Origin of the sequence: Psychroserpens burtonensis DSM 12212, from assembly GCF_000425305.1 — a bacterium.
Lineage (GTDB): Bacteria > Bacteroidota > Bacteroidia > Flavobacteriales > Flavobacteriaceae > Psychroserpens > Psychroserpens burtonensis.
Genome location: NZ_AUDE01000027.1, coordinates 1 through 57,671, shown reverse-complemented (window position 1 = coordinate 57,671; position 57,671 = coordinate 1). Strand labels below are relative to the sequence as shown.

The 57,671-nt window shown below is 34.1% G+C and carries 47 protein-coding genes and 1 pseudogene (1 of these 48 running past the window's edge); 22 read left to right on the top strand and 26 right to left on the bottom strand.

What is annotated here, in order from left to right; translation table 11 throughout:
• Both H593_RS0112710 and H593_RS0112705 read left to right on the top strand, forming a co-directional pair.
• A protein-coding gene (locus H593_RS0112710; RefSeq protein ID WP_028872799.1) for a hypothetical protein crosses the window boundary here: on the top strand, window positions 1–306 show its 3' portion. It extends 138 nt beyond the left edge of the window; 306 of the gene's 444 nt are visible here — the last part of the coding sequence; its start codon lies off the left edge, out of view; its stop codon occupies window positions 304–306.
• A 274-nt stretch (window positions 307–580) separates the two neighbouring features.
• Entirely contained in the window at window positions 581–1,396 is an 816-nt protein-coding gene (locus H593_RS0112705; RefSeq protein WP_028872798.1) for a hypothetical protein, read from the top strand.
• Between the two features lie 19 nt (window positions 1,397–1,415).
• On the opposite strand, the gene rimO is transcribed toward H593_RS0112705, so the two are convergent.
• Window positions 1,416–2,723: a 30S ribosomal protein S12 methylthiotransferase RimO gene (rimO, locus tag H593_RS0112700; RefSeq protein WP_028872797.1), complete on the bottom strand. Its 1,308-nt coding sequence runs from the start codon at window positions 2,721–2,723 to the stop codon at window positions 1,416–1,418.
• A 92-nt stretch (window positions 2,724–2,815) separates the two neighbouring features.
• Here rimO and H593_RS0112695 point away from each other — a divergent pair, with 92 nt between their 5' ends.
• Window positions 2,816–3,898, top strand: a complete 1,083-nt coding sequence (locus H593_RS0112695; protein WP_147231962.1) for a serine hydrolase domain-containing protein — start codon at window positions 2,816–2,818, stop codon at window positions 3,896–3,898.
• Here H593_RS0112695 and H593_RS0112690 read toward each other — a convergent pair.
• The 10 genes from H593_RS0112690 to H593_RS0112645 form a co-directional block, all read right to left on the bottom strand.
• Window positions 3,895–5,550 carry an amidase family protein gene (locus H593_RS0112690; RefSeq protein WP_028872795.1) on the bottom strand — a complete coding sequence of 552 codons (1,656 nt, stop codon included), beginning with the start codon at window positions 5,548–5,550 and terminating at the stop codon, window positions 3,895–3,897. The two genes, H593_RS0112695 and H593_RS0112690, sit on opposite strands and share 4 nt — an antisense overlap.
• Window positions 5,551–5,666: 116 nt before the next feature.
• Entirely contained in the window at window positions 5,667–6,212 is a 546-nt protein-coding gene (locus tag H593_RS0112685) for a hypothetical protein (RefSeq protein WP_028872794.1), read from the bottom strand.
• 349 nt (window positions 6,213–6,561) lie between these two features.
• Window positions 6,562–7,536, bottom strand: coding sequence for a signal recognition particle-docking protein FtsY (ftsY, locus tag H593_RS0112680; RefSeq protein ID WP_028872793.1), 975 nt, complete (start codon window positions 7,534–7,536; stop codon window positions 6,562–6,564).
• Between the two features lie 142 nt (window positions 7,537–7,678).
• The gene (locus tag H593_RS20535; RefSeq protein WP_084142326.1) at window positions 7,679–7,831 is read right to left on the bottom strand and encodes a DUF4295 domain-containing protein; all 153 of its coding nucleotides are present in this window, start codon (window positions 7,829–7,831) and stop codon (window positions 7,679–7,681) included.
• A gap of 48 nt (window positions 7,832–7,879) precedes the next feature.
• Window positions 7,880–8,062, bottom strand: a complete 183-nt coding sequence (gene rpmG, locus H593_RS0112670; protein WP_028872792.1) for a 50S ribosomal protein L33 — start codon at window positions 8,060–8,062, stop codon at window positions 7,880–7,882.
• A 27-nt stretch (window positions 8,063–8,089) separates the two neighbouring features.
• Window positions 8,090–8,326: a 50S ribosomal protein L28 gene (rpmB, locus tag H593_RS0112665; RefSeq protein ID WP_028872791.1), complete on the bottom strand. Its 237-nt coding sequence runs from the start codon at window positions 8,324–8,326 to the stop codon at window positions 8,090–8,092.
• Between the two features lie 115 nt (window positions 8,327–8,441).
• Window positions 8,442–9,689, bottom strand: coding sequence for a competence/damage-inducible protein A (locus H593_RS0112660; protein WP_028872790.1), 1,248 nt, complete (start codon window positions 9,687–9,689; stop codon window positions 8,442–8,444).
• Window positions 9,689–10,030 (bottom strand): hypothetical protein, encoded by a 342-nt coding sequence (locus H593_RS0112655; RefSeq protein ID WP_028872789.1) that lies wholly within the window; start codon window positions 10,028–10,030, stop codon window positions 9,689–9,691. The genes H593_RS0112660 and H593_RS0112655 overlap by 1 nt, the downstream gene beginning before the upstream one ends.
• Window positions 10,030–10,641 (bottom strand): fumarylacetoacetate hydrolase family protein, encoded by a 612-nt coding sequence (locus H593_RS0112650; RefSeq protein WP_028872788.1) that lies wholly within the window; start codon window positions 10,639–10,641, stop codon window positions 10,030–10,032. The genes H593_RS0112655 and H593_RS0112650 overlap by 1 nt, the downstream gene beginning before the upstream one ends.
• A gap of 67 nt (window positions 10,642–10,708) precedes the next feature.
• A complete protein-coding gene (locus H593_RS0112645) occupies window positions 10,709–11,485 on the bottom strand; it encodes a 3'-5' exonuclease (protein WP_028872787.1) in 777 nt (258 codons plus the stop codon).
• A gap of 71 nt (window positions 11,486–11,556) precedes the next feature.
• On the opposite strand from H593_RS0112645, the gene H593_RS0112640 reads away from it, so the two are divergent.
• Together H593_RS0112640 and H593_RS0112635 are read left to right on the top strand one after the other, a co-directional pair.
• Entirely contained in the window at window positions 11,557–12,192 is a 636-nt protein-coding gene (locus H593_RS0112640; RefSeq protein ID WP_147231959.1) for a glutaredoxin domain-containing protein, read from the top strand.
• Between the two features lie 353 nt (window positions 12,193–12,545).
• Window positions 12,546–13,733 (top strand): acetyltransferase domain-containing protein, encoded by a 1,188-nt coding sequence (locus H593_RS0112635; protein ID WP_028872785.1) that lies wholly within the window; start codon window positions 12,546–12,548, stop codon window positions 13,731–13,733.
• An 85-nt stretch (window positions 13,734–13,818) separates the two neighbouring features.
• On the opposite strand, the gene H593_RS0112630 is transcribed toward H593_RS0112635, so the two are convergent.
• The 4 genes from H593_RS0112630 to H593_RS0112615 all read right to left on the bottom strand — a co-directional run bounded on the left by H593_RS0112630 (window position 13,819) and on the right by H593_RS0112615 (window position 19,591).
• On the bottom strand, window positions 13,819–15,156 hold the full coding sequence (locus H593_RS0112630; RefSeq protein WP_028872784.1) for a dihydrolipoamide acetyltransferase family protein: 1,338 nt from the start codon (window positions 15,154–15,156) through the stop codon (window positions 13,819–13,821).
• Window positions 15,157–15,236: 80 nt separating this feature from the next.
• Window positions 15,237–16,343: a glycosyltransferase family 2 protein gene (locus tag H593_RS0112625; protein ID WP_028872783.1), complete on the bottom strand. Its 1,107-nt coding sequence runs from the start codon at window positions 16,341–16,343 to the stop codon at window positions 15,237–15,239.
• 7 nt (window positions 16,344–16,350) lie between these two features.
• Entirely contained in the window at window positions 16,351–16,968 is a 618-nt protein-coding gene (recR, locus tag H593_RS0112620; RefSeq protein WP_028872782.1) for a recombination mediator RecR, read from the bottom strand.
• Window positions 16,969–17,071: 103 nt separating this feature from the next.
• Window positions 17,072–19,591: a T9SS type A sorting domain-containing protein gene (locus H593_RS0112615; protein WP_037052332.1), complete on the bottom strand. Its 2,520-nt coding sequence runs from the start codon at window positions 19,589–19,591 to the stop codon at window positions 17,072–17,074.
• 160 nt (window positions 19,592–19,751) lie between these two features.
• Between H593_RS0112615 and H593_RS0112610 the strand changes: the two genes are divergently transcribed.
• Window positions 19,752–21,188, top strand: coding sequence for a sodium:solute symporter (locus H593_RS0112610; protein ID WP_028872780.1), 1,437 nt, complete (start codon window positions 19,752–19,754; stop codon window positions 21,186–21,188).
• On the opposite strand, the gene H593_RS0112605 is transcribed toward H593_RS0112610, so the two are convergent.
• Window positions 21,165–21,527, bottom strand: coding sequence for a CoA-binding protein (locus H593_RS0112605; protein ID WP_028872779.1), 363 nt, complete (start codon window positions 21,525–21,527; stop codon window positions 21,165–21,167). The genes H593_RS0112610 and H593_RS0112605 overlap by 24 nt on opposite strands.
• 124 nt (window positions 21,528–21,651) lie before the next feature.
• Here H593_RS0112605 and H593_RS0112600 point away from each other — a divergent pair, with 124 nt between their 5' ends.
• The 4 genes from H593_RS0112600 (at window position 21,652) to H593_RS0112585 (ending at window position 28,070) form a co-directional block, all read left to right on the top strand.
• Complete coding sequence (locus tag H593_RS0112600; RefSeq protein ID WP_028872778.1) at window positions 21,652–24,135, top strand: TonB-dependent receptor; 2,484 nt, start codon at window positions 21,652–21,654, stop codon at window positions 24,133–24,135.
• Window positions 24,136–24,863: 728 nt separating this feature from the next.
• A complete protein-coding gene (locus H593_RS0112595; RefSeq protein ID WP_028872777.1) occupies window positions 24,864–26,396 on the top strand; it encodes a hypothetical protein in 1,533 nt (510 codons plus the stop codon).
• 457 nt (window positions 26,397–26,853) lie between these two features.
• The gene (locus H593_RS0112590; RefSeq protein ID WP_028872776.1) at window positions 26,854–27,606 is read left to right on the top strand and encodes a DUF6973 domain-containing protein; all 753 of its coding nucleotides are present in this window, start codon (window positions 26,854–26,856) and stop codon (window positions 27,604–27,606) included.
• Window positions 27,607–27,608: 2 nt separating this feature from the next.
• Complete coding sequence (locus H593_RS0112585) at window positions 27,609–28,070, top strand: hypothetical protein (RefSeq protein WP_028872775.1); 462 nt, start codon at window positions 27,609–27,611, stop codon at window positions 28,068–28,070.
• A gap of 775 nt (window positions 28,071–28,845) precedes the next feature.
• Here H593_RS0112585 and H593_RS0112570 read toward each other — a convergent pair.
• Window positions 28,846–29,856, bottom strand: coding sequence for a 3-oxoacyl-ACP synthase III family protein (locus tag H593_RS0112570; RefSeq protein WP_028872773.1), 1,011 nt, complete (start codon window positions 29,854–29,856; stop codon window positions 28,846–28,848).
• A 227-nt stretch (window positions 29,857–30,083) separates the two neighbouring features.
• Here H593_RS0112570 and H593_RS0112565 point away from each other — a divergent pair, with 227 nt between their 5' ends.
• Window positions 30,084–32,528, top strand: coding sequence for an alpha/beta hydrolase family protein (locus H593_RS0112565; protein ID WP_028872772.1), 2,445 nt, complete (start codon window positions 30,084–30,086; stop codon window positions 32,526–32,528).
• A 254-nt stretch (window positions 32,529–32,782) separates the two neighbouring features.
• On the top strand, window positions 32,783–34,693 hold the full coding sequence (gene htpG / locus H593_RS0112560; protein WP_028872771.1) for a molecular chaperone HtpG: 1,911 nt from the start codon (window positions 32,783–32,785) through the stop codon (window positions 34,691–34,693).
• 170 nt (window positions 34,694–34,863) lie between these two features.
• Here htpG and H593_RS0112555 read toward each other — a convergent pair whose 3' ends face one another.
• Window positions 34,864–36,243, bottom strand: coding sequence for a vanadium-dependent haloperoxidase (locus H593_RS0112555; RefSeq protein ID WP_028872770.1), 1,380 nt, complete (start codon window positions 36,241–36,243; stop codon window positions 34,864–34,866).
• Window positions 36,244–36,675: 432 nt separating this feature from the next.
• On the opposite strand from H593_RS0112555, the gene H593_RS0112550 reads away from it, so the two are divergent.
• From H593_RS0112550 to H593_RS0112525, 6 genes and pseudogenes are all read left to right on the top strand, one after another.
• Window positions 36,676–37,623, top strand: coding sequence for a tRNA dihydrouridine synthase (locus tag H593_RS0112550; protein WP_028872769.1), 948 nt, complete (start codon window positions 36,676–36,678; stop codon window positions 37,621–37,623).
• Between the two features lie 220 nt (window positions 37,624–37,843).
• Window positions 37,844–38,905 carry a hypothetical protein gene (locus tag H593_RS0112545; protein ID WP_028872768.1) on the top strand — a complete coding sequence of 354 codons (1,062 nt, stop codon included), beginning with the start codon at window positions 37,844–37,846 and terminating at the stop codon, window positions 38,903–38,905.
• A gap of 12 nt (window positions 38,906–38,917) precedes the next feature.
• Entirely contained in the window at window positions 38,918–42,376 is a 3,459-nt protein-coding gene (locus H593_RS0112540) for a pyruvate carboxylase (protein WP_028872767.1), read from the top strand.
• A gap of 96 nt (window positions 42,377–42,472) precedes the next feature.
• Window positions 42,473–43,057 (top strand): Crp/Fnr family transcriptional regulator, encoded by a 585-nt coding sequence (locus H593_RS0112535; protein WP_028872766.1) that lies wholly within the window; start codon window positions 42,473–42,475, stop codon window positions 43,055–43,057.
• Between the two features lie 479 nt (window positions 43,058–43,536).
• Window positions 43,537–43,695: pseudogene (locus H593_RS21425) on the top strand (glycine zipper domain-containing protein); the annotation flags it as partial.
• A gap of 136 nt (window positions 43,696–43,831) precedes the next feature.
• Entirely contained in the window at window positions 43,832–44,137 is a 306-nt protein-coding gene (locus H593_RS0112525) for a hypothetical protein (protein WP_028872765.1), read from the top strand.
• Between the two features lie 155 nt (window positions 44,138–44,292).
• On the opposite strand, the gene H593_RS0112520 is transcribed toward H593_RS0112525, so the two are convergent.
• Genes H593_RS0112520 through H593_RS0112500 form a run of 5 tightly spaced genes read right to left on the bottom strand, consistent with a single transcriptional unit; the run spans window position 44,293 to window position 48,141 of the window.
• A complete protein-coding gene (locus tag H593_RS0112520) occupies window positions 44,293–44,946 on the bottom strand; it encodes an aspartate/glutamate racemase family protein (protein WP_028872764.1) in 654 nt (217 codons plus the stop codon).
• Between the two features lie 2 nt (window positions 44,947–44,948).
• Complete coding sequence (locus tag H593_RS0112515; protein WP_028872763.1) at window positions 44,949–45,896, bottom strand: L-histidine N(alpha)-methyltransferase; 948 nt, start codon at window positions 45,894–45,896, stop codon at window positions 44,949–44,951.
• Between the two features lies 1 nt (window position 45,897).
• Window positions 45,898–47,052: an ergothioneine biosynthesis protein EgtB gene (gene egtB / locus H593_RS0112510; RefSeq protein WP_028872762.1), complete on the bottom strand. Its 1,155-nt coding sequence runs from the start codon at window positions 47,050–47,052 to the stop codon at window positions 45,898–45,900.
• Window positions 47,049–47,393: a DUF1622 domain-containing protein gene (locus tag H593_RS0112505; protein ID WP_028872761.1), complete on the bottom strand. Its 345-nt coding sequence runs from the start codon at window positions 47,391–47,393 to the stop codon at window positions 47,049–47,051. Before H593_RS0112505 ends, egtB begins: the two co-directional genes overlap by 4 nt.
• A 22-nt stretch (window positions 47,394–47,415) precedes the next feature.
• Window positions 47,416–48,141 (bottom strand): flavodoxin family protein, encoded by a 726-nt coding sequence (locus H593_RS0112500; RefSeq protein WP_028872760.1) that lies wholly within the window; start codon window positions 48,139–48,141, stop codon window positions 47,416–47,418.
• 418 nt (window positions 48,142–48,559) lie between these two features.
• Between H593_RS0112500 and H593_RS0112495 the strand changes: the two genes are divergently transcribed.
• On the top strand, window positions 48,560–50,740 hold the full coding sequence (locus H593_RS0112495) for an acylase (protein ID WP_028872759.1): 2,181 nt from the start codon (window positions 48,560–48,562) through the stop codon (window positions 50,738–50,740).
• A gap of 311 nt (window positions 50,741–51,051) precedes the next feature.
• Here H593_RS0112495 and H593_RS20140 read toward each other — a convergent pair whose 3' ends face one another.
• The 3 genes from H593_RS20140 to H593_RS20135 form a co-directional block, all read right to left on the bottom strand.
• Window positions 51,052–52,218: a hypothetical protein gene (locus H593_RS20140; RefSeq protein WP_051229728.1), complete on the bottom strand. Its 1,167-nt coding sequence runs from the start codon at window positions 52,216–52,218 to the stop codon at window positions 51,052–51,054.
• A gap of 5 nt (window positions 52,219–52,223) precedes the next feature.
• On the bottom strand, window positions 52,224–52,697 hold the full coding sequence (locus H593_RS0112485) for a T9SS type A sorting domain-containing protein (protein WP_028872758.1): 474 nt from the start codon (window positions 52,695–52,697) through the stop codon (window positions 52,224–52,226).
• Between the two features lie 407 nt (window positions 52,698–53,104).
• Window positions 53,105–53,887, bottom strand: coding sequence for an FKBP-type peptidyl-prolyl cis-trans isomerase (locus tag H593_RS20135; RefSeq protein ID WP_084142325.1), 783 nt, complete (start codon window positions 53,885–53,887; stop codon window positions 53,105–53,107).
• Window positions 53,888–54,148: 261 nt separating this feature from the next.
• Between H593_RS20135 and H593_RS19195 the strand changes: the two genes are divergently transcribed.
• The 3 genes from H593_RS19195 to H593_RS0112460 all read left to right on the top strand — a co-directional run bounded on the left by H593_RS19195 (window position 54,149) and on the right by H593_RS0112460 (window position 57,341).
• Window positions 54,149–54,340, top strand: coding sequence for a DUF6090 family protein (locus tag H593_RS19195; protein WP_147231940.1), 192 nt, complete (start codon window positions 54,149–54,151; stop codon window positions 54,338–54,340).
• Between the two features lie 201 nt (window positions 54,341–54,541).
• A complete protein-coding gene (locus H593_RS20130) occupies window positions 54,542–54,862 on the top strand; it encodes a hypothetical protein (RefSeq protein ID WP_028872756.1) in 321 nt (106 codons plus the stop codon).
• Between the two features lie 436 nt (window positions 54,863–55,298).
• Window positions 55,299–57,341: an amidohydrolase family protein gene (locus tag H593_RS0112460; protein ID WP_028872755.1), complete on the top strand. Its 2,043-nt coding sequence runs from the start codon at window positions 55,299–55,301 to the stop codon at window positions 57,339–57,341.
• Window positions 57,342–57,671: the final 330 nt, after the last annotated feature.

The following is a 57,671-nucleotide window of genomic DNA, read 5'->3' as shown; positions in this document are numbered from 1 at the left end:
GCCATACAATCAAAACTGTTATACAAAAATCCAGAGATGTATCGTTTTATTATTGGAAAGACAATCGAAAAGCAATGTCAAACTTTTGAGCATAAAGGAAAAAAAGGTTCCCTATTATATTTTGAATTTGATAGAAATGCTAATGAAGGAAAAGGATTTGTAGAAGGTCTACTTTGGGGAGGAGAAAAACCTAGCAAAGCACATCCAGAAACTATAATTACAAAAGGAAATATCATCATAGTTTTAAGTTTTCCATTTAAAAGTGACCTAAGTAAGGAGCTTACTAAGATAGTATCTCGAAGATAAAATATAGATTTTCTGGTCCAAATAGTAAGCAAGAGTTCTTGGTAATCTTGGAAAGGTATCCCATAGAGGATTAGAAATGAGAAAAACCAACTGTATCAGTACACATCATAAAACTAAATTTCAAATACATCTCAAAACGACAACCACTACCCTCTTAATAGACTTGTTTTAAAAAAATTTACAAAAAATTGACACTTTTTTTACATTTTCCTTAGCGATATAACTACCTGTCAACCCTATATTTGACATAAATTAATCTAGAAATAGAACGACTATGAACAAGACCACTATTATTTTCTGCATAAAACTAGCTGTACTAAACGTATTAGTTTTTTGTTTCGCAAGTTGTAACAGCACTATTAAAACTGACGACCCAAACTCCTCAAGCAGTAATGACCTTGCTTTTATTAACTCAAATTTAGAACGTACGGCTAGCAAAAAAATCCCAGACTTGTATTACGGAGTAGATACACGATTTGAAGCCTATACAAAAGAAGACATCCATAAAGCCACAACAATTTATGATTTTCTTACTGAAGAAGAGGCCCAACAAATAGCTTATATTAATTCTGTAGACGTGATTATCATTAAAGACCATGAGCAATCTAGAATACGTGAATATGGAACTAATGATTATCTAACACCTGGGCAACTAAAACTTTTAAGAGCAACAGAGCACTTTAGTCATTTTACGATTAGAACGGAATTCAAAGAAAGAAACACTGAGAATGGCAATTTAGAAGAACGCTTTTTTGGTCCGCACATAACCGTTGTTCCTGAGAAGCAGGCCATTTATAGGGATGGTAAAGAATCACTTATCACCTATTTTAGGGAGAACAGTAAAGAGAGTATGAACGTTTTCAAAGAAGACAAATTGGGCGCAATTAAACTCTCTTTTATAATAACAAAAGAAGGCACTATTTCAAATGTTCAACATGACGCAATGACAACGGGATACCCTTCACTGGATGAGAAATTCATTGAACTTATTAAGAATATCCCAGGACCATGGACACCTGCCGAAAACTCTAAAGGAGAACAAGTTGACCAAGAGCTCGTATTTACTTTTGGACCAGCAAATGGTTGTTAATCAAAGAAACTCAATGGACTTAGTTATTTACAACTTCAGCATATAAATCAAAGTCTTCTGCTTCAATAACTTTTACTGTAGCGAACTCACCTGTTTTTAAGTATGCAACGGTAGCATCAATTAAAACCTCGTTATCAACATCTGGAGAGTCAAATTCTGTACGACCAACAAAATAGTTACCTTCTTTTCTATCGATAACCACTTTGAATTCATGTCCAATTTTTTGCTGATTCAATTCAAAAGAAATTTGAGATTGAATTTCCATAATCTGGTTAGCACGCTCCATTTTCACTTCTTCAGGAACATCATCTACGAGGTTAAAAGCATGTGTATTTTCTTCATGAGAATAGGTAAAACAGCCCATACGCTCAAAACGCATGTCTTTAACCCATTGCTTTAACGTTTGAAAATCGGCTTCTGTTTCTCCTGGATAACCAACAATCAATGTTGTTCTAATAGTCATTCCGGGAACTGTTGCTCTAAATGCCTTAAGTAATTTAGTGGTTTTCTCTTGAGTTGTTCCACGACGCATACTTTTCAAAATTGAATCGCTAATGTGTTGTAAAGGAATGTCTAAATAATTACAAATCTTAGGTTCGCGTTTCATAATATCTAACACATCCATCGGGAAACCTGTAGGAAAGGCGTAATGTAATCTGATCCACTCAATACCTTCAACTTTAACTAAGTGCTCTAATAATTCGGCAAGATTACGTTTTTTATATATATCTAAGCCGTAGTAGGTTAAATCTTGAGCAATCAAAATCAACTCTTTTACGCCATTAGCTGCTAATTTTTCAGCTTCTATAACTAAATGTTCAATAGGTGTACTTTTATGCTTCCCACGCATTAATGGTATGGCACAAAAACTACAAGGTCGATCACAACCTTCAGCAATTTTTAAATATGCATAGTTTTTTGGCGTCGTTGTCAAACGCTCACCAATTAATTCATGCTTATAATCTGCACCTAATGCTTTTAATAATTGAGGCAACTCTGTAGTACCAAAATATTCATCTACGTTAGGAATTTCTTTCTGTAAATCTGGCTTATAACGCTCACTTAAACAACCGGTCACAAACACTTTATCAACCTCTCCTGCTTCCTTCTTTTTCATGAATTCAAGAATAGTATTCACACTTTCCTCTTTAGCATTATTGATAAAGCCACAGGTATTAATAACGACAACATTACCGTCTTCTTCGTGAACAACGTCCTTTCCGCTGGCTTTTAATTGTCCCATTAATACTTCACTATCATATACATTCTTGCTACATCCAAGTGTTACGACATTGATTCTGTTCTTCTTAAGTGATTTAGTTCTCATAGTCAAATTTCAGTTGGCAAAGATACGTAATGATTTGTGATTAAACGTTAAACCTTTTTTATCTTTAGAAGTCTTAAAATAAAATGAATACTATGAAATTATCTAACCTTGTTATGGTCCTTTTGAGTTTAGGTTTAGTTTGTAATTGTTCTTCGGAAGATGACGCGCCTCAAACTGAAGATCCATCGCCAGACGAAAGCACCTATTTCCCTCCACTTGCTTCGGAACTATGGGAAAGTAAATCTTTGTCTGAAGTAGGATGGAATGACACCAACTTACAACTACTTTTAGACTTTTTAGAAGACAAGAATACCAAGGGTTTCATAATGCTTCACAACGGAAAAATAGTCGTGGAAACCTACATGAATAATCATACCGAAACGTCTGCTTGGTATTGGGCAAGCGCAGGAAAAACATTAACAACAACTGTAACTGGAATTGCAGAAGATGAAGGACTTTTAGATATTAACGATAAAGTTTCAGATTATTTAGGAACAGGATGGACGAGCATTCCGTTAGAAAAAGAAAATTTGATAACCTGTAAAAATCTACTATCTATGGATTCTGGGTTGGACGATACTTTGGGTGACGCTATTTCCGCAGAAAATCTTCAGCACATCGCAGATGCGGGAAATCGTTGGGCATATCACAATGTATATGTCAAACTACAAGACGTGATTTCTAGCGCAAGCAATCAAACTTGGAACAGTTATTTTGATACCAATCTTAAAAATAAAATAGGAATGACTGGTGCTTGGATTCCGTTTGGAGATTTAAATGTCTATTGGAGTACTGCGCGAAGTATGGCACGTTTTGGATTATTGACGTCTGCCAATGGCAAATGGGAAGACACTCAAATTGTATCTGAAAATTTCTTAAACGACGCGACGAATACATCGCAAGCTATCAATCAAGCATACGGTTACTTATGGTGGCTCAATGGGAAATCGAGTTATCATTTACCACAATCACAATTTGAGATACAAGGAGCGCTTATCCCAAATGCTCCAAGTGACATGTATTGTGCATTAGGTCGTGATGATCAAAAGATTTATATCGTGCCAAGTCAAAAATTAGTCTTCATTAGAATTGGAGAAGCGGCAGAAAATGTGAATTTTGCGCTCTCATCATTCGATAATGATTTGTGGGAAAAGATTACTTTAGTTATTGATTAATTATAATTAATAGGTGCTATTCTCATTTTAGAGGCTTGTTCATAAACATAAGCCCATTGCAACAACTGTTTTTCTGTTAGTCGAGAACTGATAAAGGTTAATCCCTTTGGCACCCCCTCGTCTGTATAACCCATTGGTACTGTAATTGCAGGATACTCTGCAACTGCTGCATGACCAGCATGATAATTATTTATAGATAAAACACCCTCTAGATGGTGTGCTGTCATTGGTTCATCAAAAAAGCGTTTCCCATTAGTTTTGAGAGTCGCCTTAATTTTGGTGAATTCTTCTTCCGTTGCAAAATCATCTGCTATGCCCTGAAATAATGATTGTCCGTAAGGCATCACATTCAAACTGTCAGCCTTATTAAAAGCCATAATATCTTCAATAGATGCATAACCGAGATTCTCATTTCCGTAGGTATTAAGATAGGTTACCAAATCTGTTTTCATATCTAAATTGAGTAATCTTAGAAATCCAGGAAGGGGAATTTCAGCTGCTTCTATATCTATAATTTCAGCACCTTGAGTTTTAAGAACTTTAATAGCATTGGCATATAATTTGTCATCCATCAAACTCTTGTATGCGCCAAAACGCTTGCCTTTTAGAGAAGATTTTTCTAAATCTTTTTGATAGAACGGACTCTCCCAAAGGTTATAAATAGATTTAGAGTCTGACACGTCTTCACCAAAAAGCGCATCTAAAACGATAGCATTATCCATCACGTTTTTGGTAATTGGTCCTGCTGTATCCAAAGTTGAAGAAATAGGAATAATACCACTACGACTCACTAAACCAATAGTAGGTTTAAAACCTACTGTAGAATTCTGACTTGCAGGTGATAATATAGAACCAGACGTTTCACTACCAATCGCAGCAGCACAAAAATTAGCTGCCACCGCAACACCACTTCCTGAGCTAGATCCTCCAGTATCAATGGTTTTTCTACCATAAGGATTCAACGTTTGACCACCAACAGCCGAGTAACCGCTTGGACAATCGCCACAGAAGAAATAAGCCCATTCACTTAAGTTCGCTTTACCTAAAATTAAAGCGCCTTTAGATTTTAACTGGCTCACAATAAAAGCATCTTCAACAGTATTATCTTTCAATGCGACAGCTCCTGCGGTTGTTGGGATTCCTGCAGTATTTATATTATCTTTTAAAAGTATTGGCATCCCAAAAATTGGATGTTTCAACATTCTATTTCGTAATTCTATATCTTTTTGTTGTGCTTCTGCAATCACATTTGGATTTAATGCGATGACTGAATTTAAAGACAGGTCATTCTGTCTATCAAATTGTCTAATGCGATATAAATAAAACTTAGTGAGTTGCTCGTAAGATACTGTACCTGCATTAATATGTTTTTGAATCGTAGGAATATCTTGGTCTAAAACCAATGGTTTTAGTGCCTTGTATGTTGTTTCTGTAAAGTCCTTAAGATCGTCGTTAAATACGTCCCACAATTCTGAAGTATTGATATATTTAGAATCCAACACTTTAAACTCCCTAAAGTCTTTAGTTGAAATAGCGCTCATATCATCAGAGGCTTCTGTTTCACTGGCAGCATCCTCTTTAGAGGTTTTCTCGTTGGAAGGTTTACAGCTTGATGCACTTAAAACAAGACAAAATAAGATAAGGTAACGCATGGTTTAATTTTTTAATAAAAGTACGGAAAATTCAAATCAATCCTTATTGAAAAACCAAACACATCATAAACAAATTGTTTTGATGCGTTTCTTTAGGAGTTAAATACTTAAACTTATTAATCTTGCAGTTCTAAAGTGATGATAAAATCACCAATGTACGTTTCTATTTCTCCCGATTCATTAAAATATCTCCAATCAAAATTATCAACATAACTAAAAAGCTCAGTTGGTTTAAAGCGGGTTATTATTATTTGGTTATCATCGCTCAAAATTGTATTTGACGTTATAGAATCGCCAAGAGAAAATCTAATATTTGGCCTATTAAAAACATAAGACGCAGGTTCAGCAGCAGGAGCTCCATAACTTGTAACTTGCTCTTCACCAACTACACCAAAAATAGGAAAATCGTTTAAAGGATAGTAAGCTCTACCATCATTTAAAAATTGCATTCTCTTGCCAAAAGGAACTAAACTAGCTTCTGAATTATTTTCTATAATTAAATCTGTACTAAAAATACCATCTCCATTCAGATCCATGCTTTCTTCAACTTCATAGGCAACAACTATGTACGTTTTACCTTCGAGTGAAAATGGAGCTGGTCCATCATCTGCATTGCAACCAAATAAAAGAGTGAGTAATAAAAGTAATAGTGAATTTTTCATAGTTTTTATTTTAAATATACTGATGAAATAAGAATAAATAAAAAAAATCGCAAATAATAATTGAATTCGACAATTTCATCAATAAAGCTCTCAAGCAATAGAACAAAATACTAGCTAAAAACAGAACTATAAAATACAACTGAAGGCAACGATAATTAACTAACTATTTAAGAATCAAAGGATTTATTTCCAGGAAACAAAAAGTCGCAAAACTAATAATGTAAAGTCTCTGTGACAAAAGCGCTACTAAAAAATTTTAACCAAAACGCTTTTGATAACTTGTTCTTTATTTGTAATGGGACTATTCATTTAGTGTATGAATTATGAGATTGCTTTTTTCAAAGGAATCTTATTTGAAGAAACTATCCACAAACTCATATTTATTAAAGACTTGTAAATCTTCAATCCCTTCTCCTACACCAATATATTTTACAGGAATTTTAAATTGATCACTAATCCCAATAACAACACCTCCTTTTGCAGTACCATCGAGTTTGGTAACTGCTAGAGAAGTTACCTCTGTAGCTGCAGTAAATTGTTTAGCTTGTTCGAAGGCGTTTTGTCCAGTAGAGCCATCTAATACTAATAACACGTCGTGAGGTGCATCACCTATTACTTTTTGCATGACACGTTTTACTTTGGTCAGCTCGTTCATTAGGTTCACCTTATTATGTAAACGTCCTGCGGTATCAATAATAATAACATCTGCATTTTGGTTAACTCCAGATTGCAAAGCATCAAAAGCCACACTTGCTGGATCACTTCCCATATCTTGACGTACCATGGGTACATCAACACGATCTGCCCAAACTTGAAGTTGATCTATTGCAGCAGCTCTAAAAGTATCTGCAGCACCTAGAACGACTTTAAATCCTTTCTTTTTAAATTGGTAGGCTAGTTTTCCAATCGTAGTTGTTTTTCCAACACCATTAACACCTACGACCATTAACACATAAGGTGTTTTTGAACCATTGGCTTGTTTTGGCAACTCAGGAAGCACATACTCCGTCTCTTCACCAGAATTCGTCTCTGATAATAAGCCAGCAATTTCTTCCCGTAAGATTGTATTTAATTCTGAAGTTCCTAAATATTTATCCTTGGAGACACGCTCTTCAATGCGTCCAATAACTTTTAATGTGGTATTAACCCCAACATCACTGGACACTAAAATTTCCTCTAAATTATCTAAAACGTCATCGTCAACTTTAGATTTACCCGCTACTGCTTTATTTAATTTTGAGAAAAAGGATGTTTTAGATTGCTCTAACCCCTTATCAAGGGTTTCTTTTTTTTCTGAAGAAAATATTTTTTTAAAAAAACTCATTCGTTGTACATATTTACAAGTTCTAGTCAAATGTCAAGCCGAAAAAATATCTGCTATTTTGTCACCTCTTGTTCAAATATAGACATAAAAAAACTGCTTTCAAATATGAAAGCAGTTCATAATCAAACATAAAATGTTTAATTTATTTCTTGTTTAAAAAACCATCAACAAACTCTGGTGCCATTACTGACTCCACAAACATGTAAGCTCCAGTTTTTGGTGACTTTACCATTTTGATCGCTTTTGTAAGCCTCTTGGAAGAGGTTTGTAATGATGCTACTGTTTTCTTTGCCATGACTGTTATGGGTGTTATTTGAATTTTTCTTACGAAAATTTCGAATTATTATTTTATCTCTTTGTGAAGTGTCATACGCTTTAAAACAGAATTAAATTTCTTAATCTCCATTCTATCTGGCGTATTCTTCTTGTTTTTTGTAGTAATGTAACGAGACGTTCCTGGTTGACCAGACTCCTTGTGCTCTGTACATTCTAATATAACCTGTATTCTATTTCCTCTTTTTGCCATTGTACGTGAATTTAACGCGTTACGCTATTATTTTAAAAATCCTTTGGACTTCGCTTCTTTTATTGCAGCAGCAATACCAATTTTATTGATGGTTTTTAATGCTGAAGTCGATACCTTTAAAGTTACCCACTCATTTTGTTCTGGAATATAAAAACGCTTTTTGATTAAATTCGCGTTGAATTTACGCTTTGTTTTATTCATCGCGTGAGATACGTTGTTTCCAACCATCGCTTTCTTTCCAGTAAGTTCACAAACTCTTGACATTTCTTTCTAACTTTATATGATGTTATACTGTACCTATCCTCGAATATCGTTTATAGATATTTTTAAACAGGGTGCAAATTTAATAAAACTTTGTAATACAGGCAAACTAAAACTGTTACTTTTTTAAAATTTCTTTCTGTACCATTTCAAAGGCTTTATTTGCTGCTTTATTAATGACTTTAACACGATGATTTCCAAAACTAAATTTCTCAGAATATACATCATTTTTAGTAGCGATAGCAATATATACGATTCCTAAACCTTCTGCTGTATCATCTGTTGTTGGTCCAGCATTACCTGTTGTTGCAATCGCAAAGTCAGTATCAAACAACTGCAATACATTTTTCGCCATAGCTTCTGCAACCTCTCCACTTACGACAGTATATTGATCAATTAAATCTTCGGACACTTTAAGCACATTCACCTTTGCCTCTTTTGTATAGCTTACAATACTTCCCTTAAAATATTTTGAGGCTCCTGCATTTGCAGTAAAACGTTCTGCCAATAATCCGCCAGTACAACTTTCTGCTGTTGCTATGGTTTTTTGTTGCTCAGTAAGATAAGTGCCAATAATAGCTTCTATAGACAAATCTTCCTCATAACCTGCAAATATATCTTCTATTTGAGGCAATAATAATTGGATTTGCTTTTCCATTTCGGCTTGAATAACTAACTTATCATTTCCTTTTGCCGACAGTCTCAATCTAACGCGACCTAAGCTTGGTAAGAATGCTAATTTGATAAAGTCTGGTAATTCATCCTCAAATTTCTCAATACGCTCAGCCAATGAACTCTCACCTAAACCGTAAGTTAAAAAGGTTTTGTGCTGTATGTAAGGAAATTTAAAGCGGGCTCTTAATTTTGGAATAACCTCGTCATCAATGAGTGCTTTCATCTCATATGGAACACCTGGCAGCGAAATAAAAACCGTATTATTCCTTTCTAACCACATACCTGGAGCGCTTCCGTATTTATTCATCAAAACATCAGCCTTTGATGGCACTAATGCTTGATCTAGATTAACTTGCATTACAGGCCTCTTGACATAAGCTTCCCATAAATGCTCAATATTTTTTCTTACTGAAATATCTTCCTTTAAGGTATCGCCAAAATAATCTGCTATCGTTTTTTTAGTAATATCGTCTTTTGTTGGCCCTAAACCTCCTGTAATAATGACAATATCTGCATTAGATTCTGCTTCAGAAAAGGCTTTTAAAATATGGGCTCGATCATCTTGAACAGATGTAATTTGATATACTGAAACACCAATTTTATTAAGTTGTTTTGCTATAAATGCTGAATTTGAATCAACAATTTGGCCAATGAGAATTTCATCACCAATGGTAATAATTTCTGCTATCATTATAAATCGAAATCTTCTTTAATTTCTGTACTTGCTTGATTTACTGCAGCTAAAACCAATTCTAATTCACGAGAACAGTCTTCTCCTGCTTTCTCCAATTTCCCCCAGTCTTGAACTACAATAAGAGCCTCTAATACACCAAGTTCAAATAGATCTATGGTTGGTTTCATTTTATGAGCTGCCTGGTAAGTATTGTAATAATCACTTTCGGCTACTGCTTTTTTGAGTCGTTCTGCATCCTCTGGCACTTCTCCTAAAAAGGCTTCCGCAAGCGCTTTGATGAATTCCATATCATTATCTGCCAATTCCTTTACTCTATGTAATTTGTAATGTTGTTCCATTATTTAACTGTAATTGAAAACAATTGTTTGTCTTCTATAAATCCTTTTAAACGATCATTGGCAATTACTTTGCCAACTCCTGCGGGTGTTCCGGTAAATATAATATCTCCAATCTTTAAAGTAAAATATTTTGAGACATATTCTATAATTTCATCAATTTTCCATAGCATTAAGCTCGTATTTCCCTTTTGAACAATCTCTTCATTCTTTTTCAAACTAAAACCAAGGTTATTGATGTCGTTAAAATTATTCTTCGGAAGCCACTCGCCTATAACTGCTGCACCATCAAAAGCCTTTGCTTTTTCCCATGGCAGTCCTTTCGCTTTTAGCTGCGCTTGCACATCACGTGCCGTAAAGTCGATTCCTAATCCAATGTCATCATAATATTTATGAGCAAACTTCTTAGCGATATGCTTTCCTACTTTATTGATTTTCACTAGAACTTCAACCTCATGATGCACATCATCTGAGAAATCTGGGATAAAAAAAGGCTGTTTCTTTAGTAGAATAGACGTATCAGGTTTTAAAAACACAACTGGATCTGTTGGTTTTTCGTTTTCTAATTCTTTTATGTGGTCTGTGTAGTTACGACCTATGCAAATTAACTTCATTAGTATTGCTTGTTTTTTCTCGCAAAGGCTCAAATGCGCAAAGCTCACTCAAATGTATATTCTGGCTTTAACTTAACTTATTATTGAAAGCTCTTAACTTAATCGCAGTTAAAACCTTTTTAGTATACAAAGGAAAATCTGCATTAAGTAACCATCCAAAATAACCTGGTTCTTTGTCTAAAACCTCTGTCACTAGTTTCCCTTTATGCTTTCCGAAGGAAAAACATTCAATACCCTCCTTATTATAGATGATGAATCCTGCAAAATCTGCAAATTTCTTATGCGAACTAAATTCTGCTAAAAAATTAGAATCATTTTCCAATTCGTCATACCTTTCCAACTGCGCTTTCAATACTTCATAAGTTGCCAAAGTATCAGCTTCTGCGCTATGGGCATCTTCTAGGTTTTTATCACAATAAAACTTATAAGCTGCACTCAAGGTACGTTGCTCCATTTTGTGAAAAATGGTTTGAACATCAATAGACTGCATGTTTTTCATATCAAAATCCACTTCTGAACGCAGCATTTCTTCTGCTAGCACAGGGATATCAAAGCGGTTAGAATTAAAACCCCCTAAATCACAATCCTTTATCATTTGATACACCTCTTTTGAAATGTCTTTGAAGGTTGGTGCATCTGCAATATCTTCATCAGAGATCCCATGAACTAATGTCACTTCGGGTGGAATTGGAACTGTTGGATTAACACGTTTTGTATACGTTTCTTCTTTTCCGTTAGGGTAAACTTTCAATATAGAAATTTCAACGATCCTGTCGTTCGTGATGTTAATTCCTGTTGTTTCTAAATCAAAAAAACAAATGGGTTTATTTAAATTAAGTTGCATTATTTATTATTCATATTTTTACAAATATACTTTTAAATTTGATTAATTTTATTCAAATATTATCAGAGATTATGCGCCTTACATTAGTTCGTATTTTTTATTTAATGCTCCCTCTTGCTTGTTTTTCACAAATAAGCAGCAACCCATACGTGACATTAGTCGAGAAAAAATCAGGTAAACGTCTACAGTTATTTGCAAAAAACACAGATTCAATTCCGTATGCTGTTTTTTTGCGTGTGACTACTAAAGACTATAGAAGAACAAGTAAGCGTCCTATATTAAAGGAAATTCCAGGCAACTCAACACAGCTATTAAAAACGCTTATTGTATTAGATGGTAAGGAAGGTCATTATGATGCGACATTTATTGTTAATGAAGTAACTACCAGTTTAACAATGAGAAAAACTCATGACCAATTTAATCTTAAAATTAATGACGCTAAATTGGAGAAGACTATTTTGATGTATTCAAACTCAAATTGTGAGTTATGCAATCAAGCCATAGAGATTCTTGGAGAAAATGCTTTTAATTTTGAAAACTACAATCTTGAAACTAACATCGAAGCCTCTAAGTCTTTAAAATCTGAACTCGATATCTCATCACTCCAGGGTCTTAAATTTCCAATTCTAAAAATTGAAGATCAAATTTACACCAATGTTGATAGTCGCAAGAAATTCATCGAGATTTTAAAAGTCCACTTTGAATAAATTTAATACTATTCAAATTCAAAATGATCTTCACTAAAAAAAAGAGGATATAAGCCAACGAAACCTCATTAGAGACCAGTTAAAAACGGGTACTTCTGCACAGCTACCCAGACCATAGTTAGTGCCACCAATAGCACTAAAACGAATCATCATAATGACAACCTATTTAACAAAATTTAGAAGATCATATTGAAAATGAGATGATTAAACAGGTCTTAAAGGAAGATATAATTTTTAGAATTATGTTTTTAGTCGATATAAATCTAGATTTCGAATTCTCAAATAAAAAAACGACCTTACGGTCATTATCAATCACAACTAACTAGTTAACAGCAACTAAGTCACATACCATTATGAAAATCAAATCTAATCGCATTGAATCTATTGATATTTTAAGAGGCCTCGTTATGATTGTAATGGCATTAGACCACGTGAGAGATTATACTAACACTGGTTATCTTTACAGTGATCCATCAAATATGGATACCACAACTCCAGCACTTTTTTTCACGAGGTGGATTACTCATTTTTGTGCTCCTGTTTTCGTGTTCTTAGCTGGGACTTCAGCCTTTTTATATGGTTCTAAACAATCTTCAAAAAAAAATCTAGCGAAGTTTTTGTTCACTCGCGGACTATGGCTGGTCTTTATAGAATTAACCGTTGTCAATTTTGCCTGGACTTTTGATATTGGTTTAGGTCTGCATATTTTTCAAGTAATTTGGGCCATCGGTATTTGTATGATGTTTATGGCTGCATTAATTTATCTACACAAAAAAGCACTGCTAGTACTTGGTTTTATAATTCTCTTTGGTCATAATCTTTTAGATGGTATTACAATGCAAGGTAATGACCCGCTATCCATACTATGGTATTTCACACATCAAGATGGTTTTGCAGGATTCAATAATGGAGAAAGTATATTGTTTATCGCTTATCCTTTTTTGCCTTGGCTAGGTATTATGATTCTAGGCTACTGCTTTGGTCATTTTTACCAGAAAGACTTTGATGTCAAAGTCCGTAAAAAATGGCTACTCTATTTTGGACTAGGAGCTGTTGCCCTATTTATAGGCCTTCGATATATTAATACCTACGGAAATCTGACACCTTGGAGTGATCAAAAGGGCGGTGCATATGTATTGATGTCATTTTTAAATACCGCTAAATACCCACCATCATTATTATACACATTGATGACACTTGGTCCAGCGATGCTGTTTTTATACGCTATTGAATCTATCAAAAATTGGTGCACCAATTTTTTGGTCGTGATAGGTCGTGTTCCGTTTTTCTACTACATTATACATTTATACCTTGTTCATCTAATAGGATTTATAGGGCTTAGTCTTTTAGGTGAAAACTGGAAAGAATTAATATTTACACCTCAGCGATTTAACAGTGGTTTTCTAGCTAATAAAGGTTTTGACTTATGGGTCACTTATGTTGTTTGGATAGCAGTGGTTATTATGCTCTACCCGCTATGCAACATGTATATGAAATACAAAGCCAATAATAAAAACAAATGGTGGTTGAGTTATTTATAAATTTCAATACTGCAAAAAGGAAAAGCACAATCCAAGGATTGTGCTTTTTTTGTATCATAATCTTCTGCATTTGCAGGAGCAGTAATTAAATCTCTCTATTAGAATCCCAAGCCTCTAAATAATCTTTAACAGCTTTCACAAACTGGCCACCAAGTGCTCCATTGACAACACGATGATCGTAAGAGTGTGATAAGAACATTCTATATCGAATTCCAATAAAATCTCCTTCCGGAGTCTCAACAACCGCAGGCACTTTTCTAATCGCACCTAAAGCTAGAATCCCAACTTGTGGCTGATTAATGATTGGTGTTCCCATAATACTTCCGAAGGTACCAACATTTGTAACGGTATATGTTCCTCCAGCGATATCGTCTGGTTTTAACTTATTATCTCTTGCACGACCAGCCAAATCATTCACTTTTTTGGTCATCCCAACTAAGTTTAATTGATCTGCATCTTTTATAACTGGCACAATTAAATTACCGTTTCCTAAAGCTGCTGCCATACCTAAGTTGATATGTTTTTTCTTAACTATCGTATCCCCTTGCAATGAAATATTCATCATTGGAAAGTCACGCAATGCTTTTGCAACCGCTTCCATGAAGATTGGTGTAAAGGTTAGGTTTTCACCTTCTCTTTTATAAAAGTCGTCTTTCACCTTTTTTCTCCAATTCCATATTTTAGTTACATCTGCTTCAATAAAACTCTGAACATGAGCTGATGTTTGTACAGATTGAACCATGTGATGCGCCACTAATTTGCCCATTCTAGTCATTTCTATAATTTCATCGTCTCCACTAGCAACAATAGGTGCAACTTCTTTTTTATGCTCTACTGCTTTAGCGGGAGCTGGCGTAGCTTTTGGAGTATCTTGAATGACTTCTTTAACAGGAGCTGGCTGCGATTTTCGATTATCTAAGTGTAAAAGAATATCGTTTTTAGTAACGCGACCATCTTTTCCTGATCCAGTTATACTATCCAATTCTACTTGAGAAATTGCTTCTTGTTTAGCGATGTTTCTAACTAATGGTGAATAAAAACGATCACCTGAACTCACCACGGGAGCTGTTGATTCTTTAGCTGCTGTAACCGTTTTGGCTACCTCAGCAGCTGCAATAGGCTCTGGTGTAACTTCTTTTGTTGGTTCAGGCTGGGTTGCTGTTGTTGCCCCTCCATCTTCTCCACTAATTTCAATTATAGCAATAGTTTGTCCTACTTGAACAACATCATCAACTTCAAATAGCTGCTCTATCAAAACACCCTCTACTTCACTTGGCACTTCGCTATCAACTTTATCTGTAGCAATTTCAAAAACTGCTTCATCAACGTCAATAGTATCACCAATATTCTTCAACCAAGATGTTATTGTTGCCTCTGCAACACTCTCTCCCATTTTAGGAAGCTTTAGTTCAAATTTTGCCATATCTGTAATCTAGCGTCTATATTTTGTTAGTTGGTTGCAAAATTAATTAAAAATCAACACATTTGTTGCGATTATTTCAATTAATTATTATCAAAAGATATAATGGCTCCTCTACTTTTAGAACTATTGCTTCCGAGGATAAAGTTAGAATTTTTTGGTAGAATTTTAAAGGTAGCGCTACAATTTTTAGGTGTATTGGAAATGATTTCGATAATTGACCTGAAACTAAGGTAATTATTATCTAAAATATACTCCGTATCATCTTTGTATTCCTCTATACTTGATTGCAAGATTAATTGATGTTTCAAAGTCTGCGCTAGGTGTTTATTAATTTCGGAAGACAACAAAACATAATTCTTATTCTTCTTTATTTTATGATTTAAGGATTTCTGAAACAATGGTGCCAATTTTATACCTAACCACACTAATGCATCAAATGCAGTATTAGATTTAAAATGCTTAGAATAAAAAATCTGCATCGCTCCATAAAAGCGTTTCGCATACACGTGATCTTTTAAAGTACTTTCTCCCTTATAATGTATAATAGAAGCTGCGCCATAATACATATTATCATAACCTGCTTGACTTATTTTATAAGACAAATCTATGTCTTCACCATACATAAAATAGTCTTCATCAAAACCTTTAACCTCTTCATAAACCGACTTACGAAGAAACATAAAAGCACCTACAAATACGGTTACTGGACCAATACTGTTCTCATTGAGTTCTTTTGCATAATATGAACTCGTCAACCCTAACATTTTTTTAATGGCGACGTCTGGTGTTGGAACTTGACGCTTGCTTTCTGGTAAAAATCGCCCTTGACCATCTATTAATCGACACCCTACGATACCTAGATTTTTTTTCTCTTCGGAAAATTTTAGTAACGTCACAAACGTATCTTCAGCGACGACAGTATCTGGGTTTAGAATACAGATATAGGCACCTTTGGCTTGCTTTACTGCTATATTATTGCCTTTTGAAAATCCGTAGTTTTCAGAATTCTCTATTAATTTTATCTTCGGAAATTGGTGTTTTACCATGGCACAGCTGTCATCTTTAGACAAATTATCAATGACGATGATTTCAGAATCAATATGAATTAAAGCCGCCTCAACACTTTTAATACAAAGCTCCAAAAAATAGCGCACATTATAATTTAGTATGATGACGGATAGTTTCAAAAGTTAGTTATGATTTTAAAGATGCCTCAAATGGGATTCTATTAATAATACTTCTACCAAGAGTGACTTCGTCTGTGTATTCAAGTTCATTCCCTACTGAAATCCCTCGAGCAATCGTGGATGTTTTCACGTCACAACCTTGAATTTGTTTATAGATATAAAAATTGGTGGTATCACCTTCCATTGTAGAACCAAGCGCAAAAATAAGTTCTGAAATTGTACCTTGCTTAACCTTTTCTACCAAAGAATAAATATTTAGCTCATTAGGTCCTATGCCATCCATGGGTGATATTTTTCCACCTAAAACGTGGTATAAACCTTTAAATGAGCTCGTATTTTCAATAGCCATAACATCTCTAATATCCTCAACGACGCATACGATATTTTCGGTACGATTTGGGTTTGCACAAATATCACATATATCTGTATCACTTATATTGTGACAGCTTTTACATAATTTTATTTCAGACCGCATTGTATTTAATGCCTTAGTAAAATCTAGTGTTTGCTCTTTTGGTTGTCGTAACAAATGTAATACTAAACGCAATGCTGTACGTTTACCAATACCTGGTAGTTGTGACATTTCATTGACTGCGTTTTCTAGTAATTTAGAAGAAAATTCCATAGTTGCGAATTTACAATATGTAAAGCAATTTTAAATGGCTTTTACATGAAAAAACCACCATTATAAAACTAATGGCGGCTCTTTTATTTTTGAGAATTTAAAATTATTCTATAATTAATTTCTTAGTTACAAAGCCAGTACGGTTATTAATTTTAACGAAATAGATACCAGAAGCATAATTAGAGACATCTAACTGTGTAGGTTGAGAAATATCAATGTTTTTGGTAAAATACATAAGTTTACCAAGCGCATCAAACACTCTTACTGATACTAAATCTGCCTTATCCCATTGCAAAGTGACTTGGTTTTTTGCCGGATTTGGATAGACTACAAAAGATTCTAATGCAAATTCATCTACACTTAATGTCGCATCGAACAACTCTGAAGCCCAAAGGCCACGACCATAAGTTCCTGCGTATAATTTACCATCAACTGTATTGACTTCCAATTCACTAATATTTACATTTGGTAACCCGTTACTAAAAGGTTGCCACTCTGTAAATGTATCGTCTATATAATAAACTCCATAATCCATCCCTAGATATAAACCATTTTCATCATTATTACCCCAAGCCAATGCTTGAGCACTAAAGTTTGGTAAATTAAGTTTGTAAGACGTCCAACTGTTACCTCCATTTGAAGACATGTAAACTCGCTGAGTTCCTGTTGTAGCAATAGCCACTTTGTTTGGATTTGTAGGATGTATTGCGATTGAGTTTATAGATCCTGAAAACCCACTAATAGAACTCCAAGTTGGTACTGTGCCAACAAATGAGTTTCTATATAAATTTGAACCTCTTGCAGCAAATTGATAATTACTAGAAGAAGGCGCTATTTTTAAGTGGTTAATATTTGGTCCAAAATCCTGGGACACACTTATCCAACTATTACCTCCATTTGTAGATTTATAAACTTCATCATAACCTACATAAATCACATTGGGCAAAATAGGATCTTGTTCAAATGGTGTTACCCAGTTTCCCGATTTTCCATCTGGACTACTAATACCCGATATACTTAAACCACCATTAAATGATTTATAAAGAGTTCCAAATTGAGAGGTTCCGTACATAATATTAGTGTTATCCTTATCAATAAAACCTTCCATACCATCTGCTCCTAACCAATCTGTCCAATCACCATTGACATCCATGACTGATGAACCATTATCTTGTGACCCTCCAGTGACAACTACAGGATTTGTTTGACTAATTCCAATTTTATAAAATTGACGAATTCCCATTCCGGTGGTTAAATCTTTATAATATTGACTATTTACAACAGTAGGGTTCTCTGCTACAAAAAGCCCGCCATCACTACCAACATATAATTTATAACCGTCTGTAGGAGTTCCAACAAATTCTAAAATATCAATATCTGCATGACAATACCCAATGTTTTGACCATTAGCATTTCCAGGTGTCCATTGTGATGTAATAGAAAAATTTAACCCTCCATCTGTTGACCTCCAAGAATTAATGCCCGCAATATGCACATCAAATGCGTCTAAAGGATTCACTGCAATGTCCATATCCCTTGGCGCTTGTCCAACGCCCGCGTCACCTGGATCTTGTGAATCAGAACTATAACCAAAATAATTTTTGTCAGTATGGCTCAACGTTGTAAATGACACTGAAGAATTTACAGACTTATATAAATTTCCAAAAGATCCATTATCTGCTTCTAAGACATATACCATTTCTGGATTGCTTGCTGAAACTCCAATCATTTTTGGGCCATTACCAAATCCTGTACGCCCAGTCCACGTATCACCAGAATTAGTTGAAACGAAAAAATCATTTCCTGTTGCATAAATGGTACTATAAAGACCGTCTGGTTTAAATTCAAAATCATAGCCTGTTGGAATTACTGGCAATATTTTAGTCCAATTTACTCCTGCATCTGTAGATTTATAGAGTCCTCCACTTTGCACTGAGCAATACATTTTATTTGTATTTGAAGGATCAATAAGGATTTTATTGACATTTCCATTTCCCGTATCTGCTAATAAGTTCCATGTTGCTCCACTGTCTGCAGACATAAAAATAGTACCACTAGTAGAGCCCCAATAATACGTTGTATTAATAGTTGGATGTATGGTTAACGAAGAGACGTTAAGATTCGATAAATTATCTGTCAAAACTATCCAGCTTAAACCACCATCCGTAGATTTCCAAACGCCTCCTGTGTTTGCACCAGCGATAATATGATTAGGATTAGTAAGTTCTATAGCTACCGAAGTAATTCGCCCAACTCCAGGATTCCAACCGCTAGTTGCGTTCCAAGATTCTGGTCCCAATTGTTCCCATGACCCAACCGTAGTTCTTGCAGAAGAGTAGATCTCATTTAGATAGCTATTATAGTTTTCTAACTCCGTGAAATAAAATTCTGGAGATGGCAACATTCCGTTTTCATTCATTTGACGTAACGCTTGATACTCCCAACGTTTATATGGCTTAAACCCTCTACCACGAGCTGTACCCACTTGAGAAAAATGCGCTTCAGCAGCTATTTGAATGTCTTGAACTGTGTGCGTTCCTTCAGAAATCATTTGCTTGTAATCTTGAGAGAATACAGCACAAACAGACAATAAAAATGTAACTAGTAGGTAGTGATTTTTCATTTAAAATATAAATTAATTTGGGTTGAACAATGATAAATAATTTATAGCACTAATCTCCAATTGAGAAAAGTGCGTAATTCATTAGAAATTACTTAATATTGCTTACAATTTTTTTACTAAAGTAAGATAATTCAAATAAAAATCTGTTAAAACAACCTATATGTCGACGAACGTCATCATTTTACTAATTCTAGCCTACTTTAGTGTACTGATTCTTATTTCTTATCTCACAGGAAAATCATCTGGAAATACAGCTTTTTTTAAAGCTGACAAACAATCACCATGGTACGTCGTCGCTTTTGGAATGATAGGCGCATCACTCTCTGGTGTCACATTTATTTCTGTTCCAGGTTGGATTGAAGCATCTCAATTTAGCTACATGCAAGTCGTACTTGGCTACATTATTGGATATTTGGTTATTGGAACAGTTCTTCTTCCTTTATATTACAGACTAAACCTTACTTCCATCTACACGTATTTAGAAACTAGGTTTGGAAATTACGCTTACAAAACGGGCGCTTCTTTCTTTTTAATTTCGAGAATTATTGGCGCTAGTTTTAGATTATATCTCGTCGCAAATGTTTTACAAATCATATTATTTGATGATTTAGGGGTTAGTTTCTGGCAAACCGTTACTATTACGGTTTTACTAATATGGTTATACACTTTTAAATCTGGCATAAAGACTATCGTCTGGACAGATACTCTACAAACATTATTTATGCTCATAGCAGTAGGTGTAGGCATTTATTTTGTGAGTGATTCTCTAGATATTCAAGGCGGAAATATTTTAACGTATGTTCTAGATAGTGACCTCTCTAAAGTCTTCTTTTTTGAAGATTATAAATCTGCAAACTATTTCTGGAAACAGTTTATCTCTGGTGCATTTATAGCCATTGTAATGACAGGATTAGATCAAGATATGATGCAGAAAAATCTTACTTGTCGCTCATTAAAAGATGCGCAAAAAAACATGTTTTGGTTTACCATTGTTCTCACTGTCGTAAATTTTGTGTTCTTAAGCTTAGGACTTTTACTTACTGTCTATGCGCAACAAAATGGTATTGATGCCCATAAAGATGATTTATTTCCAATTTTAGCCAAAAACCATTTGGGCATTACCGTGTTTGTGTTTTTCTTATTAGGTTTAATTGCTGCTGCATACAGCAGTGCAGATAGTGCTTTGACATCATTAACGACTTCCTTTAGTATCGACATCTTGGATATTGAGAAAAAATATTCCGAAGAGAAGCAAGTCACCATTAGAAAACGAATTCATATTGCCATTTCTATAGTACTTATTTTAGTTATTATAGGATTTAAATATATCGTACAAGATGAAAGTGTGATTCAAAAACTCTTTGTATTTGCAGGATATACTTATGGGCCATTACTAGGCCTCTATGCTTTTGGACTTTTCACCAAATGGAACGTAAAAGATAAGCTCGTACCAATAATTGCCATATTATCTCCTATTTTATCGTATCTAATAAGTGTAAATAGCTTAAAATGGTTTGGCTTTGAGTTTGGTTTCTTTATTTTGATTTTAAACGGATTATTAACTTTCTCAGGTTTAGTATTGATTCGTAGACAATAATACCAAAGTACAAGACTCTTCAAAATAGATCCCCTCTTGTTTCAATATATTTTGAAACTCAGGATTCTCTGTTCCTGGATTAAAAATAACACGCTTTGGATGGAGTCCAATGATATATTCATAATACTCCTTTTGACGTTCAGGGTTAAGATATAAAGTCACTGTATCAATATCCTTATAAGGCATTAAATGAGTATCTATGTCTACTCCTGCAACTTGACCTTCTCTTAATCCAAAAGCAACAACGTCATGGTTATAGTTGGTCAATTTATTAATTGCAATATTAGAATAGCGCTCAGGTTTTAAAGATGCGCCAATAACAAAAGTTGTCTTACTCATATAATTGTATTTACAGCAAAAATAAGACTACAAATTAGAATATAGCCTCTAGAATGTTAAAAGCAGTAACAAAACAAAGAAACCATCGTCTACAAAATAACAACCATTTTAAATCAATCAATCAATGAAAACACTTACACGACTATGCATTTGTCTTTTTACAATTATTTCATTTGCACAACCTCAAGAATTAGATCTTAGAGACGGACAAGTTTCTGGCAGGATTATCGACGCGACCTTAAATGCGCCATTACCCTTCGTAAATATTGTTATCAAAGACACTGCAAACAAAACCATTACTGGCGGTATCACAAAAGACGATGGCACTTTTGAAATCAACAAAATACCAAAAGGAAAAGTTACAGTATCTATTCAATATATAGGTTTTATCACGGTTTCTAAAATCGTAAATATTGGCAAAGATGGCTACAGAGTTAATCTTGGTGATATTAAACTAGAGGCAGACTTTGCTAGCTTAGATGAAATTACCGTCGTTGCCGAAATCACTACCATTCAACAAAAAATAGACAGAAAAGTTATTAATGTGGGTAAAGACTTAACGACTGCTGGTGCCACTGCCAGCGATATTATGAATAACATACCATCTGTTAATGTTGATCAACAAACTGGTAATATTAGTTTACGTGGCAATGAAAATGTTCGTGTCATGGTTGATGGTAAATTATCAAATGTGCCTATTGCACAGTTATTACGCCAAATTCCTTCGACATCGATTAAGCAAATAGAATTAATTACTAATCCGTCAGCAAAATATAACCCAGAAGGCATGAGCGGTATTATTAATATCATTCTTCATAAAAACACATCTATTGGTTTTAACGGAAATATCAATATTGGATTGACTAAAGAGATTTATGCCAAGTTCAATAGTTCAATTGATATGAACTATCGTAATGGAAAATTTAATTTCTACGGAAATTACGGAAACACTATTGGTAATAATGCTAATTACGGAAATATAGAACGTCTTGATGATGGATCAAATCAACTATTTGATTTTAACAATAATAACAAGTCACACCTGTATAAAGTTGGTGTTGACTTTTATATGAATGATAATAACACCGTTTCCTTCTTCACCAATAAAAACCTATTTAATGGGCTTGGCAGAGGGTCAACGGGAATTCAATATGTAAATCAACCTTTACAATCACAAACTTTTGACAATGACATTAATAATACAGTAGCTCAATATAATGGAGTTTATAACCATCAATTAAAAAAAGAAGGTGAAAAATTAGATTTAGAAGTTGACTATAGCGTTTTTGCTCAAGATGAAATTGCGAATTTCAATTTTACAAACATTCCATTTCCTCCAAATTATACAGATTTCGTAGATACAAATAGAGATCAAACTACTATTAATTTAGATTATACCAATCCGTTATCTGACCAAGCAAAATTAGAAATAGGCTTAGAAGTTAGATTGTTTGACACCGAAATTGACTACAACTCTACAGGATTATCCGTGAATGAAAATCAGGATCTAAATCCAAATAATGGTGATGAATTCATCGCAACACCTGATACAAATTTTAGTTACAAAAGAGATATCTATTCGTTGTATGTCACTTATGGTAAAACGTTCGACAATTGGAGTTACCAAATGGGTGCACGTGCAGAAACAGTGACGGACGACGCATCAGCAATACGACAATTGGAAAACAGTAGCGAAACGAGTCCATTTAAAAATGACTATTTACAAGTCTATCCATCTGCCTTTGTAACCTATACACCAAGCGATAAAAATTCATACCAAATGAGTATTAGTCGTCGTGTAGACAGACCAGGATTACAACAAGTAAATCCAATTAGAGAGTGGAGTACGCCTTTAATTTCTTCCTTCGGTAATACGAATCTCCAACCTCAATTCACTAATTCAATAGAAGCTAATTACACTAGAAAATTTGAAAACGGAACAGTAACTGGTGGTGTATTTTACAGATTAGTAGAAGATGAAATTAATAGAGCTGTATTTATTGATCGGTTAGACCTTAATAAGAACATATTAACCTATGACAACTTCGATAACACCACCGCCTTTGGCATTGAGATTAATAGTAATTATGCACCCACAAAGTGGTGGAGCTTAAATGGTAGTTTCGATTTATTTGGAAGACAACAAAAAGGCATTGCTGAGACATTAACAGCTCCAACAGATATAGCCACTGTAGACGACATAGAGCGTTCAACTATTAGCGTTGACAATGTGGTTTATAACTTTAGATTGTTCAATAATTTTAAGGTGACTAAAAAGCTGAATTTATCATTATTCTCAATGTATAGAGGTGAAGAAAAAGGCTTACAGTTTACTAGAAAACCAATGTTTATGTTAAATATGGGATTACGCTATAGCTTCTTAGAAGATGATCGCGCAACATTTAGCTTTAATTATAGTGATATTTTAAATACCATGGTTTTTAAATTTGAAGGTGATAGACCAACACCACAAGTTGGACAATTCAATTGGGAATCCAACACATGGAATATTGCCTTATCATACCGCTTTGGTGGTAGAAAATACAGAGCTCTAAAACGTAAAAGCAGAGATGATAATGAAAAATCTGGAAGCGGAGGATTTATATAAAAAGAAAAATTTAATAGCCTACATATAATAGTTGATGGTTAGTGTTAATGTGCGGTTATTAAATAAGAAAACCCAAAACGTCAAGTTTTGGGTTTTTGTTTTTTTTATAATAAAATGTTAAAGTCTACTCCTCTTGTAATCCATCACTTTAAGTCACGACAAAAAGAGCATACATAATAATTAGTTTATTAGAATTAGCCTTTTAATAAATAAAACGTTAAGTGATTAATAGCAAAACAATCCGTAGTTCATACCGCGGATTTTTTTTTCTTCGGAAACATGATAACTCCAAAATTTGTTAATTGATAGTTAAAAATGTTAACGTATAAAATAAAAAGCAAATTTGAGCGTCTTAAGGTTGTGATAAGTTTAAAGCTAATCAGTTTAATGCATTACAGCTTAATGGTTATAGTTTTTAGTGTTTAGTGTTTAGTTAAATTGATTAATAGCAGAAAAATCCCGAAACATAAGTTTTGGGATTTTTTGTTTTATACCAAATCGTCCTCAAACCAAATTTTTTACCAATTTTACCTAAAATAATTTCACCACTTGAAGCCAAGTGAACTGTCAATACTAAGGGAAAACGCTAATTTTCAGACATTTTAAAAGCACATTTTAACACTTCATTTAACAGTTTTTAAGTTTTTAAGTTTTTAAGTTTTTAAGAAAATTATTCGAAATGATATAAGAATAATTGATAATTAATCTTAACTTTTAATATCGCTTTTATGAAAAACATCAATTTTAAATCAGTCATCATTTTAACAATGATAGCTTTAGCCTTTTTTTCTTGTCAAAAAGAAGACGACATTTTAACGCCTGTAAATAACGTAAGGTTTACAGTACCAGCTGTTAGCAGTGCAAAAAGTTATTTTGAGGCAAATAATAAGGTGCCATTTAATGACGACAATAATTTTCAACTTAGAACTGGTCCAGCAGAAATGACCGTTAAATGGGATAAATCCTCAACTAAGAAATATAAGGATGAAACACTTGAAATTCCACAGCAAGTTGATATTCTTTATACGCCTATTGAGCTAAACACAAAAAGTCATGCAAAGATGTTTTTAGCATCAATAGATGACAATGGCACTGTAGATTCTAAATACATATTCTTAATTTACACTTCTTTAGAAAATCCTAGTTCATTTACGGGATATGTATTGATATATAGTTTAGAAGGTGTATGGGAAAATCTATATAAATATGAGGATGGTAATAGAGTAGATATTAATTCGACCAATAGAATGATATCGCGAAATGATGGTGACGGTGAAGGATTAGGTTTTACTTTAGGAGAACTTCTAGATTTGATGGGTGGAAGCTGGTCTGAAGTGAGTAATTTAATACAAAATGATTTGGTAATCGTAAATGCCTATCTTAATAATCCAGAGTTTGTAGATGTTGATCCAAACTCGGGTAGCACCACTGGAAATAACGATTGGTTTAATCCAACAATACACATCCCTGCCAACACTGGAGGAGGTGGCGGAAGTTCTGGATCTGGTTCTAACAATGATAATGACCCAATTAACTACGTCAAAGATTGGTGGCAACCCACAATGATATTTTCTCATGGCCTCTCAATTAGTAATGTCATAGAAGTAGATTTAGCCTCAATTGAAGCTGATTGGTTGATGAATACTGCAACACAAGAGCAGTTGGATGCTATTGCAGCTTATTTAAATAATGCTGATCAAACTGAAAGTGATGGTTATAACCAGAGTGATATTGATTTTATAATAAACTCACTATGGTTTCAAATAAATAATCCCAATTCCACACTAACTTCGGATGCTTCCGTCGATAATACAAATGCATTACACTTTGATTCTTACGACGACTTTAATGAGTTTTTAAACAATGGGATTAGAAACTTTAATTATATTTCAAGTGATGGAATATCAACAAATCCTCCAAGCACTGTAGCGCATTTTAATTATTGGATTGGTAATTTAATTTTCATGAATATATATGTGGAACAGCAAAACCTTGGAAATGAAAATCAAGGAGAAGTTAGTAATTATGAGGTTACAGATGTAGTTTCTTCTATTACAGGTGTTACATTCGCAGTTACATGGGAACAAATATCATCAAGTTACAATACTTCTGAATTTTCAGCACTTCAAAATGCAGTTATTGATATTTCTGGAGATTTAACTGTGCATTTTATTATTGATGGTTGGGGACAAATTTATACAGAGAGACTACATGGAAGAGTAATGACAGACATGCAAACCGGAAATGCAGTAGATTATTAATAGATTTATGAAGGAACAAAGCTATTTTGAAACAGCAGGAATTACAGCAATGATATTACAGATAGTATTCTTTGTAATATTTCTAGTAATAATATATTTGATTATTAAATTTATAAAAAAATGTAAGGGTTAAAATTGTTCAATTTTGGCTCAAATAGTCCAAATTACCAATGAATTAATGGGTAATCACTGTTTAAATATTAAAGCAACTTACTTAAATTTACATTTATAAGATAGTGTAGTTGAAAATTTTAGCAGATGACCATGAATGAGGAGAAAGTGGTATTTCTGAAACTTTAGTGACGCCTAAGAAGGTGGATATATTAATTATTATGGTTCAGATTTATATGATCCATCTATAAATATTCCCCCTTACAATTCTGGAGGCAGTGGCGCAGGTGGTGATAATAATGGCAACAGTAATGACGATGGATATATAAAGGTTGTTTAGCAACCTGTGACTATATTTGTTCATGGTCTCTCCATAAGTAATGCCATAGAAGTTGATCTAAGCTCTATTGAAGCTAATTGGTTAATGAATACTACTACGCAGGAGCAGTTAGATGCTATTGCTAGCTATATTAATAGTTTAGAGCAGACTGAGGAGGACGGTTATAATCAAGGTGATATTGATTTTGTAATTGACGTAATTAATAATTTAATTGGTACAACAACATCCACATATGACGAAAGCAATTATCCTGGTAAAGATGATGGACTTCCTTTTGAATGGTGGTTGGACGAGGATTATATTAGGAATTCAGGAGATTTTAATATTGCTTTTGAAGGAGCGCCTAATGCTAAAGAAGTTGCTGTATTTGCGCTGTTCTTTGAAGATTCTCCTGCACACATTGTGAATTCTACTATAGCTTTTGCAAAAGCGCAAGAGCTTGTTGCCGATGGAACATTGACTGGAATTGGAGATGGAAAAGCTGATGCCTTTAGACATGCGTATTGGAATGCTCTGGGAACCGCAGATTTTGGACCGGGAACTATGAAAGTTTTTGCAGATGCTCACGAATGGGGAGAAACAGGACTTTCTGTAACTATGGATTTTTATAATAACCATAAAGGAAGAATAATTGGTACTCCTCATTATAATACGAATGTCTCAGATGAAGTTTTATCTGATGAAGTTCTTGAAGCTGTAAACGACGGAGACTTAAAATATATTAATTCTTCTGGTAACTTAGTCCATACAAATTTATAATTATGATTTTAAGAATTTTCATTCTAATACTTATAATAATTGCAATTGCTTTTATAGCAAAATGGTGTTTGAATAAGCTTTCATTTTTTAAATCAAGAAAAAAACTTTTATATGTATTATCTGGTTTAATTGGTGTGTTCTCATTTATTATTTATGCTCTTTGTTTTAGTTATTATATTACCAAAATACCTAAAGAGAACTTTAGTGAAACCACATGGATGAATGAAATCTCAGAGAGGCACAAAATGATTGATGACCTATTAGAATCTGACTATTTTATTGGCAAGAACATTGATGAAATTCAAAAAGTTTTTGGCAAACCTAAAGAAGTAAATTCTAATAAGAGTATATTAATTTACGAGTTAATTGGACATACTGCGCTAGATTTCAAAATCACTACGCTAAAACTACATGTAAGAGATAGTATTGTTAAGAGTTTTGATTTTGAGTCAAAAGTTGATTAAATAATTAGTTAAACAAGAAAAGAACATAATTAAATCTTATGTGCTAGAATGATAGATAATAACAAAAAAATCTCAAAGTTCAATCTTTGGGATTTTTTGTTTTATAGGATCGCCAAATTTTTAAGAGCTTCACAATTATTAGAGATTGAATTGAAATATTAAGAATAGTTAATACAATGGCAACCCAACTTTCACGGGCATAAAAAGGCAACTCTCTTCCAAAAAAGCTTATCGGCATGATAAGTATAATCACTAAAAAATTTGTTATTGGACTTAACTTAACACAAACAAAATAGCGCTATTTTGAAAAAACAAAACATTAGTGAGTCCAATGGAGATCTCCAAAATTAAAAGCGAAAAGAATATTTTTAGAAAAAGTTTCAATTGAACTTTATGAAGATATGTTTTTTCTCGATTTATAAATCGAATAAAACCCAATTACAGCTAAAACAGCCGAAGCAGACATTCCTAAAATTTGATTTAAACTACTTACATATTTAAATTGAAATGCAAAGTATATGCTACAAAATACAAGTAACACTCCTCCACCTATTTTTTTTCTTTGAGAACTGTTGTTCATTACGTTTGGATCTATTTAGAGAATAAAAATACAATTTAAATTCTTTATTCGTTAGTGTAACGAACTAATAACTCAGCCATTGTTGGTGTTTTTCACCAACAATTTTAAACCTGTTTCTATAAATGAATCTCATAACTCTAATGGTTTTGAATTACGACAAAGATCCCGAAGTTTCGGGACTGTCTGCGCAGGAATTTACCACTTGATAATCACACTTCCCCAAGTAAACCCACTACCAAAAGCAGCTAACACAACAGTATCTCCTTCTTTGATTTTGCCTTCTTCCCATGCTTCAGTTAAAGCAATTGGAATAGAAGCAGCAGTCGTATTACCATATTTTTGAATGTTATTAAAGACTTGGTTATCCTCTAATTTAAATTTCTTCTGAATAAATTGTGCAATACGCAAATTAGCTTGATGCGGAATCAACATATCAATGTCATCAACCTCAAGATTATTTTTCAGTAGACCCTCCATGATCACTTCACTAAAACGAACCACTGCATTTTTAAATACAAACTGTCCATTCATATGCGGGAAATAACTTTCATCATTAGGATCATTATCTGCAATAATATCGCTGACCCAACGCTTACCCATTCCTGGTGCAATTAACACCAACTCTTCAGCATGTTCACCCTGGGAATGCAAGTGCGTTGATAAAATCCCTTTACTCGTATCTTCTTCTCTTGTTAAAACCGCAGCGCCTGCTCCATCTCCAAAAATTACGGTTACTCCTCGTCCGCGCGTTGTTTTATCCAATCCATGAGAATGTAATTCACTACCAATCACAAGTATGTTTTTGTACATCCCTGTTTTAATAAAATTATCTGCCACAGCAATCGCATAGACAAATCCAGAACATTGGTTTCTAATATCTAAAGCACCAACAGTTTTAATATTTAAAGCATGTTGCACTTGAACTCCTGGCCCAGGAAAATACATATCTGGACTTAAGGTTGCAAACACTATAAAATCAATCTCATCTTTATCAAGTCCAGAACGTTCAATCGCAATTTTAGCAGCTTTCACTCCCATTGTTGCAGTAGTATCGCCAGATCCTTTTACAGCCCAACGACGCTCTTTTATACCTGTGCGTTCTTGAATCCATTCATCATTTGTATCCATCATTTTGGATAAATCAGCATTGGTCACCACATTGTCTGGAACGTAATGTCCCAAACCTATAATCTTGGAATTGTACATAGTAATTTTATTTTCGTTTCCGCCCTTCGGCTGTGCTCAGGATTACATCAGAAATCTCATTAGCGTTTTATCTGGACCAAATTTACCATTTTAAGAGCTAGCAAAGATTTAGTTGTGATAACATTAATTATGCACGCATAAGACTATTTATAATTTTAACAACTCCATCCCATTTTTCAGTTTCATTTTTAAGTATCTTGAAGCCACTAAACCGTTATTAATCAATTATGAGAACATTCCTCCAATTATTTGCATTTTTAATATTCCTAAATAGTTATGCTCAGCAAAGCTTAACCTACCAGCAACCTTCAGAAGAGATTTTAGAATTAGCTGATGTGGACTTGGCGCCAGGTGTTCAAATTGACAGCAAAGGAGAATACATGGTTTTATTATCTCGTAATCAGTATAAATCTATTGCTGAGCTTTCTGAAATCGAATTGCGTTTAGCAGGATTACGTATTAATCCAGTCACTAATATTGGTAGCAGAACAAATTATTATACGAATCTCAAAGTAAAAAAAATAAAAGATATAGATGTCAAGCAAGTTTCTGGGTTGCCTGAAAACGCAAGATTATCTGGCTTTAGCTGGTCACCAGACGAATCTATGATTGCCTGTCTTAATACAACGACTAAGGGTGTAGAAGTTTGGGTTTTGCATGTTGCAGAAGCTAAAGTCACAAAATTGACCACAGCTTCTATTAACGCTAATATGGGAAGTACTATTAATTGGTTTAAAGACAATAAAAATCTTCTAGTAAAAATGTTACCAAGTGACAGAAAATCTTTAATTGATACAGCAATAGCAGTACCAACAGGTCCTACAATATCCGTTAGTGATGGTGAAAAAGCACAAAACAGAACCTATCAAGATTTATTAAGAACACCAAATGATGTATTTAATTTTGAACAACTCGCCCGATCGGAAATTAAAAAAGTATCTGTAACTGGTAATATTGAAGACTTCTTAGGCGCAGACATGTATCGTGACATTAGTTTTTCGCCTGATGGCAATTATATTATGGTCACTAAGGCAAAGCGACCGTTTTCATATTTAGTCACTTACACAAGATTTCCAAGTGAAAGTATCATGTACGATGCCCTAGGGAATAAAATTAAAACCGTGAATGAGGTCGCTTTAGATGAAGTTAGACCTAAAGGATTTATGTCCACCAGAATGGGCAAACGCAATATGACCTGGAGAGGAGATAAACCAGCTACTTTAGTTTGGTCTGAAGCATTAGACAAAGGTGATCCAGAAGTTGAAGCTGATTACCGAGATGCACTTTACGAAATAACAGCACCTTTTAATGGTCAAGCCAAACTCCTCTTAAAGACGAAACAACGGTTTACTGGTGTTGAATGGGGAGATGACAATACTGCTGTAGCTTATGACTATTGGTGGAATACAAGAAACACAAAAACCTACCTTTTTGATCCGTCTAATGCAACCTCTAAAATAATCTCAGACCGTAATTACCAAGATGTGTATAGTGACCCAGGTAATTTTGTAAACTCTAAAAACGAATATGGTCAAAGCACATTAACCATGAATGATGACAAACTCTATTTAATGGGAGATGGTTATTCTAAAGAAGGTCAGTTTCCTTTTATTGACGCTTATAGTGTAAAAAGCGGTAATACGGAACGTTTGTATCAATCAGAATATACAGATAAGCTCGAAAGCTTAAACGCTGCTATCGACATGAAAAAAGGGGACATCCTTGTTCGTATTGAGTCTCAGAAAGAATACCCTAATTATTATATTAGAAATATTAATAATAAAAATGATTTAAAAGCAATCACTGCTTTTGAAAACCCGTTTAAAAGTCTTGAGAATGTGGATAAGCGTATCATCAACTACAAACGTGATGACGGCTTAGATTTAGAAGGCACACTTTACCTACCATTGAATTATAAACAAGGAGAAAAATACCCTATGATTTTATGGGCTTATCCTCGTGAATTTAAAGATAAAGCGAGTGCTTCTCAGAGTACAGCAAACCTAAACGAATTTGTTTATCCCTATTGGGGCTCACCAATTTATTGGGTAACTAAAGGCTATGTTGTTTTAGACGACGCGGCTTTTCCAATTGTAGGAGAAGGTAGCAAAGAGCCAAATGACTCTTTTAGAACACAATTAGTCGCCAACGGTAAAGCTGCAATTGACGCGGTTGATAACCTTGGCTATATCGATAGAAACAAAGTCGCAGTTGGAGGTCATAGTTATGGCGCATTTATGACAGCCAATTTATTATCACATTCTAATTTATTCGCTGCAGGTATTGCGAGAAGTGGTGCCTATAATAGAACATTGACACCTTTTGGCTTTCAAAGTGAAGAACGCAGTTATTGGGAAGCTCCAGAAATTTACGATAACATGTCGCCTTTTATGCATGCCGATAAGATGAAAACACCGTTACTTTTAATTCATGGTGTTGCCGATAATAATTCGGGCACCTATCCCTTACAGAGTGAGCGTTATTTTAATGCCTTAAAAGGTTTAGGAGCACCTGTAAGGCTCGTCATGTTACCAAAAGAAAGTCATGGTTATAGAGCTAAAGAATCTATTATGCACATGCTTTGGGAACAAGACCAATGGTTAGATACCCATGTGAAGAATCGCGTAGAGAAAGAGGAGGTCATTGAAAACACAGAGACTATAAAAGATTAAAAAAAATAATTCTTAAAACCTATCACTAAAAAAAAACTGTCACGTTACGTGTAATCGAAATACGTTGATATTCGATATTCAACGTTCTCGATCGCGCTCGAACTGACAGATTTACAACAATTAAAACTTTACCTTTTTATGTCATCTTGTCACAAATCAGCTCTTGGTATTTTATTTGACTAGTCCATATGTAGAATATAAATCTAAATATTAACAGATTCCTACTTTCGTGGGAACATTTAATAAAATTAAATATGACAAAAGGAAGTATTAATGTATCGGTAGAGAATATCTTTCCGTTAATTAAAAAGTTCTTATACAGCGATCACGAGATCTTTTTACGTGAGTTGATAAGTAATGCAACAGATGCAACACTTAAGTTAAAGCATTTAGCAAGTGTTGGCGATTCTAAAAGCGAATACGGAAATCCAGTAATTGAAGTTAAAATTGATAAAGAAGGGAAGAAGCTTCATATTATCGATCAAGGTTTAGGGATGAGTGCTGAAGAGGTTGAAAAATACATCAATCAAGTAGCCTTCTCTGGAGCTGAAGAATTTTTAGACAAGTACAAAGATGCTGCAAAGGATTCTGGGATTATAGGTCATTTCGGACTAGGATTCTACTCTGCCTTTATGGTTGCAGAAAAAGTGGAGATCATTACAAAATCACATACGGATGCACCAGCTGCACACTGGACTTGCGACGGCTCACCTGAATTCACTTTAGAAGCATCTGACAGAACGGAAAGAGGCTCTGAAATTATTCTTCATATCGCTGAAGATTCTACTGAGTTTTTAGAAGAGAATCGCATTAGCGAATTATTATCTAAGTATAATAAGTTTATGCCTATTCCAATTAAATTTGGAACTAAAGAAGTTAATGATCCTGAATTTACACCAGCGACAACTACAGATAAAGAAGGAAAAGAAACAACTGAGCCTCACAAAAAAATTACTGTAGATGATATTATTAATAATCCAAATCCTGCGTGGACAAAACAACCAGCAGATTTAGATGATGCTGCTTATAAAAGTTTTTATAGAGAATTATATCCTGCACAATTTGAAGAGCCTTTATTTCATATTCATTTAAATGTAGATTATCCGTTTAATTTGACAGGGATTTTATATTTCCCTAAAATGACAAACGATATGAATATGCAAAAGGACAAAATCCAATTGTATCAAAACCAAGTGTACGTTACAGATAACGTAGAAGGGATTGTACCAGAATTCTTAACCATGTTAAGAGGTGTGATTGATTCTCCAGATATTCCATTAAACGTATCACGTTCATATTTACAAGCCGATGGTGCTGTAAAGAAAATTTCGTCTTATATCACACGTAAAGTTGCCGATAAATTAAAATCGTTATTTAACGCTAACCGTGAAGATTTCGAGCAGAAATGGGATGATATCAAAATTGTGATTGAATACGGAATGCTTTCTGAAGATAAATTCTTTGAAAAAGCAGATGCTTTTGCATTATATCCAACCGTCGATGGTAAATTCTATACCTACGAGGAACTATTCAATAAAACAAAAGCGAATCAAACCGATAAGGATGGCAAGCTTGTTATTTTGTATGCTTCTAATAAGGATACGCAACACTCGTATATTGAGTCTGCAAAAGCTAAAGGTTATGAAGTATTAATGCTAGATACTCCAATTGTACCGCACTTGATTCAGAAATTAGAATCATCAAAAGAAAATATTTCTTTTGTGCGTGTTGATGGAGATCATATCGATAATTTAATCAAAAAGGACGAGGTTGCAATTTCTAAACTTTCCGAAGAAGAGAAAACGACTTTAGATACCTTATTAAAAGAAACAATTCCTTCAGAGAAATTCGCTGTACAGTTAGAAGCTATGGATAGTGATGCGTCACCCTTTATTATCACACAACCAGAATTTATGCGTCGTATGAAAGAGATGCAACAAACTGGTGGAGGCGGAATGAACATGTTTGGTAATATGCCAGAGATGTACAATCTAATCGTAAATACGAACTCTGAGTTGGTTAGTGAAATTCTAAACACCAAGACTAAGAAAAAGCAAGAACGTCTGATTACTCAAAGTTTAGACTTGGCGCGTTTGTCTCAAGGCTTATTAAAAGGTGAAGAACTCACGAACTTTGTTAAGCGTAGTTATGAGATGATTAAGTAAGATTCTCATTCGAAGTGTCACACTGAGCACGACTAAAATGAATATATCTTTTCATTGAACGTATTGAGCAAAGCTCAAGAAGTGCAAGTTGAAGCGCTACATATTAATACTTATTTCTTCGGAAATATTAGTTTAAAACCACTTTGTTAATTCAAAGTGGTTTATTTGTTTTAGTTAACGGATAACTCAAAATTATTCACGGCTTCTGAGATTTCATAACCTAATCGCATGCCCTCTGAGCAATCTATGCGCATATGCACACCAAGAGGGACTCTAGAAAACGAAGCCTCTTCTACCATGTCACTAATAAAATTAAACTGTCTTGGTGTTCCTCTAAATTCAGTTCTACCATCGTGAGAGCGGTCAGTAAAATTTATATCATTACCAAAAGTGTTGATAAAAACACCTCCTGCTGCCGAAACAAAACAGGAATGCCCAGATGGATAACTTGGAAATGATGGATTTGGCCAGTTGATAAACCTATAGAGATTAGTTTCATAATCGGCATCTATAAATTCCTGTATATATGTATTTGGTCGCATGACCATATAGTTATATTTATCTGCCCAAGTAGATACTGCTGCATCATTAAGTGCAAATCCCAGTTTAAGTAACAGGACTAAAGATGTTTCATGATTTAAATCGTGTTGAATAATTAATTGATTGGCTATTGAAATTTGCCTACCTGGCGGACTCATCATAAGACCTTCAACATCGTCTGACCAATATTCAGCAATCCATAAATCTTCATTATCCTCCAATTTTGCTGTATTATTTCGAGTATAGACCTCAATCATCTGTGCAAAATAGTCGCTATTTGAATCTGCACTGTACGCCATTGGTGCGATACTAGAAGTCTCATCAGTGGAGATTACAAACGTTCGTACTGATTCCCAATAAGGAAACAATGCTCTTTCTGGATCAGCACTATACGTCCAGAACCCTTCGCCAACTGGAGGCTCATAAGATAATGGTTGAGGTTCTAATATTTGTGATTCTGCTTGAACATCAGTCTGACTATAAGCGATAACTTGCTGAGCTACATAGTTTCCCCATTGTCGAGAGTCCTCCAGAAGCTCAGTTGATGTGTTTACTGCCAAAGCAGTCTCTTTCATAGCTTTAAACACGTCTATTTCTCCATCAACCTCACTTGTTGTACTGTACATAAAGTGATTTACAACTTGGGCATAACATGTATTTAATGCAATATTTATATCAATACTATTTGCACGTTGAGTACTGTCAATAGTTAAGGTTTGTAATCGTGACGTATTAGAAGTGAAATCTGTCATATCATCAACTACAGTTTCATAAGCTGCAAGATGAATATATGCCAATGCTCTAGCTGTTGCATTTGGTCTCATTCCAAAAGTATACCGATCTAGTTTTAAAAATAATCCATTCCATTCAACTATAAGTTGCGTTGTGTCGTCAGAGACTATGGATTCATTTAGAACAGTATTAAATTGATCATCATCCGTCTCACAGGATTCAAATACAACTAAAGCAAATACTAATCCTAGTATCCATTTTAAATTTGAAGTTGTCATAGCATTGAATTTACTTTAAACAAAAAGCATCTTTTAATTAAAAAAAATACGTACTGTATCCTACATAAGCTCAACTCTTAAATCGAGTTAAATTACACACTGCATATTGAGACCAAGTTAAATTAATTTTTAAAAAAACATAATAGTTTTCCTGTTTTTCTAATAAAAACAAGAAATACTGGATATTACACAATTGTAAAATGCTAAAAGTATTGATTATACTGCGCGTGTTTTAGAATCTTACAATACACTAAAACATGTTGGCTCATTCAAGGTGATTTTTATAACTTAATTTTGTGGGAACATCAACTAATCTACTTCAATTCATGACAACATATTGAAACGGTTTTTATAAAAATGCACTTAATAAAATCAAAAACAACCCTCCCAAAACAAAAAACAATTAGCTTATATTTGCGATAAGCATACACTATGAGTTTTACACTTTTATCTTCACCTTTACAGGGATTTACCGATTACCGTTTTAGGAACGCACAACATAAATATTTTGGTGGTATAGATACATTTTATGCGCCATACATTCGTTTAAATGGAAAACTAAAAGTAAAATCTTCCTATGAGCGGGATTTATTACCTGAAAACAATACCACTTTAGAAGTCATACCGCAAGTTATTACTAATGATGCAGACGAGTTTTTATTTGTTGCCAAATACGTACAGCAATTTGGCTATAAAGAGCTCAACTGGAATTTAGGTTGTCCCTACCCGATGGTCACCAATCGCGGAATGGGATCTGGCTTAATTTGTGACCCCAATAAAATAGACGACATTTTACATCGCGCACATAATGAAACTGATATTTTGGTCTCTATGAAAATGAGGATGGGTTACGAAAACAGCGAAGAAATATTACATACCTTTCCTATTTTAGATAAATATCCACTTAAAAACGTAGCCATCCATGCACGTATTGGAAAGCAACTATATAAAGGAGGTGTAGATTTGGACGCCTTTCAAAAATGTATAGATGTAGCCAAACATAAACTGTATTACAATGGAGACATTACGTCTTTAGCAGAGTTTAAAAAAATGCATGAGCGTTTCCCAAGTATCGACCATTTCATGATTGGTCGTGGTTTAATTGCTGATCCTTTTTTACCTAGTATGATAAAAAACGATACTACAGAATATCCTAAAAATCGCTGGGAGTTGTTTGAATCTTTTCACAACGAAATATACGAACAATACGATGCTGCATTATCTGGGCCAACACCAATAAAAATGAAAATGTTAGGCTTTTGGGAATATTTTTCTCGTTCTTTTTCGAATCCTCAAAAAACTTACAAAAAAATAAAAAAAGCAACTAATCCAGTTAAGTACAAACAAGCTGTAAAAGAAATTTTAAATACTGAGGAATAAAACCTCCTAATCTTAAACAATACGTCATCATTAGAGTGCGCTTAATGTTAATCCTGTAGCTAACACTTTAAACGCTTCTAGCAAGCTCAAAATTAAAATCACAGTAAAAATCATATTCTAAAATCTATATTTCCTTATTTTTTTAAACCTCTATAATTTTTAAACGTAGGCTTTGTAATTTCTAATTTTAAATTTACCTTATACGCTATAGAAGTTTATTATGAACGAAAAACTCATTTCAAAGAAAAAACCTGCTTATCCCATATCCGATGCGCTATCAACATATCTCACGGCACAAGGTAGAAATATTAAAATCCCGATTTTTTATGACGACTTACTTCGGTTTCAAGGCGCAGTAGAAATTTTTGATGATAACGATAATGACACACTTTGGGTAAGCTGCTTTTTTGCTGAGCATGAAAGCGAAGAAATCAAACTCAGTTTAAAACAGGTGTATTCCATATTACATTCTGACGGTAGCGCTACCATACTACCATATTTAAATATTGATAGTATTGATTTTTGCACCTTCGGAAACACAAAACCTTTTCGAGTTAAAGTTAGAAATATCTTGAATGACAACTATATTTTTTTATATATTAAAAAAGCAGATGCTTCACGTATTTATGGTTTAGAACTAGAGCATATACTCTCTCCAAACCATATTAATTTTTTAGTCTATAAAGACACCTTGATTGAAGAACATATTTCTGGTATTCCAGGAGACACCTATATTAGTGAACACCTCAGAGAGATTTCAGAACAAGATAAACGGGCTTTAGCAAAAGAGTTCGTCAAATTTAACGAACGTTGTTTTGTAAGGCTCTTAGCAGATATGCGCTCTTACAACTATGTTATAGTAATTACTCATGATTTTGACCGTAAACAATATCGTATTCGCGCAGTAGATTTTGACCAACAAAGCTATGAGGGCAATCCAAAAGTATATAAGCCACAATTTTTAAAAGAAAACAATGATTTAGTTAAATTATCTTTAGAGGTTTTAGCAAAAGAATCTATAGCGCAATACGAAAAAGAAGAACGGTCTCTTTTGGCGAAACGAGCGACAAGTGAACACGAACGTTTACATGATTTAATCACCTGTATGAAAGCAGATCAAATCTCTTCAAAAGAAAAAATCAAACAATTAAGAACTGGATTGTTTGACCTTACTGGTGATATTCAATTTAAGCGCTCAAAAAATATGGGCGAAATATTAGATTCTACATTAAACTTTATTATCAGAAATTACAAAAACGAAAATCCATATATCATAAAATAACACCCTATCAAAATGAAAATAAAAAAGGTTCTTGTTGCCAACAGAGGTGAAATAGCTATTCGTGTTTTAAGAGCATGTGCAGAATTAAATTTAACAACTGTAGCCATTTACACCTATGAGGATCGCTATTCTCAGCATAGAAATAAAGCCGATGAATCTTACCAGATAGGAGAAGATAACCAACCATTAAGACCTTATTTAGATATTCATCAAATCATTGATTTAGCAAAATCTAAAAATGTTGATGCCATCCATCCTGGTTATGGATTCCTCTCTGAAAATTCAGAATTTGCTCGACAGTGTGCTGCTAACGGTATTATTTTCATTGGTCCTAGACCTGAAGTGATGGATGCTTTGGGAGACAAAATCACAGCAAAAGAAGTAGCTGTTAAATGTAATGTTCCCGTTATTGAAAGTAACAAAAAGAAATTAACTTCACTAAAAGTTGCGCTTTCTGAGGCTGTTTCCATTGGTTATCCTTTAATGCTAAAAGCAGCTTCTGGAGGAGGAGGACGCGGAATGCGAATTATAAGACAGGGTAAAGATTTAGAACTCCATTTTGATTCGGCTAGAAACGAAGCTCTTAATGCTTTTGGCGATGACACTATGTTTTTAGAGAAATATGTTGAAAACCCAAAACACATAGAGGTTCAAATTGTTGCAGATAATCATGGTACTATTAGACATTTACATGAACGGGATTGTTCTGTTCAACGTCGCCATCAAAAAGTAGTAGAAATTGCACCTTCTTTTAATATCAAAGACAAGGTAAAACAAAATTTATATACATACGCAGTTAATATCGCGACAGAAGTCAATTATAATAATATTGGTACCGTAGAGTTTTTAGTTGACACAGAAGATAATATTTATTTTATTGAGGTTAACCCACGAATTCAAGTGGAACATACCGTAACAGAAATGGTGACGGGAATTGATCTTGTTAAAACTCAAATTTTTGTCGCAGGAAATTACAGACTCGATAGTAAACAAATTAAAATATACGACCAAGACTCTATTGCAACTTATGGTTTTGCTCTGCAGTGCCGTTTGACCACAGAGGATCCAGCAAATAACTTTACACCAGACTATGGAAATATCACAACCTATAGAAGTGCGTCAGGAATGGGTATTCGTTTAGATGCCGGAAGTATTTATCAAGGTTACCAAGTGAGTCCGTTTTTTGATTCCATGCTCGTTAAAGTCTCTTCGCATGGTAGAACTTTAGATGGTGCTATTCGTAAAATGGTGAGAGCCTTAAAAGAATTTAGAATTAGAGGTGTTAAAACGAATATCCATTTTTTACAAAATGTGATTCAGCATGACACCTTTAAAGAAGGAAAGGTGACGGTAAACTTCATTCAAAACACGCCAGCTCTATTCGATATCAAACTCCCACAAGACCGAACGTCTAAAGTGGTGAATTTTTTGGCTGAAGCTATCGTGAACGGCAACTCAGACGTCAAACATATTGACAGCAACAAAGTGTTTAGAACTGCTAAGGTTCCAAAATTTAGCATATCTGAAGCGTATCCTAAAGGCACAAAAGATAGACTCACACAAATGGGTCCGGAGAAGTTTTGTGCTTGGTTAAAAGATGAGAAAAAAATTCACTACACAGACACAACAATGCGAGATGCGCATCAATCATTACTGGCCACACGAATGCGAACTTTTGATATGCTAAAAGTCGCCGAAAGTTTTGCTAAAAACCATCCCAATACTTTTAGTATGGAAGTTTGGGGAGGCGCTACTTTTGATGTGTGCCTAAGATTTTTACATGAAAGCCCATGGACCCGATTAAGAGAATTACGTAAAGCAGTCCCTAATATATTATTCCAAATGTTATTGCGTGGCTCTAATGGTGTTGGATACAAGGCATATCCAGATAATCTCATCGAAAAATTTGTGGAAAAATCGTGGGAAAATGGTGTGGATATCTTTAGAATTTTTGACTCCTTAAACTGGGTAAAAGCCATGGAACCAAGCATTAGCTATGTTAGAAATAAAACTGGCGGTATTGCGGAAGCTGCTTTAAGTTATACTGGAGATATTCTAGATGTCAATGAAACAAAATACACTCTAAAATATTACACACAACTAGCAAAAGATTTAGAAAATGCTGGTGCACATATGATTGCCATCAAGGATATGGCAGGATTATTAAAACCATATGCTGCAACAGAGTTAATTTTAGCTTTACAAGATACTGTCAAATTACCTATTCATTTGCATACTCACGATACCTCATCACTTCAAACAACGACCTATTTAAAAGCTATAGAAGCAGGTGTTGATGTTATAGATGTCGCTTTAGGCGGTTTGTCTGGTTTAACGTCCCAACCCAATTTCAATTCGGTTGTAGAAATGATGAAAAATCAACCTCGCGCTCATGAATTTGATATGAAAACCTTAAATGAGTTTTCAAATTACTGGGAAGACACGAGGGAATTATACTATCCTTTTGAATCTGGATTAAAAGCAGGAACAGCAGAGATTTACCAACATGAAATCCCTGGCGGACAATATTCTAATCTACGTCCTCAAGCCATAGCATTAGGATTAGGAGATCGTTTTGCAGAGGTTAAAACCATGTATGCAGAAGTTAATGTACTCTTTGGCAACTTAATAAAAGTAACACCGAGTTCTAAAGTTGTTGGGGACATGGCCATTTTCATGGTCACGAATAATTTAACGACACAAGATGTTTTAGAACGCGGTAAGGACATTTCTTTTCCAGAATCTGTTATTAGTTTCTTTTTAGGAGACTTAGGTCAACCTTATGGCGGATTTCCGAAGAAAATTCAAAAAATAATTCTAAAAAACAAGAAACCATACACTAATAGACCGAATGCGCATTTAAAGCCTATAGATTTTGATGTTGAATTTAAAGCGTTCCAAAAAAAGTTCCAAAAAGGATTCACGCGTGATATTGAAATGGAAGATTTTTTATCCTATACCTTATATCCAAAAGTTTTTGAACAAGCCCATGAAAACTATAAAAAGTATGGGAATCTAACATTGATTCCAAGTAAAAATTTCTTTTATGGTATGAAGCTTAGAGAAGAAATTTTAATAGAATTAGAACCAGGAAAAACAGTCATAATTAAATTGCTATCAGTTGGAATTCCAAATGATGAAGGCGTAAGAACTGTGTTTTTTAAAGTTAATGGTGAAAATAGGTTTGTTGATATATTAGATAAGTCATTAAATATTAAACTCGAAGAAAACACTAAAATAGACACCTCAAACCCTGATCAAATTGGCGCACCTTTACAAGGATCGCTTTACAAAGTCTTAGTAAAAAAAGGACAGGCCATTAAAGAAAATGACCCTCTATTTATAATTGAAGCTATGAAAATGGAAACAACCGTTACCGCTTCTAAAACAGGAAAAGTAAAATCTATAACTTTAAAGGAAGGTAAAATGGTTAAACAGGATGATTTGGTGCTCACTATAGAACGTTTGTGATAATAATTTTTGTTACTCCATAATAGAGATAAATATAACGTACCTTAAAGGCAGATATATAAAAAAAATTCAATACAACAAACCGATCAAATTCTAATGCGTTCCGATAATTCTAAAATTAGCGAGATTTTTAAGGGCCTTTCATTTTCCGAAGCGGAAATAGAGGTTATTGAATCGGTTATGTTTAAAATGGATTTAAAAAAAGGAACTAAAATCATTAAAGCGGGCGACACCGTTAAAGACATGTACTTTGTTTTAGAGGGTTGTTTGCGAGCTTGCCATATTGATCTTCAAGGAAAAGAGCACACCGTTCAATTTGGAATCAAGGACTGGTGGATTACTGATTTTACTGCTTTTTTCACAGAATCTAAAACGATAATGGATCTTGAAGTACTGCGTGATGCTACGATATATAGGCTTTCTAAAGACGATAGAGAATACATGTTTAGCCAAATTCCTGCTACAGAAACGTTCATAAGAAAAAAACTAGAAAATGCGTATGCCGCTTTTCAAAAACGAATTTTGAGAAACCTATCACAATCTGCCTCACAACGGTATGTCAATTTTGTTAAAGACTTTCCAAATATTGAGAAAAATATAAAAAACTATCATATCGCTTCATATTTAGGAATTACTACAGAAAGTTTAAGTAGAATACGAAAAGAAATAACCAGGCACTAGATTAATTACCATACATCAATTTTAACCACAAAAAATCAACATACCTTTGGGTCAAAATAGAATAATCATAAATCCCTATGGTTAATTAATAGCTAATTAAGCGCAAGTAGATCTACTTGCGCTTTTTTTATGCTACGCGGTTTACTTACAACTTCAAGAACGTAAGCTTATATTTTTTAAATGTAATTTTTCACATTCAAACACTAGTATAAATTTCTGTTTTAATTCTGAAATGACCACCTCAAACCTCTTGAAAGAGCTGCAAAATATCAAGTGCTAGTCTGTACAATTAGATTTTAAATTAGAATAGATTTAAAGGCATCACTTAAACGCTTTATTCAATTCTTTTTTCTTCGGAAATGTGCAAACAAAAAAATGGCCTCAACCTATTTCTATTAAAAAAGAGCTAACTTACATTTGTAAACGATCCGATGAAAAGGAATGCATAATTAAAAACCAAATGAAAAAAAAAAAAAAAATTAGCTATCGGAATAGCATTAGGAATGGGAATTGGAACTGTAGTTGGAGTTGCAACCGGTAATTTAGGTTTATGGATTGGTGTTGGACTAGCTATAGGTATTGGAGTCGGGAATTCGTTATCACAAAAGAGCAACAAAAAAGATGATAATAAATCTTGACATCATAAAAAGCTAAAGTAGAGAACAAAGAACTGTGGCAAAAAAGAAGTCCCTATTACCAATTGAAATCGTTGCTATTCTAAAACAATCTCTGTCTCATGGAGACTAAAAAACCAAAGATGAAAAACATTAAAAAATGACTTTTACAGACTTTATTATTGGCGCATTAGTAGTCAATGCCATGCCTCATCTTATTTTCGGACTTACAAAAACTCATTTTCTTGGCATGTTTGGATATCGCCCAAAAGGCAATATCACGTATGCTCTTCTTCAATTTGTGCTATGCATTATATTGTTTTGTTATAATTATGGCTTTGAAGCTATACTAGAAAACGGCTTTTTGGTTGGCGCACTTACAGTACTTCTACTCTACTTTATTTTTGGTAAAAATTTAGTGCGTTTTTATGGGAAACAAGACAAAACGACTCCTGATCATCTTTAAAAGCATCACACCTACCTTACAAATTATACGTAGAACGAAGTATTGACTTCATTTAAAAAAACAGCTCTCTTCATTTCACTGCGATTATCACAAATTAAATCAAGTGATACTCTCACCCTTTGCTATTCTTAATGACCAACAAGCAACCAAAGCTTTTAATTGGTTACAAGTTCTAAACTATTACGACATTGGAGTAAGGCCAAATCAATAACACGCTCACTACTGTTCGTGTTAATTATAGATAATTCTGTACACGCAATAATAACGGTATTATTTTCTGAATATTTAGCAATCATGGTATTGTACGTCCTAATATCTTGATTGGTTTCAGTATTGAAATAGACCTTTTTTCTTAAATCGTCTAGAAATACAATCTCATCCTTTCTTAATTTTTCTATTGACAAACCTGCACAATAGGACGCTATATTAGAATTGTCATTTGTATACTTCGTTCCAAAAAAAACTAAGTTATTAATTATTTTATTAGCTAATTCAGTAACTAATAATTTGTAAGGATGTATTATATGCAATTCAAATTGCATGGAGTCAAATATCTCATGAATAGTAATATTTGGCACTAATAAATTGACCTCTGAAGAATTATAAGCCTTTAACTCTCGACAAAGTATTGGTGAAATAACAGCTGTATTACTAGGCAAATAAGGATTAATAGCATTAAAATCTAACTGTTTTAAAATAAACGGAAATGTAGCATACTGCCCTTCTTGATTAAAATACAACTCGTGCAATTTTTCTTGGTAAAACAAGGTGCTCCTGGCTCCCAAACCTAAAATAACTAACTGTTTCATTATTAAACGCGCTCTAGTATATAACTGTTAAAATAATTATTAGAATCACTTATTTTAGACGTCTGGACTAAATTGGTATGCTGTAAAAACGATTGTAAAATAGCGTCGTTATACTTTCTAGATGTTTCTGTTTGAATCTTTTCATCTTTTAAAAACGTAAAACAGGTATGATCCCCATTAAAACAGACTTTTTGCTCTTTCTTACTCACCAAAAAACTTCTTGCAATACCCGTTTTTTCATCATATTCTGGCGCATGACCAAAATTTGATATATCAAAATCCGCATGAAGCTCTCTATTGATCCTGTGCAATAAGTTTAAATTAAATGCTTTGGTAACTCCTTGGCTATCATTATACGCTGGCAATACAATCTCCTTAGGTTTCATAAGATCTAAACCTAAAATAATTTTATCTCCTACTCGTAAGGCGTTGCTTAGTTTAACTAAAAAATCTTGAGCAGCTTCATCATCTAAGTTCCCTAGATTAGAGCCTAAAAACATAATCACTTTTTGAGCTTTATTCGTTTTTATATCTTCTAATACACCAAAATATTCGCCTTGCTTAATCTCTATTTCTAGATCTGAAAACTCAGTTTTCAATGACGCTCCTAAGGCATTTAAAGCATGTTGCGAGATATCTATTGGTACGTACCTAAACTTATAGTTTTCTGCCAACAGCACTTTTAAAAAAGCTTTTGTTTTTTTACCATCTCCAGCTCCTAACTCTATTATATCTATGGTATCTACTGTGTTCAGTTTTAATTTCTCAATGATATCTTCAGATTTTGTATCAAAAATCTCATATTCAGCACGTGTAAGGTAGTACTCTGGTAAGCTCATGATTTTAACGAAGAGTTTATCTCCTATTTCATCATAAAAATATTTTGAAGACAATGTTTTAAGTGATTTACTTAAACCCTCAAAAACATCTGTTTTAAATTTTGTATTCATATTATTTTGCTAGTCGTATGCCTGAAAACTGCCAACGCGTTTCCGGTGAAAAAAAGTTTCTATAAGTTGGTCTGCTATGATTTGGTGATGTGGAAACACTACTTCCTTTTAAGACCATAAGGTTAATCATAAATTTGCCATTGTATTCACCAACAGCTCCTTCGTCTTGTTTATAATTTGGGTACGGTAAATACGCAGAGTTGGTCCACTCCCAAGTTTTCCCCCAATGAAATTGCGCGTTGGCAACTTCCCATTCAAATTCTGTAGCTAATCGCTTATTTTTAAAATTAGCATAAGCGTGTGCTTCGTAGAAAGATATGTGCATTACTGGAGCATCCAAATTTAGAAGTACTCTTCCTGCCAATGTGTAAACATACCAGGTGTGATCCTCTTGTTCCCAATACAATGGGTACTTAATATTATTTGAATTCACAAAGCACCAACCGTCATCTAACCAATATTTAGAAGTCGTATATCCCTTTGCCTCAATAAATGCGATGTATTCGCGATTGGTTACTAATCTATTTGCAATTGCATAATTTTCTAAAAACACGCGATGATGACCGAGTTCGTTATCATAACAAAATTCATTTTTATGAGAACCAATAGTGTAAACCCCCTCGCCTACATCAATAAATTCTAAAGCTTCTGTTTCCTGCAAAGTATTTGCATAAGCTATCTCATATAACTTGGGATGAATAGGATTTCTAGACAGCGTATATTTTATATCTGTGATTAACAATTCTTGATGTTGCTGCTCATGATTAACACCCAAAACAACTAAGTCACTCACTGCCTTATCTAATTGAGAAGCGCTTAAAAGCTTTTCAATATGCTTGTCCACATATGCTCTATACTCATAAACACCGTCTACGCTTGGCCTTGTTATTAAACCACGCTCATGACTGGCAATACGCTTACCCATAGTGTTATAATAACTATTAAACAGAAAACTAAACTCACTATCAAACACCTCATAATCTTTAACAAATGGTTTTAAAATCATTTGTTCAAAAAACCAGGTGGTGTGAGCCAGATGCCATTTTGGTGGACTTGCAAAATCAGCAGATTGTGGCGTGTAATCTTCAATTTTTAAAGGTTTACACAGCGAGTTGGTAAGGTTTCTGGTGACCTTAAAAGCTTCAATAATATTCATTTATAATCGTGTAATTTATCATTAGACGTGTTCTGCCAAGGAAACTTACCCTCTATTTCTACTTGTATTGATAAACTCAAAAACGTTCTAATTAATACAATTACACCCAATATAGACACAGATTCTAGTGTTGGTAAAATAACAACTGTAGTAACAATATCTACAGCAATAAGGATGTCTAATCCTAGCAAAATAGATTTCCGTAACCTACCATAACCGCTTTTTGCTTTTTTTAAAACGTCTCTAATAGATACACCAAGTGCATAAAGCAGACCAATTAAAATAATGAGTATACCAATAGTTTCAATAATTTTGGCTGTAATTTCTATATAGTGATGCATCAGTTTTAAGTATTCCTTTTAATTATCTATATTCTGGGTTTTCGAAAGCCCAATGTGTGCCATCATCCCATTGTTCTCTGGAGTTTCCATAATTATCATAACCGTTATTCGCTTTCAACATCTTAGCCAAATGCAATAAGTTATAGGTCATAAAGGTGGTGTTTCTATTGGTGAAATCAGAATCAAAACCAATTGGAGTCTCTAGCTTTTCACCTTTAAATTCAGTATCACCATAACTTGGTCCAGGACCAACTTTACCTATCCAACCAGAATCTGCTTGTGGTGGTATGGAGTATCCCACATGTTGCATGGCATAGAGAATTCCCATGGCACAGTGTTTTACGCCATCTTCATTACCAGTAATCATACAACCTCCTACTTTTCCATAAAATAGGTATTGCCCTTTGTCATTTGTTTTAGAACTCATCGCATACAAACGTTCAATTAGTTTTTGAGCTTCCGAAGATTTCTCACCTAACCAAATAGGTGTTCCAATGATTAATACATCTGCAGCCATTACTTTATCAAAAATTTCTGGCCAAACATCTGTATCAAAACCGTGCTCTGTCATATCTGGATAGACTCCTACTGCAACATCTTCATCTATTAATCTAATAGTCTCGAAACCCACATTTTCCTTTTTCAAAATATTTTGAGAGACCTTCATTAAGGATTCTGTATGACTTTTTTGAGGTGATTTTTTTAAAGTGCAATTGATATATAACACGGATACCTTAGAAAAATTCATATTTATATATTTAGATTAAAAAAGCTCACGTCACTATTAAAAAAAAACAGATAACCACTTTTTTTAAAGATAACTCAAAATTATGTAAAAATGGCTTTAAATTGGTGCTCAGACACTATTAATATTGCTGTAAAACAGTACAGATTATTGAACAACCCTCTAAATTATATATTATTTTTATAACCGTTTCAGGATGAAAGGTTTTAACCAAAGCTACGAAAATCAACCATGGACCTGATAATAGTATTAAAGCAGAATTAGTATTTTAACAAAACTAAAACAGATTTGAATTTAATGATGCATTAATACCGAAAGCACAACACCCAGAAGCACATTTTGAAATGACAATAAAAATCCTCATATTAACGTAGATAACTGAATCTTCATGTATGTCATTCTAAACCATCAAAAAACAATTATGAATCGTTTATTCCTACTCCTCTTTATCATTTCTTTTACAAGCTGCAAAAACGAAAATAAAATCACTGATATAGAACAACGCTGGCAGCAACACGCTAAAAATACAGAAATCATAAGAGACGATTTTGGTGTACCTCACATCTACGGAAAAACAGATGCTGACGTCGTCTTTGGATTGCTGTATGCGCAATGCGAAGATGATTTTAATCGCGTAGAGCGAAATTACATTTGGGCAATAGGCAGACTTGCTGAAGTTGAAGGAGAAGAATTATTATATAGTGATTTAAGGTCAAGATTATATATGACCAAAGAGGAAGCTATTAAAAATTACAAGGAGAGTCCAGAATGGTTGCGAGTGTTATGTGTTGCTTTTGCTGATGGTATTAATTACTACCTGCAAACACATCCTGAAGTAAAGCCAAAATTGATTACCCATTTTGAGCCTTGGATGCCAATGTACTTTAGTGAAGGCTCAATAGGTGGTGATATTGAAAGAGTTTCAACTAAGAAATTGAAAGAATTCTATGGCGAACCAGAAAACAAAGTTGCCGTAAATGATGGCTTAATAAGACTAAAAGACGACGAACCAAGAGGTTCTAACGGTTTTGCCATTTCTGGAGACAAAACAAAGTCTGGTGATGCTATGTTGCTTATTAATCCGCATACATCGTTCTTTTTTCGAGGTGAAGTTCATGTTGTAAGTGAAGAGGGATTGAATGCGTATGGCGCAGTAACTTGGGGACAATTTTTTGTCTATCAAGGTTTTAATGAGAAAACGGGCTGGATGCATACCTCAACTGGAACAGATATTATTGATGAATTTGAAGAAACCATTGTAAAAGAGGGTTCAAAAACAGCGTATACATATGGAGACGAATTGAGACCAATAGACTCTATAGAAGTCACTTTAAATTACAAAGTTGCCGATGGTCTAAAAGACAAAACGTTTATGATGTATCGCACACACCATGGACCAATCACACATGCTAACAATGACAAATGGGTTGCTACAGCATTAATGTGGAGTCCTATAAAAGCCTTAGAGCAGTCTTTTACGCGAACAAAAAAATCGACTCATGCAGCGTTTTATGAGATGATGAATATCAGAACCAATTCATCAAACAATACGGTGTATGCAGATGCTGATGGTACAATTGCATATTATCACGGAAACTTCATTCCTAAACGAAACGAGAAATTTGACTATACAAAACCCGTTGATGGCAGTAATCCTGAAACTGACTGGGACGGACTTCATCCTTTAGAAGACAATATTATGGTCTTAAACCCACCAAATGGTTGGATTCAAAATTGTAACTCTACACCGTTTACAAGTGCTGCGGAATATAGTCCGAAACGTGAAGATTATCCAAATTACATGTCTTCATTCTCAGAGAATTTTAGAGGCATACATGCCATTCCATTATTGACAAAGGCCGAAGATTTAACACTAGATTCATTAATTGAATTGGCTTACGATACGTATTTACCAGGAGCAGAAGTATTAATTACTGGTTTGTTAGATGCTGCCCAAAAAGCACCTACAAAAACGCAAGATGCTCAAGAAGCAATCGCCTTATTAAAGAATTGGGATTTTAGAGTATCTGAAAGTTCTGTTGGAATGACCTTGACACAATTTTATGTAAACGCTTATTTCAAGTCAAATAAAATTCGTGGTAAAGGAATGACTTTATTAGAAGTATTTGATTATATGAGTAAAACAGCTTCTTCAGAAGAACGTTTGGAAGTATTTCAAACGGCTTTAAATAAGTTAAAAGAAGATTTTGGTTCATGGCAAACACCCTGGGGAGAATTTAATAGATACCAAAGAAATAATGGTGAAATCTTTCAAGAATTTGATGATGCAAAACCGAGCTTACCAGTTGGTATGGCGTCAAGTTTATGGGGCGCTTTAGCATCTTTTGGAACTCAATTTGGCGAAGACACTAAACGACAATATGGAACATCAGGAAATAGTTTTGTAGCTGTTGTGGAGTTTGGAGATAAAGTAAGAGCTAAATCCATGCTTGCTGGCGGACAAAGTAGTGACCCTAACTCTCCACATTTTGATGACCAATCACAACGTTATGCTGATGGAGACTTTAAAGACGTTGCCTATTATAGAGAAGATGTTGAAAAAAGAGCGAAATCGAACTATCATCCAGGTGATAAACAATAATAACCTATAAAAAACGAAATAAAATTTCGAATATGTCGCAGAGTAACAGGTATTATTAATTGCATGGTTTTGTGTTTACTCATAGAGTCCTCACCCGTTTTATATACGATTCGTATGTGCTAAATCAGGTATTTATCTACTTAACTAACCAAACACAAAACGTCAGCATTAATCACATAAAAAAACCAACACTACTTTTTTAGATTAGTGTTGGTTTTATTTTTATGAAACGACTCGCTTGCGCGACTTTTGTTCTAGTTCTTAAAAAACGCTGTTAGAGGCGCTTTTTTTTTAATATTCTGTAAAACTTATTAATGCATATTCTGCCATCCAAATGACCCAGGATTTGGTTGAATATGGACTCTAAATAATAAATCGTCTGCACCAGGAAAACAACATCCGCCGCCATCTGGATAACTGCTGTTGGTAGCAAACCTACGATCGAGCACTCCAGGACCGATTAAGTCAATATTCCACGAGCCGCCAGCAGTAACCTGAATTGGATTTGGTAACACAAAAGTGAACCATGTAAAACTGCCATAAGAAGGTACTGTAAAAGATCCTTGACCCTGAAAATCAATTTCAGGAAAAGGGTTAGACAAATCGTCTTTAAGTAAAAGTTCAACAGCGATAATTTGACCATCAATTGGAGACGTACCAAATTGACTAATAAAAAAGTCGTTCACATCTGTTCCTAAATATATTTCATTCAATATTGCAGCGTTATTTGTTAACATCGAATAAACTTGTAGCTTATGTGCATCGGTATTAAATTGAACCATTCCTTCAACAGGAGTCACCATTGCATTGACTTCATTTTGTGTCATTGAAGGAAAAATCAATGGAAGTGCTGTTGTAATTTCCATTGAAGATTCAACATTAGGCGTTGCTGTACCAATACCAATTTGGCCAGTATTGACAATACTATTTAAATTGGCATTATTACCAACAATTAATAGTTGTTCTAGGTTTTGCAATTCGTTTGTTGCATCTGCATCTGCATCGTCTACCTCATCATTTATGACATTCTCAGCTGTTTTTGCATGCAAAGCATAAGGAACACTTAATAACTGGCTGGTGCCTGCTATGGTATAACTAATTCCTCCAGTTGGATCTGTTTCTGTTTTTACAAAATAAGTATCTGAAGACCAATCTATAGTTGTGAAATCTCCACTTACAACTGATCCTGTGCCTATTTCTAAAGTTACGAGTCCGTTTACATTGGTACTTGGTGTTTGTGTCTCTACATAGACCGCTGTACCTGATGATGTCGTTTGTAAAATACTAATTTGCATGCCTATGACTTGACCGCTTACTAAATTATCGCCACTGTCTCTTACAACAGCTTGGTAACTCATTTTTTCTGGTGCTTGCGCAAAAGTGGTAAGCGTTAATAACAAGGCCACACTTAGAGAATATAGATTTTTACTCATGACATTTCTATTTATTACAGAATTAGTGAATATTGCATATTTCATAATTTCTATTTTTTAATGATTTTAAAGCTTTTTAAGGCTTGGTTGTTTTGGTTTACTTTTAAGACATACACACCTGTCACTAATTTTTGCATTGCAATAGCAGTGTTTTCTTGTTGAACAATTCCTTTACTTACTATTCGACCTTGTAAATCGTACATCGCATAACTCAAATCTGTGAGATTAGAATTCTTTAGGGCCAAAACTATATAGTCTGTTGTTGGGTTAGGATAAGTCACAGCTGTTAAAGTCAATACCGTTAATTCCGGATTGCTTAAAGTAAATAATTCGATACTTTGCTGTACACCTTGGGTTATAGAGCCATTGCTTCCTGTATTGGTACTATAGGCCAATTGCCCAACCGAGTAACTGGATGTTCCTCCACTTCCTGTGGCTTCGCCACCAGATGCAGGTATGGTTTGTTGCGAATAAATTAATTGTGTAGCACATAACAAACAGGCTACAAGTGTCGTTTTAATCATGAGTTCATTTTTTTATAGATTCGTCAGAAATCAACTCAAGTGAAAGAGAAAAAGAAAGTCTAGCCTAGATTAAGACTTCAAATGTAAACATATTAACCAATAAATGATACTATTCATCGAATATAATGTTAAATTTTATGATTGAAGTCTGTGTGAGTGGCGAATTAAGCATATTGTTTTTTTGGATATTATACGTTATTAAAAGATATCTATAAAATCAGGAGAATTTAGAGAAACTACTGTTAAGAATGCATTCCAATTAGCGCTAGTTCTAGACTTTTTAGAAACCCTATACTGGAGTTTTAAATTTGGAATTCACCTACTAAATCACATGTTTATACACTTAACTGGCCAAACACAAAATGTTATACCCAACTTGAATTTTAAAAGTTACACATTGAGTGTTCTTATAAATCTTTTAATTTTTTAAGCATTTCTATGGCACTTGTATTACCAGGATCTAATTCAAGCGATTTCTTATAATTAAAAACAGACAACTCTTTTTGTCCTAAAAGCATATAAGCTTCTCCCAGACTGTCATATGGATTCTGAGAATCAGGATATGCAGCAACATTTAATTTAAATATCTCTGCGGCTTCCTTAACAAAATTAATCCTTATCAAGTCGTACCCAATACTATTTAGCACGTCCTCATTAACATACATATCCTCAAAATCATTCTTTTTTAATTCTTTGTATTTAGTTATTGTTTCCGACACTTTTGGAATACTATCTGCTTTATAATTATGATAAAGAACCGTCCTAAGTTCTTTTTCTAAAGACCATTTTTTAATACCTAAAACCTCGATATCAAAAGTTAATGTTTCTTTTGGAGGAATTTCAGACTCTATTCCTTTTTCGCCATATGCTAAATGGTAAGGAAATATAAAGATCCCTCTGTCACCAACTTTCATAAGAGAAAGAGACTCATTTGTGCCTTGTATTAAATTATTTGAAGGGTGTTCAAATACAAAAGGTTCATTTCTATCCCTTGACGAGTCGAGTTTGTCTCCATTTGACAACCAAACTGTATAATGTTGAATCACAACTGTACCTGAATCAATCGCTTTCCCTTCTCCTTTATGTATCAAAAAGTATTTAAGTCCAGACTTTGTGGTGATCGTATCATTAACTTGAGATAAAACCATGTGCGTGGAAAACAGCATTATTAAAATATAAGAAAGCTTCATATGTGAAAAAATTAAATTCTCTCAAATATATCACTTATAATATAAATGAATTTAAGGCATAAAACTTCATATAACCCTAATTGCTGGCTCTTTGTGCACTCATAAAACCCTAAGGATTTCCCTCTGGTTCAATTTGTTTTACTAATTTAGTTGCTCTAATTATACACAAAATATAGTGCTTTATTTCGATCAATACTAAGACTCCCGTTTTCTCGGGACACATATATGATAAAATTATTTAAACACATTGAAAAAGACCTTATGGAGAAAAACAAAACTAGCAAGTATTTAAAGTATGCTGCAGGCGAAATTGTGCTTGTGGTAATTGGGATTCTTATTGCATTAAATGTTAGCAGCTGGAATACAACCAGATTAGAGGAAAATAGTATTTCAAATTATTACAATCGTTTAATTGTAGAGCTAGACCAAGAAACTGAAAATGCAAAATTTTAAAAAAAACTTTTAGACTCGCTAATTAATCAAAGTAAAAGAGCGCTTCAGATAATTGATTCTAAAAGTATAGATTCTTTAAATACACTTAAAAGTCTATTAGGTGCCGCGGCAACAACTTGGGATGTAGATTATCAATTCCCAATTACAAAAGAATTTATTAACCAGAATTATTTATCTAAAATAGAAAATGATACATTAAAAATGAGTTTTGAAAGACTTGTTTGGCTTTTTGATGTTTCTGAAAGAATACGTGATTATAATAATACACAATATGTAAATACCATAGAACCATTTTTTATTAAAAACATTAATTATAGTGAGGTTGCTTTGCCTAGATATAGAGATGGATTAGTCCAAGGTGGTCCTCAAACAAATTATGAGACTTTGTTTACAAATCTTGAGTTATGGAATGTTATTACATTTAAGCTTGAAGCCTTAAACAATGAATCTAATTCGCTAAGTAAATCAATCAAGGATTTTGGCTTGACTAAAGAGCTTTTAATAAGAGAGTTAGAACCTTAAAACAACTTTATTCTGATTTATATAAATAACGAAATACCTATACCGTATAAAATTGATGGCTCGTTTTAGCCTACTTATAAAACCCTATCAATACGCTTCTACTTCAATAGCGTCTCCTCCCATAATTCACACTACTAGAAACCACAACACCACCTCTTAAATTTAACATAACTTCATTAAAATTTAGGTAGAACTGCGTAAGGACTTCTTAATAAGAAACAATTAATTTCATCTAACTGTGAATATCTATAAGTGAAACAGTAGCCATCCGATCACATTGTAGCACATTTATCTAAAGCGTCATCTTCTCTGAAAAATCTCTTGAAGATAGGCATTAGACCATTCGATTTATGTATTACTTTTACACGACTAGTAATCAGTATTATGGCAACCATATAAATTACTATATATTCACATTATTAAAAACCAACCTATTATGAAAGTACAATTCTTCTATTTGCCTTTTATTTTATTACTATTAATTTCCTGTAAACAAGAATCTCCCAAAGTATCCTCTTTGGTCGATTATCAAGGAGACGAAACCTATTCTGTCATTTCTGGAGGTACCACTGTTGGGTATCTTAAAGCCCATACTCTAGGAGATACAATCCACATTGATTACGATTACAAAAACAATGGACGCGGTCCTACCATGAAGGAAACCATTGTTTTAAACACAGACGGTTTTCCTTTGCAATGGAATATTACGGGCAATACTACCTTTGGAAATACAGTAGAGGAACAGTATGCACTAAGCGGAACCGCTGCTTCATGGACAGACGCTACTGGTAGTGATAGTACTACGGCTGAAAACGCATTGTGGTATGTCAATCAATCTGGAAGTCCTTATTCAACGATTCTTACGGCACGTAGCCTATTAAAATCACCTGACTATACAGCAGATGTGCTCCCAGCAGGCAAACTCACGCTTAAGAAGATGGAAAAAACAAGCATTACTGTTGATTCAACGACTGTTGATCTTACGACCTATGCCTTAGCTGGAGCAGATATAAATCCTTCTTATTTTATTGCAGATAGTAACCAACGCTTGTTTGCTGTGATTAGCCCATCGTTTGTTATAGTCCGTGAAGGGTTTGAAACAAAAGAAAAAGAACTTCGAGCCTATGCCGAAAAATATTCTGCAGAACGGTTTGAATCACTACAAAAGACCTATGCCCATAACTACGGAAAAAAGGTGCGTATTGCGAACGTAAAAATATTTGATCCCAATACGTTGTCACTCTCAGTACTTTCATCGGTATTAGTGGATGGCGACCGTATTGTGCGCATTGATACTCCTGACGCCAGAGGTGAGAATGAAGTGGTCATCGATGGAGCAGGTGGGACTTTGGTAGCTGGAATGTATGAAATGCATGCCCATACTGGAGATGAAGATGCCTTATTGAATATATTGGCTGGAGTTACGTCCTTCCGAGATATGGGGAACGATAATGCGGTATTGGAGGATTTAATTAAAAAAATCGATTCAGGAGTTTTAGCAGGACCAAGAGTGCATCGATTGGGCTTTATTGAAGGAGTAAGTGACTACAGTGCAAATAATGGAATTTTGGTTTCTAGTGAAGCAGAAGCACTAGCAGCATTAGAAACTTATCACGACAAGGGCTTTTATGGTATAAAACTATACAATTCTATGAATGGAGATTGGGCACCAGCCATCGTTAAAAAGGCGCATGAATATGGCATGTTTGTCTGTGGCCATGTACCAGCATTCTCGAATGCTAACGCCATGTTACGTGCCGGTTTTGATGAAATGACCCACATTAATCAAACCATGTTAGGATGGGTGTTAGAACCCGAAGAAGATACACGTAGCTTGCTTCGTCTTACAGCATTAAAAAGATTTCCCGCATTAGACCTTAATAGTCCCGAAGTGCAAGAAACTATGGACTTGTTTGTTCAGAACAAAACCGCTATGGACCCAACTTTAGCGATCCACGAAGTGCTTATGAAAGCTAGAAATGGTGACGTTTGGGAAGGTACCAAAGAGTTTATAGATCATATGCCTCCAAACGCACAACGTGGCTTTAAGATAGCACTGGCAGATGTCGCTTCCCCAGAAGACGACCAAGCTTATCGTGAGGGCTACGACAAAATTGTGGAAACCTTAAAAATGATGAAAGATAAAGGCATCGTTCTTATACCTGGAACAGATCTAGGAGGTGCTTTCTTTTACCATCGTGAATTGGAGCTTTACCAGCAATTAGGCTATACATCTGCTGAGCTATTGAAACTAGCTACCTATGATATGGCGCAATACTTAGGAGATGAGGATCTCGGAAGCATTGCACCTGGTAAACTGGCCGATTTCTTTTTAATCCCTGGAAATCCCGTGGAGGATATCAAAGCCATCAAAACAATTTCAATGGTCTCTCGTGGTGGTACTTTTTACTATCCAAGTGAGGTATATCCGTCTTTTGGTATCCAAGCCTTCACTCCAATGCTAAAAGTGAAAGAATAAAATAGGACAGAACCAAGAAATTATTAAGACGATTAACAATGGCAATACAAGTTCATTTACTAAATTAGTTGCTTAACCACGCAACTCCTATGTTTGTAAAAGAAGTTAATTCATATATAAATTTAGCAATAATAAAGTGAAAAAAGTGAGAGTACACACGCAACTAAATAACTCTAGAAGTATATTGTTGGTTAGAAATCACCTCACTTTTTTTATATCTTTTAGAGTTTGAACAGAATGTAAGGAATAATTAGTCAAAGTTATATCCAGAATATCCAACTAGGAGAAAAAACGAGGAAAGATAGTCACTTTATATGCTATTAAAAATCA

What these genes read in the sequence shown, in the direction of transcription:
- H593_RS20135 (WP_084142325.1), bottom strand. Translation starts at nt 53,887, where the DNA reads ATGAAGCTTTCTTATATTTTAATAATGCTGTTTTCCACGCACATGGTT.
- H593_RS0112605 (WP_028872779.1), bottom strand. Translation starts at nt 21,527, where the DNA reads ATGAGTAAGACAACTTTTGTTATTGGCGCATCTTTAAAACCTGAGCGC.
- egtB (WP_028872762.1), bottom strand. Translation starts at nt 47,052, where the DNA reads ATGAATATTATTGAAGCTTTTAAGGTCACCAGAAACCTTACCAACTCG.
- H593_RS0112495 (WP_028872759.1), top strand. Translation starts at nt 48,560, where the DNA reads ATGAATCGTTTATTCCTACTCCTCTTTATCATTTCTTTTACAAGCTGC.
- H593_RS0112515 (WP_028872763.1), bottom strand. Translation starts at nt 45,896, where the DNA reads ATGAATACAAAATTTAAAACAGATGTTTTTGAGGGTTTAAGTAAATCA.
- H593_RS0112690 (WP_028872795.1), bottom strand. Translation starts at nt 5,550, where the DNA reads ATGCGTTACCTTATCTTATTTTGTCTTGTTTTAAGTGCATCAAGCTGT.
- H593_RS0112600 (WP_028872778.1), top strand. Translation starts at nt 21,652, where the DNA reads ATGAAAACACTTACACGACTATGCATTTGTCTTTTTACAATTATTTCA.
- rimO (WP_028872797.1), bottom strand. Translation starts at nt 2,723, where the DNA reads ATGAGAACTAAATCACTTAAGAAGAACAGAATCAATGTCGTAACACTT.
- H593_RS0112520 (WP_028872764.1), bottom strand. Translation starts at nt 44,946, where the DNA reads ATGAAACAGTTAGTTATTTTAGGTTTGGGAGCCAGGAGCACCTTGTTT.
- H593_RS0112685 (WP_028872794.1), bottom strand. Translation starts at nt 6,212, where the DNA reads ATGAAAAATTCACTATTACTTTTATTACTCACTCTTTTATTTGGTTGC.
- H593_RS0112460 (WP_028872755.1), top strand. Translation starts at nt 55,299, where the DNA reads ATGAAAGTACAATTCTTCTATTTGCCTTTTATTTTATTACTATTAATT.
- H593_RS0112535 (WP_028872766.1), top strand. Translation starts at nt 42,473, where the DNA reads ATGCGTTCCGATAATTCTAAAATTAGCGAGATTTTTAAGGGCCTTTCA.
- H593_RS0112635 (WP_028872785.1), top strand. Translation starts at nt 12,546, where the DNA reads ATGAAAATCAAATCTAATCGCATTGAATCTATTGATATTTTAAGAGGC.
- H593_RS0112630 (WP_028872784.1), bottom strand. Translation starts at nt 15,156, where the DNA reads ATGGCAAAATTTGAACTAAAGCTTCCTAAAATGGGAGAGAGTGTTGCA.
- H593_RS0112550 (WP_028872769.1), top strand. Translation starts at nt 36,676, where the DNA reads ATGAGTTTTACACTTTTATCTTCACCTTTACAGGGATTTACCGATTAC.
- H593_RS0112555 (WP_028872770.1), bottom strand. Translation starts at nt 36,243, where the DNA reads ATGACAACTTCAAATTTAAAATGGATACTAGGATTAGTATTTGCTTTA.
- H593_RS0112655 (WP_028872789.1), bottom strand. Translation starts at nt 10,030, where the DNA reads ATGGAACAACATTACAAATTACATAGAGTAAAGGAATTGGCAGATAAT.
- rpmG (WP_028872792.1), bottom strand. Translation starts at nt 8,062, where the DNA reads ATGGCAAAAAGAGGAAATAGAATACAGGTTATATTAGAATGTACAGAG.
- H593_RS0112540 (WP_028872767.1), top strand. Translation starts at nt 38,918, where the DNA reads ATGAAAATAAAAAAGGTTCTTGTTGCCAACAGAGGTGAAATAGCTATT.
- rpmB (WP_028872791.1), bottom strand. Translation starts at nt 8,326, where the DNA reads ATGTCAAGAGTTTGTGAACTTACTGGAAAGAAAGCGATGGTTGGAAAC.
- H593_RS20130 (WP_028872756.1), top strand. Translation starts at nt 54,542, where the DNA reads ATGAGTTTTGAAAGACTTGTTTGGCTTTTTGATGTTTCTGAAAGAATA.
- ftsY (WP_028872793.1), bottom strand. Translation starts at nt 7,536, where the DNA reads ATGAGTTTTTTTAAAAAAATATTTTCTTCAGAAAAAAAAGAAACCCTT.
- H593_RS0112645 (WP_028872787.1), bottom strand. Translation starts at nt 11,485, where the DNA reads ATGCAACTTAATTTAAATAAACCCATTTGTTTTTTTGATTTAGAAACA.
- H593_RS0112505 (WP_028872761.1), bottom strand. Translation starts at nt 47,393, where the DNA reads ATGCATCACTATATAGAAATTACAGCCAAAATTATTGAAACTATTGGT.
- H593_RS0112615 (WP_037052332.1), bottom strand. Translation starts at nt 19,591, where the DNA reads ATGAAAAATCACTACCTACTAGTTACATTTTTATTGTCTGTTTGTGCT.
- H593_RS19195 (WP_147231940.1), top strand. Translation starts at nt 54,149, where the DNA reads ATGGAGAAAAACAAAACTAGCAAGTATTTAAAGTATGCTGCAGGCGAA.
- htpG (WP_028872771.1), top strand. Translation starts at nt 32,783, where the DNA reads ATGACAAAAGGAAGTATTAATGTATCGGTAGAGAATATCTTTCCGTTA.
- H593_RS0112705 (WP_028872798.1), top strand. Translation starts at nt 581, where the DNA reads ATGAACAAGACCACTATTATTTTCTGCATAAAACTAGCTGTACTAAAC.
- H593_RS0112525 (WP_028872765.1), top strand. Translation starts at nt 43,832, where the DNA reads ATGACTTTTACAGACTTTATTATTGGCGCATTAGTAGTCAATGCCATG.
- H593_RS0112595 (WP_028872777.1), top strand. Translation starts at nt 24,864, where the DNA reads ATGAAAAACATCAATTTTAAATCAGTCATCATTTTAACAATGATAGCT.
- H593_RS0112610 (WP_028872780.1), top strand. Translation starts at nt 19,752, where the DNA reads ATGTCGACGAACGTCATCATTTTACTAATTCTAGCCTACTTTAGTGTA.
- H593_RS0112640 (WP_147231959.1), top strand. Translation starts at nt 11,557, where the DNA reads ATGCGCCTTACATTAGTTCGTATTTTTTATTTAATGCTCCCTCTTGCT.
- H593_RS0112585 (WP_028872775.1), top strand. Translation starts at nt 27,609, where the DNA reads ATGATTTTAAGAATTTTCATTCTAATACTTATAATAATTGCAATTGCT.
- H593_RS0112545 (WP_028872768.1), top strand. Translation starts at nt 37,844, where the DNA reads ATGAACGAAAAACTCATTTCAAAGAAAAAACCTGCTTATCCCATATCC.
- H593_RS20535 (WP_084142326.1), bottom strand. Translation starts at nt 7,831, where the DNA reads ATGGCAAAGAAAACAGTAGCATCATTACAAACCTCTTCCAAGAGGCTT.
- H593_RS20140 (WP_051229728.1), bottom strand. Translation starts at nt 52,218, where the DNA reads ATGAAATATGCAATATTCACTAATTCTGTAATAAATAGAAATGTCATG.
- recR (WP_028872782.1), bottom strand. Translation starts at nt 16,968, where the DNA reads ATGGAATTTTCTTCTAAATTACTAGAAAACGCAGTCAATGAAATGTCA.
- H593_RS0112695 (WP_147231962.1), top strand. Translation starts at nt 2,816, where the DNA reads ATGAAATTATCTAACCTTGTTATGGTCCTTTTGAGTTTAGGTTTAGTT.
- H593_RS0112485 (WP_028872758.1), bottom strand. Translation starts at nt 52,697, where the DNA reads ATGATTAAAACGACACTTGTAGCCTGTTTGTTATGTGCTACACAATTA.
- H593_RS0112660 (WP_028872790.1), bottom strand. Translation starts at nt 9,689, where the DNA reads ATGATAGCAGAAATTATTACCATTGGTGATGAAATTCTCATTGGCCAA.
- H593_RS0112500 (WP_028872760.1), bottom strand. Translation starts at nt 48,141, where the DNA reads ATGAATTTTTCTAAGGTATCCGTGTTATATATCAATTGCACTTTAAAA.
- H593_RS0112650 (WP_028872788.1), bottom strand. Translation starts at nt 10,641, where the DNA reads ATGAAGTTAATTTGCATAGGTCGTAACTACACAGACCACATAAAAGAA.
- H593_RS0112570 (WP_028872773.1), bottom strand. Translation starts at nt 29,856, where the DNA reads ATGTACAATTCCAAGATTATAGGTTTGGGACATTACGTTCCAGACAAT.
- H593_RS0112565 (WP_028872772.1), top strand. Translation starts at nt 30,084, where the DNA reads ATGAGAACATTCCTCCAATTATTTGCATTTTTAATATTCCTAAATAGT.